The 57140-nt window shown below is 70.2% G+C and carries 49 protein-coding genes, 1 tRNA gene and 2 pseudogenes (2 of these 52 cut by a window edge); 25 read left to right on the forward strand and 27 right to left on the reverse strand.

The annotated features are described in order from the left end of the window. From yidC to MFF56_RS01815, 8 genes are all read right to left on the reverse strand, one after another. Nucleotides 1-1179, reverse strand: partial view of a membrane protein insertase YidC gene (yidC, locus tag MFF56_RS01780; protein ID WP_066919989.1) — the 5' portion only. It extends 669 nt beyond the left edge of the window; the window shows 1179 of its 1848 coding nt (coding positions 1-1179); it begins with the start codon at nucleotides 1177-1179; its stop codon lies off the left edge, out of view. Next, nucleotides 1169-1714: a ribonuclease P protein component gene (gene rnpA / locus MFF56_RS01785; RefSeq protein ID WP_082772924.1), complete on the reverse strand. Its 546-nt coding sequence runs from the start codon at nucleotides 1712-1714 to the stop codon at nucleotides 1169-1171. The genes yidC and rnpA overlap by 11 nt, the downstream gene beginning before the upstream one ends. A 67-nt stretch (nucleotides 1715-1781) precedes the next feature. Beyond that, the gene (gene rpmH, locus MFF56_RS01790) at nucleotides 1782-1916 is read right to left on the reverse strand and encodes a 50S ribosomal protein L34 (RefSeq protein WP_007558110.1); all 135 of its coding nucleotides are present in this window, start codon (nucleotides 1914-1916) and stop codon (nucleotides 1782-1784) included. A gap of 180 nt (nucleotides 1917-2096) precedes the next feature. Continuing rightward, nucleotides 2097-2276, reverse strand: a complete 180-nt coding sequence (locus MFF56_RS01795) for a hypothetical protein (RefSeq protein ID WP_156453562.1) — start codon at nucleotides 2274-2276, stop codon at nucleotides 2097-2099. Nucleotides 2277-2464: 188 nt separating this feature from the next. Continuing rightward, entirely contained in the window at nucleotides 2465-3010 is a 546-nt protein-coding gene (locus tag MFF56_RS01800; RefSeq protein ID WP_066919991.1) for an adenine phosphoribosyltransferase, read from the reverse strand. Nucleotides 3011-3080: 70 nt separating this feature from the next. Further along, complete coding sequence (locus tag MFF56_RS01805) at nucleotides 3081-3875, reverse strand: inositol monophosphatase family protein (protein WP_066919993.1); 795 nt, start codon at nucleotides 3873-3875, stop codon at nucleotides 3081-3083. A gap of 128 nt (nucleotides 3876-4003) precedes the next feature. Further along, nucleotides 4004-5170 carry an AI-2E family transporter gene (locus MFF56_RS01810; protein ID WP_238229361.1) on the reverse strand — a complete coding sequence of 389 codons (1167 nt, stop codon included), beginning with the start codon at nucleotides 5168-5170 and terminating at the stop codon, nucleotides 4004-4006. Between the two features lie 50 nt (nucleotides 5171-5220). Then, entirely contained in the window at nucleotides 5221-5691 is a 471-nt protein-coding gene (locus MFF56_RS01815) for a molybdenum cofactor biosynthesis protein MoaE (protein WP_066919995.1), read from the reverse strand. 135 nt (nucleotides 5692-5826) lie between these two features. Here MFF56_RS01815 and MFF56_RS01820 point away from each other — a divergent pair, with 135 nt between their 5' ends. Together MFF56_RS01820 and MFF56_RS01825 are read left to right on the forward strand one after the other, a co-directional pair. Next, on the forward strand, nucleotides 5827-6846 hold the full coding sequence (locus MFF56_RS01820) for a gamma carbonic anhydrase family protein (RefSeq protein WP_066920000.1): 1020 nt from the start codon (nucleotides 5827-5829) through the stop codon (nucleotides 6844-6846). Between the two features lie 208 nt (nucleotides 6847-7054). Beyond that, nucleotides 7055-8269 (forward strand): NADP-dependent isocitrate dehydrogenase, encoded by a 1215-nt coding sequence (locus tag MFF56_RS01825; RefSeq protein WP_066920002.1) that lies wholly within the window; start codon nucleotides 7055-7057, stop codon nucleotides 8267-8269. Between the two features lie 329 nt (nucleotides 8270-8598). Here the strand turns inward: MFF56_RS01825 and MFF56_RS01830 are convergent, their stop codons facing one another. Further along, nucleotides 8599-8997: a VOC family protein gene (locus tag MFF56_RS01830; RefSeq protein ID WP_066920004.1), complete on the reverse strand. Its 399-nt coding sequence runs from the start codon at nucleotides 8995-8997 to the stop codon at nucleotides 8599-8601. Between the two features lie 35 nt (nucleotides 8998-9032). Beyond that, complete coding sequence (gene ydiJ / locus MFF56_RS01835) at nucleotides 9033-12089, reverse strand: D-2-hydroxyglutarate dehydrogenase YdiJ (protein ID WP_238229344.1); 3057 nt, start codon at nucleotides 12087-12089, stop codon at nucleotides 9033-9035. A 261-nt stretch (nucleotides 12090-12350) separates the two neighbouring features. On the opposite strand from ydiJ, the gene MFF56_RS01840 reads away from it, so the two are divergent. Further along, nucleotides 12351-12998 (forward strand): PepSY domain-containing protein, encoded by a 648-nt coding sequence (locus MFF56_RS01840; RefSeq protein WP_066920007.1) that lies wholly within the window; start codon nucleotides 12351-12353, stop codon nucleotides 12996-12998. 130 nt (nucleotides 12999-13128) lie between these two features. On the opposite strand, the gene MFF56_RS01845 is transcribed toward MFF56_RS01840, so the two are convergent. From MFF56_RS01845 to MFF56_RS01870, 6 genes are all read right to left on the reverse strand, one after another. Further along, complete coding sequence (locus MFF56_RS01845; RefSeq protein ID WP_066920008.1) at nucleotides 13129-13824, reverse strand: GNAT family N-acetyltransferase; 696 nt, start codon at nucleotides 13822-13824, stop codon at nucleotides 13129-13131. 165 nt (nucleotides 13825-13989) lie between these two features. Continuing rightward, entirely contained in the window at nucleotides 13990-15219 is a 1230-nt protein-coding gene (locus tag MFF56_RS01850) for an acyl-CoA dehydrogenase (protein ID WP_066920026.1), read from the reverse strand. A gap of 280 nt (nucleotides 15220-15499) precedes the next feature. Then, a complete protein-coding gene (locus MFF56_RS01855; RefSeq protein ID WP_066920010.1) occupies nucleotides 15500-16654 on the reverse strand; it encodes an acyl-CoA dehydrogenase family protein in 1155 nt (384 codons plus the stop codon). Nucleotides 16655-16724: 70 nt separating this feature from the next. Beyond that, nucleotides 16725-17906 carry an acyl-CoA dehydrogenase family protein gene (locus tag MFF56_RS01860; RefSeq protein ID WP_066920011.1) on the reverse strand — a complete coding sequence of 394 codons (1182 nt, stop codon included), beginning with the start codon at nucleotides 17904-17906 and terminating at the stop codon, nucleotides 16725-16727. Nucleotides 17907-17911: 5 nt separating this feature from the next. Next, entirely contained in the window at nucleotides 17912-19099 is a 1188-nt protein-coding gene (locus MFF56_RS01865) for an acetyl-CoA C-acyltransferase (protein ID WP_066920017.1), read from the reverse strand. 277 nt (nucleotides 19100-19376) lie between these two features. Beyond that, entirely contained in the window at nucleotides 19377-21446 is a 2070-nt protein-coding gene (locus MFF56_RS01870) for a 3-hydroxyacyl-CoA dehydrogenase NAD-binding domain-containing protein (RefSeq protein WP_066920021.1), read from the reverse strand. Between the two features lie 300 nt (nucleotides 21447-21746). Here MFF56_RS01870 and MFF56_RS01875 point away from each other — a divergent pair, with 300 nt between their 5' ends. The 10 genes from MFF56_RS01875 (at nucleotide 21747) to MFF56_RS01920 (ending at nucleotide 30954) form a co-directional block, all read left to right on the forward strand. Continuing rightward, nucleotides 21747-22910 (forward strand): ABC transporter substrate-binding protein, encoded by a 1164-nt coding sequence (locus MFF56_RS01875; protein ID WP_066920022.1) that lies wholly within the window; start codon nucleotides 21747-21749, stop codon nucleotides 22908-22910. A gap of 7 nt (nucleotides 22911-22917) precedes the next feature. After that, the gene (locus tag MFF56_RS01880) at nucleotides 22918-23790 is read left to right on the forward strand and encodes a branched-chain amino acid ABC transporter permease (RefSeq protein WP_238229345.1); all 873 of its coding nucleotides are present in this window, start codon (nucleotides 22918-22920) and stop codon (nucleotides 23788-23790) included. A 10-nt stretch (nucleotides 23791-23800) separates the two neighbouring features. Next, entirely contained in the window at nucleotides 23801-24799 is a 999-nt protein-coding gene (locus MFF56_RS01885) for a branched-chain amino acid ABC transporter permease (protein ID WP_066924586.1), read from the forward strand. Then, complete coding sequence (locus tag MFF56_RS01890; protein ID WP_066924577.1) at nucleotides 24792-25502, forward strand: ABC transporter ATP-binding protein; 711 nt, start codon at nucleotides 24792-24794, stop codon at nucleotides 25500-25502. The genes MFF56_RS01885 and MFF56_RS01890 overlap by 8 nt, the downstream gene beginning before the upstream one ends. Next, nucleotides 25495-26205: an ABC transporter ATP-binding protein gene (locus MFF56_RS01895; RefSeq protein ID WP_066924579.1), complete on the forward strand. Its 711-nt coding sequence runs from the start codon at nucleotides 25495-25497 to the stop codon at nucleotides 26203-26205. Before MFF56_RS01890 ends, MFF56_RS01895 begins: the two co-directional genes overlap by 8 nt. Continuing rightward, a complete protein-coding gene (locus MFF56_RS01900) occupies nucleotides 26202-27158 on the forward strand; it encodes an NAD(P)H-dependent flavin oxidoreductase (protein ID WP_283207395.1) in 957 nt (318 codons plus the stop codon). Before MFF56_RS01895 ends, MFF56_RS01900 begins: the two co-directional genes overlap by 4 nt. A 15-nt stretch (nucleotides 27159-27173) precedes the next feature. Then, entirely contained in the window at nucleotides 27174-27935 is a 762-nt protein-coding gene (locus MFF56_RS01905) for an enoyl-CoA hydratase-related protein (protein ID WP_066924580.1), read from the forward strand. Nucleotides 27936-27943: 8 nt separating this feature from the next. Then, nucleotides 27944-28765 carry an IclR family transcriptional regulator gene (locus MFF56_RS01910; protein ID WP_238229346.1) on the forward strand — a complete coding sequence of 274 codons (822 nt, stop codon included), beginning with the start codon at nucleotides 27944-27946 and terminating at the stop codon, nucleotides 28763-28765. Between the two features lie 127 nt (nucleotides 28766-28892). Further along, nucleotides 28893-30080 carry a CaiB/BaiF CoA transferase family protein gene (locus tag MFF56_RS01915; RefSeq protein WP_066924581.1) on the forward strand — a complete coding sequence of 396 codons (1188 nt, stop codon included), beginning with the start codon at nucleotides 28893-28895 and terminating at the stop codon, nucleotides 30078-30080. 94 nt (nucleotides 30081-30174) lie between these two features. After that, nucleotides 30175-30954, forward strand: a complete 780-nt coding sequence (locus tag MFF56_RS01920; protein WP_066924582.1) for a fumarylacetoacetate hydrolase family protein — start codon at nucleotides 30175-30177, stop codon at nucleotides 30952-30954. On the opposite strand, the gene MFF56_RS01925 is transcribed toward MFF56_RS01920, so the two are convergent. Continuing rightward, entirely contained in the window at nucleotides 30855-31994 is a 1140-nt protein-coding gene (locus tag MFF56_RS01925) for an acyltransferase family protein (protein ID WP_082773185.1), read from the reverse strand. The two genes, MFF56_RS01920 and MFF56_RS01925, sit on opposite strands and share 100 nt — an antisense overlap. 344 nt (nucleotides 31995-32338) lie before the next feature. Here MFF56_RS01925 and MFF56_RS01930 point away from each other — a divergent pair, with 344 nt between their 5' ends. Both MFF56_RS01930 and MFF56_RS01935 read left to right on the forward strand, forming a co-directional pair. Then, the gene (locus tag MFF56_RS01930; RefSeq protein WP_066924583.1) at nucleotides 32339-32758 is read left to right on the forward strand and encodes a hypothetical protein; all 420 of its coding nucleotides are present in this window, start codon (nucleotides 32339-32341) and stop codon (nucleotides 32756-32758) included. Between the two features lie 111 nt (nucleotides 32759-32869). Then, nucleotides 32870-33325: a CBS domain-containing protein gene (locus MFF56_RS01935; RefSeq protein ID WP_197430660.1), complete on the forward strand. Its 456-nt coding sequence runs from the start codon at nucleotides 32870-32872 to the stop codon at nucleotides 33323-33325. Here the strand turns inward: MFF56_RS01935 and MFF56_RS01940 are convergent, their stop codons facing one another. Then, nucleotides 33326-33862: a hypothetical protein gene (locus tag MFF56_RS01940; RefSeq protein ID WP_238229347.1), complete on the reverse strand. Its 537-nt coding sequence runs from the start codon at nucleotides 33860-33862 to the stop codon at nucleotides 33326-33328. It lies immediately after the preceding gene. Nucleotides 33863-33915: 53 nt separating this feature from the next. Between MFF56_RS01940 and MFF56_RS01945 the strand changes: the two genes are divergently transcribed. Further along, nucleotides 33916-35679, forward strand: a complete 1764-nt coding sequence (locus MFF56_RS01945) for an SLC13 family permease (RefSeq protein WP_066925940.1) — start codon at nucleotides 33916-33918, stop codon at nucleotides 35677-35679. A 157-nt stretch (nucleotides 35680-35836) separates the two neighbouring features. Further along, a complete protein-coding gene (locus MFF56_RS01950) occupies nucleotides 35837-36727 on the forward strand; it encodes an alpha/beta hydrolase (protein WP_066925937.1) in 891 nt (296 codons plus the stop codon). A gap of 52 nt (nucleotides 36728-36779) precedes the next feature. Here MFF56_RS01950 and MFF56_RS01955 read toward each other — a convergent pair whose 3' ends face one another. Together MFF56_RS01955 and MFF56_RS01960 are read right to left on the reverse strand one after the other, a co-directional pair. After that, nucleotides 36780-38768 (reverse strand): methyl-accepting chemotaxis protein, encoded by a 1989-nt coding sequence (locus tag MFF56_RS01955; protein ID WP_066925934.1) that lies wholly within the window; start codon nucleotides 38766-38768, stop codon nucleotides 36780-36782. Between the two features lie 118 nt (nucleotides 38769-38886). Next, on the reverse strand, nucleotides 38887-39870 hold the full coding sequence (locus MFF56_RS01960) for a DctP family TRAP transporter solute-binding subunit (RefSeq protein WP_238229348.1): 984 nt from the start codon (nucleotides 39868-39870) through the stop codon (nucleotides 38887-38889). Nucleotides 39871-40348: 478 nt separating this feature from the next. Here MFF56_RS01960 and MFF56_RS01965 point away from each other — a divergent pair. The 4 genes from MFF56_RS01965 (at nucleotide 40349) to MFF56_RS01980 (ending at nucleotide 44325) form a co-directional block, all read left to right on the forward strand. Beyond that, nucleotides 40349-40425 (forward strand) — tRNA-Arg (locus MFF56_RS01965). Nucleotides 40426-41370: 945 nt separating this feature from the next. After that, nucleotides 41371-42477, forward strand: a complete 1107-nt coding sequence (locus MFF56_RS01970; protein WP_238229349.1) for a PGN_0703 family putative restriction endonuclease — start codon at nucleotides 41371-41373, stop codon at nucleotides 42475-42477. Between the two features lie 392 nt (nucleotides 42478-42869). Next, nucleotides 42870-43391, forward strand: coding sequence for a hypothetical protein (locus tag MFF56_RS01975; RefSeq protein WP_066925805.1), 522 nt, complete (start codon nucleotides 42870-42872; stop codon nucleotides 43389-43391). Between the two features lie 406 nt (nucleotides 43392-43797). Then, nucleotides 43798-44325, forward strand: coding sequence for a hypothetical protein (locus MFF56_RS01980; protein WP_082773272.1), 528 nt, complete (start codon nucleotides 43798-43800; stop codon nucleotides 44323-44325). A 305-nt stretch (nucleotides 44326-44630) separates the two neighbouring features. Here MFF56_RS01980 and MFF56_RS01985 read toward each other — a convergent pair whose 3' ends face one another. From MFF56_RS01985 to MFF56_RS01995, 3 genes are all read right to left on the reverse strand, one after another. Continuing rightward, a complete protein-coding gene (locus MFF56_RS01985) occupies nucleotides 44631-46952 on the reverse strand; it encodes a DUF262 domain-containing protein (protein ID WP_066925799.1) in 2322 nt (773 codons plus the stop codon). A gap of 280 nt (nucleotides 46953-47232) precedes the next feature. Then, nucleotides 47233-47691, reverse strand: a complete 459-nt coding sequence (locus tag MFF56_RS01990; protein WP_066925796.1) for a hypothetical protein — start codon at nucleotides 47689-47691, stop codon at nucleotides 47233-47235. Further along, nucleotides 47688-48401, reverse strand: a complete 714-nt coding sequence (locus tag MFF56_RS01995) for a hypothetical protein (protein ID WP_156453929.1) — start codon at nucleotides 48399-48401, stop codon at nucleotides 47688-47690. The genes MFF56_RS01990 and MFF56_RS01995 overlap by 4 nt, the downstream gene beginning before the upstream one ends. A 414-nt stretch (nucleotides 48402-48815) precedes the next feature. On the opposite strand from MFF56_RS01995, the gene MFF56_RS02000 reads away from it, so the two are divergent. From MFF56_RS02000 to MFF56_RS02010, 3 genes and pseudogenes are all read left to right on the forward strand, one after another. Continuing rightward, the gene (locus MFF56_RS02000; protein ID WP_238229350.1) at nucleotides 48816-49091 is read left to right on the forward strand and encodes a hypothetical protein; all 276 of its coding nucleotides are present in this window, start codon (nucleotides 48816-48818) and stop codon (nucleotides 49089-49091) included. 78 nt (nucleotides 49092-49169) lie between these two features. Continuing rightward, nucleotides 49170-49475 (forward strand): annotated as a pseudogene (locus MFF56_RS02005) (transposase); the annotation flags it as partial. Beyond that, a pseudogene (locus MFF56_RS02010) lies at nucleotides 49429-49584 on the forward strand (IS481 family transposase); the annotation flags it as partial. The pseudogenes MFF56_RS02005 and MFF56_RS02010, both read left to right, overlap by 47 nt. Before the next feature lie 215 nt (nucleotides 49585-49799). Here MFF56_RS02010 and MFF56_RS02015 read toward each other — a convergent pair. From MFF56_RS02015 to MFF56_RS02025, 3 genes are all read right to left on the reverse strand, one after another. Then, entirely contained in the window at nucleotides 49800-50894 is a 1095-nt protein-coding gene (locus tag MFF56_RS02015; protein ID WP_082773154.1) for a phospholipase effector Tle1 domain-containing protein, read from the reverse strand. A gap of 359 nt (nucleotides 50895-51253) precedes the next feature. After that, nucleotides 51254-52399: a PDDEXK family nuclease gene (locus tag MFF56_RS02020; RefSeq protein WP_066924287.1), complete on the reverse strand. Its 1146-nt coding sequence runs from the start codon at nucleotides 52397-52399 to the stop codon at nucleotides 51254-51256. A gap of 3 nt (nucleotides 52400-52402) precedes the next feature. Then, a complete protein-coding gene (locus tag MFF56_RS02025; RefSeq protein WP_238229351.1) occupies nucleotides 52403-53074 on the reverse strand; it encodes a recombinase family protein in 672 nt (223 codons plus the stop codon). Nucleotides 53075-53139: 65 nt separating this feature from the next. Here MFF56_RS02025 and MFF56_RS02030 point away from each other — a divergent pair, with 65 nt between their 5' ends. Next, a complete protein-coding gene (locus MFF56_RS02030; RefSeq protein WP_082773155.1) occupies nucleotides 53140-55416 on the forward strand; it encodes an ADP-ribosylglycohydrolase family protein in 2277 nt (758 codons plus the stop codon). A 1236-nt stretch (nucleotides 55417-56652) separates the two neighbouring features. Here MFF56_RS02030 and MFF56_RS02035 read toward each other — a convergent pair. Beyond that, a protein-coding gene (locus MFF56_RS02035; protein ID WP_082773156.1) for a tyrosine-type recombinase/integrase crosses the window boundary here: on the reverse strand, nucleotides 56653-57140 show its 3' portion. 844 nt of this gene lie beyond the right edge of the window; 488 of the gene's 1332 nt are visible here — the last part of the coding sequence; the start codon falls outside the window, past its right edge — the gene reads right to left on this strand; it ends in the stop codon at nucleotides 56653-56655.

Genomic DNA, 57140 nt, shown 5'->3' on the forward strand with positions numbered 1-57140 from the left:
CGAGACGCCGAAATTGCCGAACAGGTGGAAGAAGAAATCCAGCGCCCGGAACATCGGCTTGGTGATGAAGTGGAACCAGCCCCAGTCGATCATCAGATCGAACTGCTTGATGCCGAGATTCTTCTCGTAGGCGTTGATGGTGTTGACCTCCTTGGCGCCCGCGAACAGGCGCTGGGTCGAGGCCAGGGTGGCGCCGGGCTCGACGCTGCGGCCGTCACCGCGCACGCTCGCCTGGTAGACCTGGGTCCGGCCGTCCGCGCGCTCGGTGAAGGCACCCGTATAGGGGGTCTGCTGGTCCGGGATCGCGGCCGCGGCCCAGTACTTGTCGGTGATGCCGACGAAGCCGCCGGTCACGTTCGACCACGCCTTGCCCTTGGTGTTGGCGCCGCCGTAGGCGCCCTCCTTGGCGAGGTGGTCGTAGGTGTATTCCTGCAGGCCGTCGTTGCCGAGGACGCCGATCATGCCCTCGTGCAGGACGTAGTAGCCTTGGGTATGCGGCTTACCCCAGCGCGAGACGAGGCTGTAGGGATAGAGCGTCACCGCGCCCGAGCCCTTGTTCTCGACCTCGTCGCGGACCGTGAACATGAACTTGTCGTCGATCGCCAGGATGCGGCGGAAGACGAGGCCGGCGCCGTTGTCCCAGGTCAGGGTGACCGGCATGCCGGGCGAGAGCGTCTCGCCGCTCGCCGTCCAGAGCGTGTCGTTGGTGGGCAGCGGGCCCGCGTTCTGGCCGACCCAGCCGAACTCGGCGTAGTAGGGCGTCTCGGTGCCGGCGGGCGAGAACAGCACGATCTCCGGGCTCTTGTCGTCCACGGTCTCGTGGTAGCCCTTGAGCTTCACGTCGTCGATGCGGCCGCCCTTGAGCGCGACCGAGCCCGAGAGCGCCGGGGTCTCGATGCGGATGCGCGGCGAGCGGGCGAGCACCGCGTCGCGCGGCTCGGGGGCGGAGGGGTTCGTGCCGGCGACCGGCGCCGCCGGGCCGCCCTCCTTAGGCGCGGGCGAGGGCACGCCGTCCGGGCTGACGCCCGGGGGCTGCGCCTGCGTCTGAGCCTGCTGGTTCTGCAGGGCGGCCTGCCGCTGCTGCTCGACCCGCGGCGCGGCGACGAAGTAGTTCCAGCCGAGGAGCACGACGAGCGACAGGGCGATCGCCACGATCATGTTCGTCTTGTCATTGCCCATCTGGGACACCGCCGCACGCGTTCGAGAGGGATTGCGGGAGAGACGCGGCCGGAGCGGGAGAGCCCGCCGCGCGACCGTGAGGTGTGGGTTGGTCCGGCTTGCCGCCAGAGGTCTTGCCGCCAGAAGTCGGCCCGGGCGCGCCGCGCTGGCCCGAGCGTCGCGGGCGGGGACCGGCGTCGGGGCCGCGTGCCTTGACCACTGCGGTGACCGCGCGGCGCAGATCGTCCTTCAGGGCGTCGAAGGGGGCATCGAGCGCGGGGCGCCGGGCAATCAGCACGATGTCGGCCGGAACGACGGGCAGGTCGGCCGCCACCGCCGCCACGGCCGCGCGCAGACGCCGCCGGATGCGGTTGCGCTCCGTGGCATGGCCGACCCGCTTGGTGATGGTGAAGCCGACACGCAGAGCCTTCGGGTCGTCCGGGGCCGCGCCATCGCGCAGTCGTCCCTGCCCGGTCATGCGCTCGGTGTGAAAGCGGCGCCCGTCGGCCGCCGCTAGGAAGTCGGGCCGCCGCCTGAGCCGCTCGATCGTCGACATCGCCGATCCGACCCCGCTGGCCTCGATGGTCGCGGGCACCCGGGCGGGTGCCGCGAGGGGGTCCGCCTTACGCGGACAGGCGCTTGCGGCCGTGGGCGCGACGGCGCGCGATCACCTTGCGGCCGCCGGCGGTCGCCATGCGGGCGCGGAAGCCGTGACGGCGCTTACGGACGAGCTTGCTCGGCTGGTAGGTTCTCTTCATGGCGATGCCTTCAGGGTCGAGGCGCGTTCGCGGACGGCGGCTGCCGTGTGCCCGACCTTCACGCGTCCTGGAGAGTGTCTGCAAACGCGAAGGGCGCCCGAACGGGGCGCCTCGACGCGACTGGCGGGCTTATGGCGGAAGGGTGCGGCGAAGTCAACGTTTCGTGCAAGGCCTGCGCCCTCAGGCGCGGCGGCACAGGTCGGCCGGGTCCGCGCGGCGATCGAGCACGAGGGCGACGGCGAGGGCGCTCAGGCTGGCGACGAACGGCGCCAGCGCCAGAACTCCGGGACCGAGCGGTCTCCAGCCGAGACCGACGGTGAGGAGGCCACCGGGAAGCGCGGCTGCAACGAGGTGAAACATCGGGCGCATCTCGCGACGCGCGCTCCATGCCCGCATCCGACGGGAAGGCTTAGAAGATCCACCCCGTTTTGGAATACGCCGAACAGGGCAGATCGGCGAAAATCATACCCTTCCCAGGTCTATTTTCATGCGGCCCACCACCGTCGGTGCATGACCTTCGGATCCCGCTACCTACGATCAGGACACCCTCAGTGTCCCTCGAACTCCATCAGGGTCCGGACCGGAACGCCGAGGTCGCGCAGGCGCTGGGCGCCGCCGATCTCCGGCAGGTCGATGACGAAGCAGGCCGCCACGATCTCGGCGCCCATGCCGCGCAGCAGGTTGATCGCGGCGGTGGCGGTGCCGCCGGTCGCGATGAGGTCGTCCACCAGCAGCACCCGGTCGCCGGGCTTCACCGCATCGACGTGGATCTCGATCTCGTCGGTGCCGTATTCCAGCGCGTAGGCCATCGAGACGGTCTTGTGCGGGAGCTTGCCCCGCTTGCGGATCGGCACGAAGCCCGAGGAGAGCTGGTGGGCGACCGCACCGCCCAGGATGAAGCCGCGCGCCTCAATGCCGGCGACCTGATCGATGCGCCCGCCCGCGAAGGGATGGACCAGCGAATCGACGGCCCGGCGGAAGGAGCGCGGGTCGCTGAGCAGCGTGGTGATGTCCCGGAAGACGATGCCGGGCTTCGGGTAGTCCGGAATCGAGCGGATCGAGTCCTTCAGCGCGGCGTGGCGGCGGGCTTCCATGGGCGGGACCATCCTGTTGCGGGAGCGGCCTCGAACCGGGCCGCGCACGGGCTTGCCGGTGTCGGGTGCGTCAGCCCTGCGCCTTGCGCAGGATGGCCAGCAGCTCGCGCTGCAGCGTCTCGTTGCCGGCGCAGACCGAGCGGGAGGCGAGCGGCTCGGCCGCCCCGTCCGCCGCGGTGACGAAGCCGCCGGCCTCGCGCACCAGGATCACGCCAGCGGCGAAATCGTAGGTCTGCAGGTCGCGCTCCCAGTAGGCGTCGAGGCGCCCGCAGGCCACGTAGGCGAGGTCGAGCGCCGCCGAGCCCATGCGCCGCGTGCCGCCCGAGACCGCCATCACGGCCGCGACCTCGCGGAGCAGCCGCGGGTGGTTGCCGCGCCCGAGATAGGGCGTGCCGTAGCCGACGAGGCCGTCGGTCATGTCGGTGCGGCCCGAGACGCGCAGGCGCCGGTTGTTGAGATAGGCGCCCTTGCCGCGCTCGGCCACGAACAGCTCGTCCTTGACCGGATCGTAGATCACGCCGGCCACGATCTGGCCCTCGCGCTCGAGGCCAACCGAGATCGCGAAGTGCGGGATGCCGTGCAGGAAGTTCGAGGTGCCGTCGAGCGGATCGACGTGCCAGGTGTGGCTCTTGTCGGTGCCCTCGATCAGGCCGTTCTCCTCCAGGATCAGGCTGTAGCCGGGGCGCGCCTTCATCAGGGCGTCGCGCAGCACCTCCTCGGCCTTGCGGTCGGCCGCCGAGACGAAGTCGCCGGGGCCCTTGCGCGAGACCTGGAGGTTCTCGACCTCGCCGAAGTCGCGGCGCAGGCCGCGCGAGGCCTTGCGCACGGCATCGACCATCACGGTCATCAGGGGAGACGAGATCATCGCGAAGTCCGGTTGTGCAAAGAGCGTTGGCCGCCCGTTAAACGCTCGCGCGCGCGGAATCGAGCCCCCGGCCCGCATGGGAGCCATCGCGCGGCCGACGCGAGGGGCGGATGTGGGATGTCCCGGCCTCAGCCATCGGCCGGCTCGCCCAGCGTGTCCTCGACGTAGATTTGCTCCAGGAGCACCTTGATCACCGCCATCAGGGGCAGCGCCAGCGCGATGCCCCAGAGCCCGAAGATCACGCCGAGCAGGAGTTGCCCGGCGAAGATCGTGGCGGGCGGGATGTCCAGCGCCCGCTTCTGGATGAAGGGCGTCAGCCCGTAGCTCTCCAGACACTGGACCGCGAGGTAGACGCCGAGCGCGCCCAGCACCCCGTTCAGGCCCGAGCCCAGGCTCGCCAGCAGGATCACCACGCCCGCCACCAGGGGCCCGATCGTCGGCACGAAGGCGAGCAGGCCGGCCTGCAGCCCGAGGATCAGCGCACCGCCGATCCCCAGGAAGGCGAGGCCTGCCCAGGTGCAGAGGAAGATCACCGCCATGGTGAGGAGTTGGCCGAACAGCCAGTGCCGCAGGGTCTCGCCCGCGCCGTCGAGCACGCGCGCCCCCCGCGGGCGCTTGCGCGGGGGCACGAAGCGCAGGAGCCCGTCGCGGTAGCTGCCGGGATCGGCCGCGAAGGCCAGGCCGAGGAAGGCGATCACCGCGACGTTGCCGAGGGCGTTGAACAGGCCGAGCACCACGGTCGCGGCGGGGCCGAGGACGCTCGACGCGTCCGAGATCAGCGAGCCGGAATTCTTCAGGATGCTGCTCGCGAAGCCGCCGAATGCGCCCTTCCCCGCGTCCCTGCCGGGCTCTTTCCGATCCTTGTCGGCTGGATCCTGACCCGGCTCGCCGCCCTCGCCCGGGAACGGCACGTCGATACCCCGCTGCTGCAGCCAGTCCTTCACGGTACCGGCCTGGGCCCCGACCGTCCGGCCGAGGTCGCGCCCCTGCTGCGCGATGGTCGCGCCGCCGAGGCCCGCGAAGCCCGCGACGGACGCGGCCAGCACGAGGCTCGCCAGCGTCAGCCGCAGGCCCCGCGGGATCGGCAGGACGTATCCGAGCCCCCGCGTCAGGCCGTCGAGGAAGACCCCGAGCAGGACGCCCGCGAAGATCAGCAGCAGCGTGTCGGCGGCCATCCAGGCGAGGGCCAGGGCGACGCAGAAGCAGACCACGCCGATCCCGGAGAGCGCCAGCGGGGCCGCCCCCCGCCAGGGCCCGACCGGCCCGCGCAGGGCCTCCGTTCCGTCCCGCGCCATCGCCTGAGCCATCGCTTCCCCCTGCCGCCCGCCCGTGCCCGTGGTCGCGCTCACGCCCAGCGCTCCGCCGCCGCGTCGTCGGCCTCGGTCGCCTCGACCCAGCCGCCGGTCGTGCCGTCGGCGAGGTGCTCGCGCTTCCAGAAGGGGGCGCGGGTCTTCAGGTAATCCATCAGGAAGGTCGCCGCCTCGAAGGCGGCGACCCGGTGGCTCGAGGCGGTGACGACCAGCACGATACCGTCGCCCGGCGCGACGAGCCCGTGCCGGTGGACGACCCGCACCGCCTGAAGCGGCCAGCGCGCGCGGGCCGCCTCGACCACGCGGCCGATCTCGGCCTCGGCCATGCCCGGGTAATGCTCCAGTTCCAGGCCCTTCAGCCGCCCGCCCTCGTCCCGGCACAGCCCCGTGAAGGTGACGACGGCACCGGCCCGGCCGCCATGCTCGGCCTCGACCCGCGCGATCTCGGCCGCGACGTCGAAGGGCTCGGCCTGGATGCTGACGGGATCGGGCGTGGGATCGGGCATACGGAACTCAACGCGCGGCGGGTGCTGTCCCGCCCCGAGCCTGACACTCGGGGCGCGGGCGGCTATATGGCACGGCAGGCGCCCCGGTGCAGGCCCACCGCCCCAACCTCCGCCGAATCCTGTGAGGACGAGCCCGTGAGTCCCGACCTGATCCTGCCCTACGCGGGCGCCCTGCCGGACTTCGCGAGCCGCCCGGTCTGGTGCGGCCGGGGCAGCACCGTGATCGGGGCCGCCACGATCGGTGCCCAGGCCTGGATCGGCGACGACGGGGTGATCCGGGCGGACGGCCAGAGCGTCACGCTGGGCGAGCGCTTCTGGCTCGGGCCGCGCTCGACCGTGCATATCGCGACCTTCACCCACGGCACGGTCTGCGGCGACCGGGTGACGGTGGGGCGCAACAGCGTGGTCCACGCCTGCACGGTGGGCTCCGACGTGGTGGTCGAGGACGACGTGGTGATCCTCGACGGCGCCACGGTCGGTGACGGGGTGGTGATCGAGGCGGGCGCCACCGTGTTCCCGCGCGCCACGCTCGAATCCGGTTTCGTCTACGGTGGCACCCCGGCCAAGCCCCGCAGGCCGATCGACCGGGCGGGGGTGGCCGAGCGGGCCGAGCGCCTGCGCGAGGCGATGGGCGAGAGCCCGGCGAGCCCGGCGCCCGAGCCGCACGAGGCAGACGATACGGTCTTCGTCGCCCGCACGGCGCGCCTGCGCGGACGCGTGGGGCTCGGTGCTGGGGCGAGCGTGCTGTTCTCCTGCGCGCTCGACGCCGAGGTCGGTCCGATCGTGGTCGGCGCCGACACCAACATCCAGGACAACACCCAGATCCGCACGCGCGGCGAGGGCGTGGTGATCGGGCGCGACACCACGATCGGCCACAACGTGCGCGTCAGTGACAGCCGCATCGGCGCCCGCTGCCTCATCGGCATCGGCGCGACGGTCGCGCCCGGCACGGTCATCGCCGACGAGGTGATGCTGGCCGCCGGCGCCACCACCGATCCGGGCCAGTTGCTGGAGGGCGGGCATCTCTGGGGCGGGCGGCCCGCGCGCATTCTCGGGCCGCTTGACGCCGAGAAGCGCGCTATGATGGCCCGCATCGTCGAGGGCTACTGCCGGCACGGGCGGGAGTACCGGGTAGCGCAGATGGAGGCGGAGTAGCCGGTCTCCCGCCATTCACCAGCCCTCTCACGAGCCGTGTCACGAACATTGGGGCGGCTGCCTGACATCCCCCTGAGCCTGTCATCGCGTCCGGCCCCGCACCTTTCCCCTTGTTGCGGCGCACGTTATGCACGGCGCCGTTCGGGGCATCCGGCTTGGCCGGAAGAACCCTGCGGAGAGGCCCAAGGCTCAGGAAGGCGCTCGGATCATGGCGAAGATCAAGGTGGCGAACCCCGTCGTCGAGCTCGACGGCGACGAGATGACCCGGATCATCTGGTCCGAGATCAAGAACAAGCTCATCCACCCCTATCTCGACGTCGATCTCGAGTATTACGACCTGGGCGTCGAGCACCGCGACGCGACCAACGACCAGGTCACGGTCGATGCCGCCAACGCGATCAAGCGCCACGGCGTGGGCGTGAAGTGCGCCACCATCACCCCGGACGAGGCCCGGGTGAAGGAGTTCGGCCTCAAGGAGATGTGGAAGTCGCCCAACGGCACGATCCGCAACATCCTCGGCGGCGTGATCTTCCGCGAGCCGATCATCTGCAAGAACGTGCCCCGCCTCGTCCCCGGCTGGACCCAGCCGATCGTGGTCGGCCGCCACGCCTTCGGCGACCAGTACCGCGCCACCGACTTCAAGGTCCCGGGCAAGGGCCGTCTGTCCATCAAGTTCGAGGGCGACGACGGCACGGTGATCGAGAAGGAGGTGTTCAAGTTCCCGGACGCCGGCGTCGCTCTGTCGATGTACAACCTCGACGAGTCGATCCGCGACTTCGCCCGCGCCTCGCTGAACTACGGCCTCAACCGCAAGTACCCGGTCTACCTGTCTACCAAGAACACCATCCTGAAGGCCTATGACGGGCGCTTCAAGGACCTGTTCGAGGAGGTCTACCAGAACGAGTTCAAGTCGCGCTTCGACGCGCTCGGCATCGTCTACGAGCACCGGCTGATCGACGACATGGTCGCCTCCGCCCTGAAGTGGTCGGGCGGCTACGTCTGGGCCTGCAAGAACTACGACGGCGACGTGCAGTCCGACACCGTGGCGCAGGGCTTCGGCTCGCTCGGCCTGATGACCTCGGTGCTGCTCACCCCGGACGGCCAGACGGTGGAGGCCGAGGCCGCCCACGGCACGGTGACCCGCCACTACCGCGAGCACCAGAAGGGCAAGGAGACCTCGACGAACTCGATCGCCTCGATCTTCGCGTGGTCGCGCGGCCTCGCCCACCGGGCCAAGCTCGACGGCAACGCGGAACTCGCCACCTTCGCGAACACGCTCGAGAAGGTCTGCATCGACACGGTCGAGGCGGGCTCGATGACGAAGGATCTCGCGCTCCTCGTCGGCCCGGACCAGCGGTGGCTCTCCACCACCGGCTTCCTCGACAAGGTCGATCAGAACCTCAAGGCCGCGATGGGCGCCTGAGCCGCAGGCACCGCGCGAACCGAGAAGGGCCGGCGGGAGCGATCCGCCGGCCCTTCTTCTTTCTGGACACTGGTTTCGACCCACTGTTGCCCATGAGACGCTGCCCTTTTCCCGGACGCCTGGAACGCAGTGGAAGGTGATCCGGGATCCAGAGAAAGAAGCGCCGCGCAGCGGCTCGACCTTCATCACCGGCGCAGCATTCGGACGCTTCGCGTCTCCATGTGCTGGGTCCCGGATCACCCTCCGCTGACGCTCCGGGCGTGCAGGCCCGAAGGGCCCGGAAAGGGGCGTGGCGGCAAAGCCGGAGCCGCGGCGTCGGGGGCTTCTCGTCAGGCCTTGCCGCCGCGCTCCAACAGCTCGATGCGCACGCCGTCCGGTCCGTCGAGGAAGGCGGTGCGGAGCACCGGGTTTACCTGCGTGAGCGGGATCGCCAGCGGGACGCCGCGCGCCTCCAGATCCGCGAGCGCCGCGTCGATGTCGGCCACCCGCAGCCCGATATGCTCGATGCCGCGATGCGGCGGCACCGCGGCCGGGGCGATGTCGGCGGGCGCCTGCTCGATGAAGACCCGCAGGCCGCCGAGATCGAGCACCACCCGGCTCACCGGATCGCCGATGCGCTCGGTCTCGCGCGCACCCAGCACCGCAACGTAGAAGCCCGCCGCCGCCACCGGATCGCGGCTGCGCAGGTGGACGTGGTCGATGCTGTAGCTGAGGCCGGTGGCGTCCATGGTGTCCTCGTTCAGGCGGCGCAGCGCGCCGCAGTTCAGGCGGCGAGCTTCTGCGCGGCGACGGGCGCGTGCGCCCGCACATGGGCGAGCAGCGCCTGGACCGGGTGCGGCAGGGCGCGGCCGTCGATGAGCTTGGCTTGACAGCGGCAGGAATAGCCGTCGGCTAGCAGCGTGCCCTCCGGGCTCTCGGCGACGCGGCGCGCCCAGCTCTGGCCGTAGATCACCTCGGAGGTGGCGCGGTTCGCCGCCTCGTGGCCGTAGGTGCCGGCCATGCCGCAGCAGCCCGCCGCCGGGATCTCGAGCGGCAGGCCGAGATGCGCGAAGAGCGTCTGCCAGTCCTTCACGGCGGCCGGCGCGTTGGTGCGCTCGGTGCAGTGGGGCAGGAGCCGCAAGGGGCGGCCCGCCGGGCGCGGCGCGATCGCGTCGAGCCGGGCGGCGAGCCATTCCTGCACGAGCCGGACCTTCGGCGCGGTCTCGGGTCCCAGCGCACCGGCATATTCCGAGCGGTAGGTCAGCGTCATCGAGGGATCGACCCCGACGAGCGGCACGCCGGTCGCCTCGAGCGCGCGCAGCATCCGGGCATTGGCCTCCGCCACCCGGCGAAACCGGGCCAGGAAACCGTGGACGTGGACCGGCTTGCCGTTCGGCCGGAACGGGGCGAGCCAGGGCCGGAAGCCCAGCTCGATCAGCAGCGCGCAGAGGTCGACCACCACCGGCGCCTCGAAATGGCTGGTGAAGGCGTCCTGCACCACCACGACTGCGCGGGCCCGCTCCGCCTCGGACAGGGCGCGGAGCGCCTCCGGCGTGGCGGTCGCGACACCGAGCTTGCCGAGCGCCGGGGCGAGCGGGGCCGAGAACGCCGGGACCGCCACGAGCCCGAGCCGGCCCAGCAGCCTTTGGGACAGCGGGTTGCGGGAGAGCAGGTTGCTGAGACGCGGCGCCCGGCCGGCCAGCGGCAGCAGCGGCTCCAGCGCGGCCACGACATGGTCCTTCAGCGGCCGCGGGTAGCGCTGGTGGTAGAGCGCCAAAAACTTCGCCCGGAAGCTCGGCACGTCGACCTTGATCGGGCAGGCGCCCGTGCAGGACTTGCAGGCGAGGCAGCCGTCCATCGCCTCCTTCACGGCGTGCGAGAAATCCTCTCCCGGCGGCCGGCGCCGCAGGGCGCCCGCCAGGGAGGCCGCGAGCGGCCCGAGCCAGCCGGGCCGCTCGTCGCGCAGCGCCGCAGCCGGGTCGATGCCCGCGGCGGCGGTCCGGCGCAGCCACTCGCGCATCAGCGAGGCGCGGCCCTTCGGCGAGTGGCGCCGCTCGCGGGTCGCCTTCCAGGACGGGCACATCGCCTCGTCGGTGTCATAGCTGAAGCAGGCGCCGTTGCCGTTGCAGTGGAGCGCCTCGTCGAAAGAGGCCCGCACGTCGCGCGGGATGGTGCGGTCGCGCTCGCCCCGCAGCGGCACGGCGTCGATCGCGGTGAGCGCCGCCCCCGTCGCCGAGGCGATCTTGCCGGGGTTGAGCCGGTCGCCCGGGTCGAAGGCGCGCTTGACCGCCTCCAGCGCCGGCACCAGCGGCCCGAACACGCCGGGCACGAACTCGGATCGAAAACCCTTGCCGTGCTCGCCCCAGAGCAGGCCGCCGTAGCGGGCCGTGAGCGCGACCACGCCCTCGGTGACCTCGCGGATCAGCCGCTCCTGGTCAGGGTCCTTCAGGTCGATGGCGGGCCGCACGTGCAGCACGCCCGCATCGACGTGGCCGAACATGCCGTAGCGAAGCCCCTTGCCGTCGAGCAACCCGCGGAAATCCCGGATGTAGTCGGCCAGCTGCTCGGGCGGGACCGCGGTGTCCTCCACGAAGGGGATCGGGCGCGCGTCGCCCTTGACCGCGCCGAGCAGGCCGACGGCCTTCTTGCGCATGGTCCAGAGCCGCTCGATCGCCGCCCCGCGGGCGACCGTGAAGCCGATGCGGGTCGGGCTCGCATCGGCCTCCAGCATGGCGACGAGGCGGCCGAGCGCCGCCTCGACCTCCGCTTCCTCGGCGCCCACGAACTCCACGAGGTTGATGCCGTCGACCCGGCGGCCGGCGGGGTCCTCGGGGAAGAAGGCCTGCACGCCGGCCCAGCCGGGATCGTTGCGGGCAAGCCCCAGCACGGTCGAGTCGATGGTCTCGACGGAGGCCGCGCCGAAGGGCAGCAGCGCGCGGGCGTCGCGCAGAGCCGCGTCGAAATCGACGTAGCTGAGCGCCACGAGCGCCGCGGCCTCCGGGATCGGCAGCACGTCGAGCGTGGCCTCGGCGATCAGCGCCAGGGTTCCCTCCGAGCCGCAGACCAGGCTCTTCAGGTCGAGGCCGCCGGCCGCGCCCCGCGCGTGGGCGAGGTCGTAGCCGGTGAGGCAGCGGTTGAGCTTCGGGAAGCGCTCGGCGATGAGCGCGGCGTTCTGCGCGATGACCGCGTCCACCGCCCGGTGGATGGCGCCGGCCCGGTCCTCGCGGGCGCTCACGGCGGAGAGCGCCTCCGCGTCGAGGTCGCGCGCCTCCAGCACCGTGCCGTCGGCGAGCACGCAGATCAGCGCGCGGACGTGGTCGCGGGTCTTGCCGTAGAGGCAGGAGCCCTGGCCGCAGGCGTCCGTCGAGATCATGCCCCCGATGGTCGCCCGGTTCGAGGTCGAGAGCTCGGGCGCGAAGAACAGGCCGTGCGGTTTCAAGGCGGCGTTGAGCTGGTCCTTCACCACGCCGGGCTCGACGCGCACGGTCCGCCGCTCCGGGTCGATCTCCAGGATGCGGGTCATGTGGCGCGAGCAATCGACCACGAGGCCGGGGCCGAGCGACTGGCCGTTGGTGCCGGTGCCGCCGCCGCGGGGGCGCACCACCACCTCGCGGAAGCGCGGATCGTCGAGCAGCCGCCCGATCCGCACGAGGTCGTCACGGTCACGCGGAAACGCCACCGCGCCGGGCTCGACCTGATAGATCGAGTTGTCCGTGGCGAAGACCGTGCGGTCGGCCTCGCTCAGGCTGAGGTCGCCCGCGAAGCCGCGGGCGGCCAGCTCCGCACAGAAGGCGGTGTAGAGCGGCAGGGCGTCGGCGGGGCGGTTCAGGACCGGGATCATGGTCGGCGGGGCTGGCGAAGCGGATCTGGCGGGCGGCCGGATCCGGCGCCGGACAGGTCCGGGCGCCCGCGCGGCGATTGCCTCCCGCGGCCGACTCTCTCGCGACCCGCAATGCCCGCGGCGGCGGGCCGACGCAACCCTGCACCCGGTCGCACGGATCCACGGGGGCAAAGAGAAATTTCCTGCGATCGTGCGCCGCAACCAAGCGGCCTCCCGGACCGTTCAGGGTCCGCAACACCAACCCGAGAACGGGAGCCCGCCATGAAGACCACCGCGTTCCGCCTCACCGCCGCCGCCGGCCTGCTCGCCCTGTCGGCGGGCCTCGCCGCCGCCCAGACCAACACCACGACGCCGGCCCCCTCCACGACCACGAATCCCGACCTGACCAAGAACCCCGAGAACACCGGCCGCGCCTCCACGGCGACCGAGGCCACCCAGGACAAGAACCTCAAGGAGTGGCAGGTCGCCAAGTCCGCCAAGATCGGCCTCGCCCAGGCGATCGCCACCGCCGAGGCCAAGGCCGAGAACAACGAGAAGGGCAAGGCCATCGACGCCGACTTCGAGAAGGCCGACGGCAAGAACCCGGCGCACTACGCGATCAAGGTGGTGTACCCGAGCGGCAAGCTCGTAGAGCACGGCGTCAACGCCGACACGGGCGAGCTCTACAAGTCGGAGAACCAGCCGATCGAGCGCTACTTCACCCGCCTCAAGGTGAGCGACTTCCAGAACGCCAAGGTCTCGCTCAAGGACGCGATCGCGCTGGCCGAGCAGAAGGCCGCGGGCGGCAAGGCCTACGAGGCCGAGGTCGAGCGCGAGGGCAACGCGGTCGAGTACGAGATCAAGGTGGCGCTCACCGACCGCGAGCAGGAGGTCAAGGTCGGCCCGGACGGCAAGGTGAAGAACGACTGATCGCTCTCGAACGCATCGGGTGATCGGACGGGCGGGCGCTCCCGACAGGGGGCGCCCGCTGCCATTCCGGCGGCGGCTCCGCACGCCCGACGCGGCAGGGAGATCGCGGCAGGATCTCCGCCGTCCCGCCTCACGGATGGGCGTGGCGGGCCGCGTCGTAGGGTTCGAACCGGCGCAGGCGGATCGTATCGAGCAGGGCCCGGCGCTCGACCCGGGCGAGATGGGGCGAGAACCCGGCCTTGGCGCAGCCGCGCAGGGACGGCACGTTGGCGTTCTCCACGAAGGTGATCACACGAGCCGCCCCGATCCCGGCGGCGCGCTCGGCGATGAGCGCCATGGCGCAGGACATGATGCCCTGGCCGCGATAGGCGGCGGGCGTGTAGGCGTTCTCCAAGAGGGCCTCGTCGGGCGCCAGCTCCGGGAACCAGCGCGGCGGAAAGGTCTCCTGGATCAGCCGGTTGTGGCTCGCGCCCATCAGCCACTGCATGTAGCAGGGCGTGCCCGTGCGGCCGTCGAGGGCGACCCAGCAGGTCGGGATGCCGGCGCGCAGGTGGAAGCGGCGGGTGTCGAGCTCCAGGCGCTCCTTCCGGCTCAGCCCGCTTCGGTCTTCGGGGAAGAGATGGGGCAGGTCCGCGTCCCGGAGCGGCCGGACCTCGATCGGGATCTTGGCGGACGGGACCGGACAGGGCACGCCGAGGTCGCGCCGCAGCCCGATCGTCACGCGCGTCGCGTAGAGCAGCCCGGCCCCGCGCCGCGCCATCTCGGCGAAACGTCGCTCGGCCCACAATTCGCGGGCCACGCCCGCGGCGTTCCGGATAGCCAGCACGGCAACCTCCCTGATCCCGCCGGGATGGTGCGGGGAGGGAGCGTGCCGGGGCCGGCGCGCCGGATCAAGCAATCGTGAGCACGACCCGCGGGATCGCTGGAGCTACCTCGCCCGGGGCCGGCGGACGATGGCGCCTCGCGATGCGGGCGCCGTCGGGCGGAGCGATCAGAAGAAGGCCTGGAGCCCCGTCTGGGCGCGCCCGAGGATCAGCGCGTGCACGTCGTGCGTGCCCTCGTAGGTGTTGACCGTCTCGAGGTTCTGGGCGTGGCGCATCACGTGGTACTCGCCCATGATGCCGTTGCCGCCATGCATGTCGCGGGCGACCCGGGCGATGTCGAGCGCCTTGCCGCAATTGTTGCGCTTGATGAGGCTGATCATCTCGGGCGCCATCTTGCCCGCATCCATCAGTCGGCCGACCCGGAGCGAGGCCTGGAGCCCCAGCGCGATCTCGGTCTGCATGTCGGCGAGCTTCTTCTGGACGAGCTGCGTCTGGGCCAGCGGGCGGCCGAACTGCTTGCGCTCCAGCGTGTAGTCGCGCGCCCGGCGCCAGCAATCCTCGGCCGCGCCCATCGCCCCCCAGGAGATGCCGTAGCGCGCCCGGTTGAGGCAGCCGAACGGCCCCTTGAGCCCGGAGACGTTGGGCAGCAGCGCGTCCTCGCCGACCTCGACGCCCTCCATCACGATCTCGCCGGTGAGCGAGGCGCGAAGCGAGAGCTTACCCTTCAGCGCCGGAGCGGAGAGGCCCTTCATGCCCTTCTCCAGCACGAAGCCGCGGATCGCGCCGTCATGCGCGTCGGACTTCGCCCAGACCACGAAGACGTCGGCGAAGGGCGCGTTCGAGATCCACATCTTGGCGCCCGTGATCCGGTAGCCGCCGTCGATCTTCTCGGCCCGCGTCTTCATGCCGGCGGGATCCGAGCCGGCATCCGGCTCGGTCAGGCCGAAGCAGCCGATCCACTCTCCGCTCGCGAGCTTCGGCAGGAACTTCCGGCGCTGCGCCTCGGTGCCGTAGGCGTGGATCGGGTACATGACGAGCGAGGATTGCACGCTCATCATCGAGCGGTAGCCCGAATCGACCGCCTCGACGGCCCGCGCCACGAGCCCGTAGGCGACGTAAGAGGCGCCCGCGCAGCCGTACTCCTCGGGCAGCGTCACGCCCAGCAGCCCGAGTTCGCCCATCTGCCGGAACAGGTCCGGATCGGTCTTCTCCTCGGCGTAGGCCTCGACGATGCCGGGCCTGAGCTTCTCCTCGGCGAAGGCCTGGGCCACGTCGCGGATGGCGCGCTCGTCCTCGGTGAGCTGGTCGTCGAGCAGGAAGGGGTCGTCCCAGACGAAGGACGCCGAGGGCTTGGCCTCGGGGGCGGCGGAGCCGGGCGGACGGGTCGGGGCGTTCATGGGCGTCTCCTCCATTCTCTCTGCGGGATCGCGTCGCATCGATCCCGGATCTCGCAGGCCGCCCGCGGCCGAACGCGGCGCGCTCCCTCTCCCATAGGGAGAGGGTTGGGGTGAGGGGTATGAGGCTTCAGACCTGAGCATACCATCGACGCGCGTTCAGGCCTTTGCCTCCTCCGGCCACGTCATACCCCTCACCCTGTCCCTCTCCCTATGGGAGAGGGGACCCGCGTCATCTCGGAAACCGCATCGCGGCAGCATCCCGGGATGACGGGCGATCTCGTCAAGCGGCGCCGAGCAGGCCGCCCGCGTCGCTGACGCGGCGCAGGTGGTGGGGCGTGTCGCCGAACAGGTACTCGATCGTGGTCAGGCGCCGGAACAGGTGCGCGCCGAGATATTCCAGCGTCATGCCGATGCCGCCGTGGAGCTGCACCGCCTCCTGGCCGACGAAGCGAGCCGCGCGGTTGACCTGCACCTTCGCGGCCGAGACCGCGGGGCCGCGCTCAGCGGCATCCGCGCTGCCGGCCATCATGGTGGCGTAGAGGGCCATGGAGCGAGCCTGCTCCAGCGCCACGAACATGTCGACCGCCCGGTGCTGCAGCGCCTGGAAGCCGCCGATCGCGGTGCCGAACTGCTTGCGGGTCTTGAGGTAGTCGACGGTGAGCGCGTGCAGGGCCTCCATCACCCCGACCGCCTCGGCGCTCAGCGCCGCGATGCCCTCGTCCAGCACCCGCTCGATCACCGGCAGGCCGGCATCGGCCTCGCCCAGCAGCGCGTCCGCGGGGAGCGCGACGCCTTCCAGCACGAGGTCGGCCGCGCGGCCGCCGTCCTGCGTCGGGTAGGGCTTGAGGGTGAGACCCGGCGCGTCGGCGGGCACGAGGAACAGGCTGATCCCGTCCGCGTCGCGCCGCCCGCCGGCCGTGCGGGCGCTGACCACCAGGGTCTGCGCCGCGTCGGCGTTGAGCACCACGCATTTGGCGCCGTCGAGCCGCCAGCCGCCGCCATCGCGGCGGGCGGTGGTGGCCACGTCGAAGCGGTCGTAGCGGGCCTGGCGCTCGCCGTGCGCGAGGGCGAGGCGGTGGCTGCCCTCGGCGATGCCGGGGATCAGGGCCTCCCGCTGCGCCGCGCTGCCGGCGAGCCGCAGGGCACCGCCGCCCAGCACCACGCTCGCCAGATAGGGCTCGGGCGCGAGGTGGCGGCCCAGCGCCTCGACGGCGATCAGGGTCTCGACCGGACCGCCGCCGAAGCCGCCATCCTCCTCCGCGAAGGGTAGCCCCAGCAGGCCGAGTTCTGCGAGCTGCGCCCAGGCCCCCTCGTCGAAGCCGAGCGGCTTGCGGCGTGCGGCCTCCACCTGTTCTAGGCTGCCGTAGCGGGAGGCGGCCCAGCGGGTGACCGAGTCCTTCAGCAGGCTCTGCTCGTCGGTGAGATCGAAATCCATCGCGAAAATTCCTTCAGAGCCCCAGGATCGTCTCAGAGACCCAAGATCGTCTCAGGGACCCAAGATCGCCTCAGAGACCCAAGATCGCCTTGGCGATCACGTTGCGCTGGATCTCGTTCGAGCCGCCGTAGATCGAGACCTTGCGGGTGTTGAGGTAGGTCGGCGCGGCGAACGCCTCCCAGCCGAGGGCGTCGACGTCGTTCGCGACCGGGGCCGGCAGGCTCAGGGGGCCGGCGAGTTCCACCAGCAGCTCGGTGGCCGCCTGCTGCAACTCCGAGCCCTTGATCTTGAGGATCGAGGAGGCCGGGTCAGGCTTCGAGGCGTCGCGCCGGGATTGCGCGGCCACCACCCGCATCTGGGTGATCTCCAACGCCTTCAGCTCGATCTCGATGGTGGCGACGCGCGCGCGGAAATCGGCGTCGTCCCACATCGTGCCGGCGCCCGCCGGGGTCTCCCGCGCGAGCCGCTTGACCCGGGCGACGCGCTCCTTGGTCAGCCCGATTCGGGCGATGCCGGTGCGCTCGTTGGCGAGCAGGAACTTGGCGTAGTCCCAGCCCTTGTTTTCTTCCCCAACGAGGTTCTCAGCAGGCACCCGTACAGAGTCGAAAAAAACCTCGTTGACCTCGTGGCGCCCGTCGATCGTGATGATCGGGCGCACCGAGATGCCGGGGCTCTTCATGTCGATGAGCAGGAACGAGATGCCGGCCTGCTTCTTCGCCGTCGGGTCGGTGCGGACGAGGCAGAAGATCCAGTCGGCGTACTGGCCGAGCGTGGTCCAGGTCTTCTGGCCGTCCACGATGTAGTGGTCGCCGTCGCGCACGGCGCGCGTCTTGAGCGAGGCGAGGTCCGAGCCGGCGCCGGGCTCGGAGAAGCCCTGGCACCACCAGTCGTCGAGATTGGCGATGCGCGGCAGGAAGCGCGCTTTCTGCGCCTCGTTGCCGAAGGCCGCGATCACGGGGCCGACCATGAAGCAGTTGAACTGCAGCGGCAGCGGCACCGCCGCCTGCATCAGCTCCTCCATGAAGATGTAGCGCCGGATCGGGTCCCACTCCTGGCCGCCCCATTCCTTGGGCCAGTGCGGCACCGCCCAGCCCTTGGCGTTCAGGATGCGCTGGGAGGTGACGTAGTCCTCCCGCGCGAGCGAGCGGCCCTCGGAGACCTTGCGGCGGATCTCCTCCGGGATCTCGCTGCGGAAGAAGGCGCGCACCTCCTGGCGGAAGGCCGTTTCCTCGGGCGTGAAGCGCAGGTCCATGGCTCTTACTCCCGCTCGATCTCGAAGAGGCCCGCGCAGCCCTGGCCGCCGGCCACGCACATGGTGACGACGGCGAAGCGTACGCCGCGGCGGCGGCCCTCCAGCAGGGCGTGCCCGACCAGACGGGCGCCCGACATGCCGAACGGGTGTCCGACGCTGATCGCGCCGCCGTTGACGTTGACCTTCTCCGGATCGAGCCCGAGCCGGTCGCGGCAGTAGATCGACTGCGAGGCGAAAGCCTCGTTCAGTTCCCACAGGCCGATATCGTCCACGCTGAGCCCGTTGCGCTCCAAGAGCCGCGGCACCGCGAAGACCGGGCCGATGCCCATCTCCTCCGGCCCGCAGCCGGCTGCCGCGAAGCCGCGTACGATGCCGAGCGGCTTCAGGCCGCGCCGCGCCGCCTCCTCGGCCGACATCAGCACCGAGGCCGAGGCGCCGTCCGAGAGCTGGCTCGCATTGCCGGCGGTGATGAAGGCGCCCTCGCCGCGCACGGGCTTCAGCTTGGCGAGGCCCTCCAGCGTGGTGTCGGGCCGGTTGCCCTCGTCCTTCACGAGCCGGGTCTCGACGTTGCGCGTCTCGCCGGTCGCCTTGTCGGTCACCGCCATGGTCGCGGTGATCGGCACGATCTCGGCGTCGAACAGGCCGGCGGCTTGAGCGGCGGCCGTGCGCTGCTGGCTCAGCAGGGCGAACGCGTCCTGCGCTTCGCGGGAGATGCCATAGCGCTCCGCCACGATGTCGGCGGTCTCGATCATCGGCATGTAGATCTCGGGCAGGTGCTGCTCGAGCCAGGCGTTGCGGGCGAGTTCGCGCCGCACCTGCGGCTGGACGAGGCTGATCGACTCGACGCCGCCCGCGACCGCGACCGGCACGCCGTCGAGGCGGACGCGCTTGGCCGCGTCCGCGATCGCCTGCAGGCCCGAGGCGCAGAAGCGCGAGACCGTGGCGCCGGCCGACTGCACGGGGATGCCGGCCACCAGGCTCGCGTGCCGGGCGACGTTGCCCCCCGTGGCGGCCTCCGGATAGCCGCAGCCCATCACGACCTCCTCGACGGCCTCCGGCTCGACGCCGGCGCGGTCGAGCGCGTGACGGATGGCGTGGGCGGCCAGATCCGCCCCGTTGGTCAGGTTCAGCGCCCCGCGATGCGCCCGGCCGATGGGCGTGCGGGCGGTGGCGACGATCACGGCGTCGGTCATCGGATGAACTTCCGTGCAGTGGACGGTTGGGTGACGGATTGGAGGATGCTCACGCTCCCAGGAGGAACGCGGGGTCCCTCTCCCGTGCGGGAGAGGGACAGAGTGAGGGATCCGGAGCGTGCCGGAGGAAACGCTACGGTTTCGCGGCGACCGCGCGACCCATCCGGGAAGTTCTCATCCCTCACCCCAACCCTCTCCCGCACGGGAGAGGAGGCCTGTCGCGTGTCCTGCGCGCGAACCGGAATGGGTCCGGTCCGCGGCAGCGTCTGCGACGCGCTCACGGGGCGTCCCACGCGGAGAACCCCCTGCCCTGCTCGGCGAGGCGGGCGAGGAGCGGCGCGGGGCGCAGGGTCTCGTCCCCCGCCTCCTCGGCGAAGCGCTCCAGGTCGGCCGCGACCTTGGCCAGCCCGAGCCCGTCCGCCCAGTGCATCGGGCCGCCGCGCCAGGCCGGCCAGTTGTAGCCGTTGAGCCAGATCGTATCGATGTCGCCGGGGCGCGCAGCGATGCCCTCCTCCAGGATGCGGGCGCCCTCGTTGACCATCGGCAGCATCAGCTGGGCGACGATCTCCTCGGGCGTGAAATCCCGCCGCGCGATGCCCCGCCGCTCGGATTCGGCGGCGATCAGGGCCTCGACCTCAGGATCGCGCGAGCCCGTCCGGGCGCCCTCCGGGTAGAGGTAGAAGCCGCGCCCCGTCTTCTGGCCAAGGCGGCCCTGCTCGCAGAGCGCGTCGGCGATCGGGGCCTTGCCGCCGGTGGCCTTGCGGGTGCGCCAGCCGATGTCGAGGCCGGCCAGATCCGCCATCGCGAAGGGCCCCATGCGGAAACCGAAATCGGTGACCGCGGCGTCGATCTCGTGCGGCAGCGCGCCCGCGAGCAGCAGGCGCTCGCCTGCCGCCGAGCGGCGGGCCAGCATGCGGTTGCCGACGAAGCCAAAGCAGACGCCGACCGTCACCGGCAGCTTGGCCAACCGCCGCGTGAGATCGTTGGCGGTGGCGAGCGCGTCGGGCGCCGTGCGCTCCGCCCGCACCACCTCGACGAGGCGCATCACGTTGGCGGGGCTGAAGAAGTGCAGGCCGAGCACGTCGGCGGGCCGGTCGGTGGCCGCGGCGATCCGGTTCACGTCGAGATAGGAGGTGTTGGTGGCGAGGATCGCGCCGGGCTTGGCGATCCGGGAAAGGGCGGAGAAGATCTCCTCCTTGACGCCCATCTCCTCGAAGGCCGCCTCGACCACGATGTCGGCCTGCGCCGCGTTCTCCAGCCCGACCGCGCCGGTGATGCGGGCGAGGCGCTCCGCCATCGCCGCCTCGCTGAGCGAGCCGCGCTTGACGGACGAGGCGTAGGTCGCGCGCATCCGCGCCAGGCCGCGGTCGAGGGCGTCCTGTTCGGTCTCGATCACCGTCACGGGGATGCCCGCGTTGGCGAAGCACAGCGCGATGCCGCCGCCCATTGTGCCGGCGCCGACCACCGCCGCGGAGGCGATGTCCCGGCGTGGCGTGTCCTTGGAGAGCCCCGGCACCCGCGCGGTCTCGCGCTCGGCGAAGAAGGCGTAGCGCAGCGCCTTCGAGCGCGGATCGTCCACCAGGGCGAGGAAGCGGGCGCGCTCGGTCTTCACGGCCTCGTCGAAGGGCTGCGCGAACCCGGCCCGCACGGCATCGACCAGGGCCGCCACGTTCGGCTGGCCCGGCGCCTTCTTCAGCGCCTCCGCCGCGCGCGCCTCGAAGGCCTCGCGCGCCGTCTCGTCCATGCGCTCGGTGCGGTCCCGGGTCCGGGACGGGCGCCCCTCCGCGGCGAGCCGCAGGGCGAGCGCGCAGGCCGCCGCGACGAGATCGCCCGGCTCCAAGGCTTCGGCGAGGCCCGCGGCCACGGCCCGCTCGGCGCCGACCGGCTCGCCTGAGAGCATCATCGCGAAGGCGGCCTCCGGACCGATCAGGCGCGGCAGGCGCTGGGTGCCGCCCGCGCCCGGGATCAGGCCGAGCTTCACCTCCGGCAGGCCGAGCTTGGCCGCCGGACCGACCACCCGGGCGTGGCAGGCCATCGCGAGCTCGAGCCCGCCGCCGAGCGCCGCCCCGTGGATCGCCGCAACCACCGGCTTCTCCGCCCCGTCGAGGCGCTCGATCAGGTCCGGCAGCAGTGGCGCGCGCGGGGGCTTGCCGAATTCCGAGATGTCCGCACCGCCGACGAAGACCTTGCCGTCGGCCGCGAGCACGACGGCCCGCACGGCGTCGTCGGCGAGCGCCCGCGCCAGCGCCGCGTCGAGGGCGGCGCGCAGGTCGTATCCCAGCGCGTTCACCGGCGGGTTCGACAGCGTGAGCACGGCGACGGCGTCGCGAAGTTCCTGGCGGACCACGCTCGCTTCCTCCTGTTGTTCTGCAGTGCAGAATACCAGTCTGCAAATTCACGTGGATGTCGCGCTTTGGACGGATGCATGTCAAGGCAGGATCGTGCAACCCGGCATCAAAATGACAGATCTGATCCGTCATGCAGACGATCGATCTGCAAAAAATTGACAGGTCCGGAATCGGTATGCCATCCAGGCGCCGCCTCGGACCGCATTGCGGATCACCGGGCCACGCGGAGCGGCAGACTCCGCGCATGGGACGAAACACGAGCGCGCAGCCCTCCGGCCCGCGCCCAAGGAGGAACCCGCATGCTTCGCAGAGCCGTCGCGGCCGCGTCGATCGCCCTCGCCACCCTTGCCGGAGGGCCCGCCCGCGCCGACGAGATCCTGGTGGGCGCCCACATGCCCCTCACCGGCTCGCTCGCGCGCTCCGGTCAGGCCTTCGACGAGGGCATGCGGGTGGCGATCCAGATGTTCAACGCCCGCTCCGAGAAGCACAAGATCCGCCTCCAGGTGATCGACGACGAGAGCACGCCCGCCAAGGCGGTGTCGGCGGTCGAGAAGCTCGTCTCGGACGGCGCGGTCGCGGTGATCGGCGGCTACGGCTCGAACATCATCGGCCCGGCCTCCGACGCCTCGAACCGGCTGAAGACCACCTACATCACGGCCGGCGCGGTGAGCGACGAGTTGACGGCGCGGGGACTGAAGACCTTCTTCCGGATCAACAACAACGCCGGCTACCAGCGCGGCATGGGCGCCCTGCTGGAGAGCCTGAAGCCGACCTCCGTCTCGATCCTGGCCTCGACCAAGGAGGCGCCGGCGCTGCTGGCCAAGGGCCTGCAGAAGGACCTCGCCGCCAAGGGCGTGAAGGTCACGGTGCACGAGTTCGACCCGGCGATCACCGACTTCAAGCCGGTCATCAACAAGGTGAAGCTGCAGGATAAGTCGGACATCCTGGTGATGTCGGCCTACGAGAACGACTACGTGGGCATCATCCGGGCCGCCAAGGTGCTGAAGCCCCCGGTGAAGCTCATCGTCGGCGCGTGGTCGCTGGCCACGCCGAAGATGTACAGCGAGTTCCCCGACCTGATGAACAACGTCGTGGGCACCTCCTTCCTGCCCTTCCCGGTCGAGATGAAGGACGAGGAGGGCAAGCGCTTCGCCGAAACCTACAAGAAGACCTACAACAAGGAGGTCGAGTACCTCTCCACCCTGAGCTTCGTCGAGACGACGATCCTGGCCGAGGCGATCGCCCGCGCGGCGGATGCCGGCACGCTCAAGAGCGGCGGCCTGCCCGACGCGATGCGCCAGACCGAGCGCGAAACCCTGCTTGGGCCCGTCCAGTTCGACGCCACCGGCGACAACCCGCGCTTCTCCGTGGCGATGGGCCAGCACCGCGCGGGCAAGATCGTTCTGGTCTCGCCGGCCGCGGCCGCGACCGGCGAGATCGTCTTCCCCGGCCTGCCCTGGTGAGGCCGGCGTGACCGATCTGATCCTCCAGGCCCTGTTCTCCGGGCTCCTCGTCGGCAGCGTCTACGCCCTCGTGGCGCTCGGCCTCGCCCTCTCCTTCGGGGCGATGCGGATCATCAACCTCGCGCACGGCGAGCTGGTGCTGCTCGCCGCCTACTGCGCCTACGTGGTCGAGGCCCGTGCCGGCCTCGACCCGTACCTCGCGATCCCCCTGGCGCTCGTCGTGGTGTCGGTGGTCTGCGCCGCGCTCTTCCTGATGATCGACCGCATCCGCGAGCACCGGGAGCTGAACTCGCTGATCCTCACCTTCGGGATCGGCATCGTCCTGACGAACGCGATCCTGCTGGTCTTCGCCAGCGACGTGCGCACCACCGCCTCGCCGCAGCTTCAGGATGCGACGTCGATCGGCCCCGTCTACGCCATGAACGGCGAGATCGTCGCCTTCGGGGTCAGCCTCGCGCTGATGGTCGCCCTGTGGTGGTGGCTGAAGAAGAGCTGGTACGGGCGGGCGGTGCGCGCCGTCTCGTCGAACCGGGCGGCCGCGACGCTCATGGGCATCAGCCCGGTGCGGACGGAACTCGTCTCCTTCCTGGTCGCGGGGGCGCTCGCGAGCTTCGCGGGGGTGGCGCTCTACACGATGAGCGTGGTGCAGCCGGCGCTCGGCCACGCGCTCACCGTGAAGGCCTTCATCGTCACGGTGCTGGCGGGCGTCGGCTCGATCCCCGGGGTGTTCCTGGCGGCGATCCTGCTCGGCGTCACCGAGGCGCTCACTGTCACGCTCGCCAGTTCCGCCCTGCAGGAACTCGCCGGGATGGTGCTGTTCCTTCTCGTCCTGTTCCTGCTGCCGAACGGCCTGTTCGGCGCGCGCGCCCGCCGCGGCTGAGGTGACCCGCATGGCTTCCCTCGAGTCCGCCCCCGCCGTCGCGCTCAAGGCCGCCCCTGCCCGCTCGCGGGTGCCGGGCGGCGCCGCCCTCGGCCTCGGCCTCCTCGTGCTGGCGCTGCTGCCGGTGCTCATGGGCGCCAGCAACTACATGCTGGGCCTGCTGATCTCGGCGCTCATCCTCTCGGGCGTCGCGCTCGCCTGGGCGCTGCTCGGCAACCTCGGCGGCATGGTCTCGTTCGGCCACGCCGCCTTCTTCGGGGTCGGGGCCTACGCCTCGGCGCTGCTCTCGGCCAAGCTCGGCCTGCCGGTGCTGCTCACCGTGCCGCTCGGCGGCCTCGTCGCCGTGGTGGCCTCGCTCGCGATGCTGCCCGCGCTCCGGCTGTCGGGCCCCTACTTCGCGCTCGCCATCCTCGCCTACGCGCAGATCTTCCGCATCCTGGCGACCGAAGCCTCCTGGCTTACCGGCGGCGGCGCGGGCTTCCAGCGCTACCCGGGCCTGCCGAACGTGTTCGGGCTTGACCTCGCGAGCCGCACCGGCAGCTACCTGCTGCTCGTCGCGGTGGTCACCCTCTGCGCGCTGGCCTACCTCGCGGTGCGGCGCAGCCATGTCGGCCTGGCGCTCCGCGCCATCGCCGAGAGCGAGGACGCGACCCGGGTGGTCGGCGTCAACAGCACGGTCCTGAAGTCCCTGATGCTGCTGCTCTCGGCCTTCATCACCGGCGTGTTCGGCGCGCTCAACGCCCACATCATCGGCTTTCTGGAGCCGGACTACGCCTTCTCGGGCGTCTGGAGCCTGATGCCGATCATCGCGGCGATCTTCGGCGGCTACCGCACGATCGTCGGCCCGATCGGCGGCGCGGTGATCATCTACCTGTTCGACCAGGTGGTGGCCAAGAGCCTGATCGCGGTCGGCCACCAGATCATCCTGGGCTTCGTCCTCGTCGTGATGGTGCTGGCCGCGCCGAACGGGCTGCTGGGCCTCGTCAGGAAGGGGGACCGCCATGCTTGAACTCGACGCCGTCACGGTCCGCTTCGGCGGCCTCGTCGCGCTGCGCGACGTCACCTTCACGGTGCAGCCGGGCGAGATCCTGGGCCTCGTCGGCCCGAACGGGGCCGGCAAGACCACGCTCTTCAACGGCATCTCGGGGCTGACCCGGGTGCGCGGGAAGATCCTGTTCGGGGGCCGCGACGTCACGCGCCTGCCCCTACACCGCCGCGCCCGCCTCGGGATCGGCCGCACCTTCCAGATCCCGCAGCCGATGAAGCACCTGACCGTGCGCGAGAACCTCGCGGTCGCGCAGGTCTTCGGCGCCGGGCGCCACGACCCCGCGCGGATCGAGGAGATCCTCGCCGTCATGGAGCTTCAGCAACAGGGCGACCGCCCGGCCGAGAGCGCGCTGGCGCTGCAGGAGCTGAAGCGGCTGGAGATCGCCAAGGCGCTCGCCACCGAGCCGAAGCTCCTCCTCCTCGACGAGGTGCTGGCGGGGTTGGAGAGCCAGGCCAAGCGCCAGTTCGCGGCCAAGCTCAAGGAACTGCACCGCCGCTTCGGCCTGACCATCGTCATCGTCGAGCACGACATCGAGACGATCTCGGGCCTCTGCTCGCGCGCCGTGGTGCTGAACTTCGGCGAGATCATCGCCGACGGCACCCCGGCCCAGGTCTTCCGCGATCCCCGCGTCGTCGAGAGCTATACCGGGACGGCCCATGCTTGAGACCCAGAACCTCCGGGCCGGCTACGGCCACATCACGGTGCTGTGGGACCTCTCGCTCACCTTCCGCGAGGGCGCGCTGACGGCCATCGTCGGCCCGAACGGGGCCGGCAAGACGACGCTGCTGCGCGCGCTGACCGGGCTGATCCCGCACAAGGGCGAGATCCGGCTCGGGGGCGAGCGTCTGGCGGGCAAGACCTGGGATCTCGCGGGCCAGGGCATCGTCATGGTGCCGGAGGGCCGCCTCGTCTTCCGCGACATGAGCGTGGAGGAGAACCTCTGCCTCGGCGCCTACCCGAAGCGCTGCCGCGGCGACCTCTCCCCCGGCCTCGACCGGGTCTACGGCCTGTTCCCGCGCCTGCGCGAGCGGCGCGGGCAGATGGCCGGCTCGCTCTCCGGCGGCGAGGCGCAGATGCTCGCCATGGGACGGGGGCTGATGTCGCAGCCGAAGATCCTGCTGATCGACGAGCCGTCGCTCGGCCTCGCGCCGGTGATCGTCTCGGAGGTCTTCGACATCATCGCGCGCCTGAAGGAGGCCGGGACCACGATCCTGCTGGTCGAGCAGAACACCCGCGTCGCGCTCTCGGTCGCCGACGACGTGCACCTGCTGCGCGGCGGGCAGGTGCGGCTCAGCGCGCCGGCGGCGCAGGTCGACCTCGACCACCTGCACGACCTCTACTTCGCGCGGGAGGCGCAGAGCGCGTGAACCGTCTGCCCCCGATCCTGCGCGACAACCTCGCCCTGCCGGTCATCGCCTCGCCGATGTTCATCGTCTCGGGGCCGGACCTCGTGATCGCCCAGTGCCGCGCCGGCATCGTCGGGTCCTTCCCGGCGCTGAACGCGCGGCCCGCCGCGATGCTCGACACTTGGCTCACCCGCATCACGGAGGAGCTCGCTGCCGCGCGCGCGGCCGACCCCGCGGCCCGGATCGCGCCCTTCGCGGTCAACCAGATCGTCCACGCCTCGAACGACCGGCTGGCGGAGGATGTCGAGACCTGCGCGCGCCACCGCGTGCCGATCGTCATCACCAGCCTGCGCGCGCCCGACGCCGTGGTGCGGCCGGTCCACGGCTACGGCGGCCTCGTCTTCCACGACGTCACCACGGTCCGCCACGCCGAGAAGGCGCTGGAGGCGGGCGTCGACGGGCTGATCCTGGCCTGCGCCGGGGCCGGCGGGCACGCGGGCACGCTCTCGCCCTTCGCGCTGGTGGGCGAGGTGCGCCGCTTCTACGACGGGCCGCTGATCCTCTCGGGGGCGATCACCACTGGATCCGCGATCCTGGCGGCGCAGGCGATGGGTGCCGACCTCGCCTACATGGGTACCCGCTTCATCGCCTCCGCGGAGGCGAACGCGGCGCCCGCCTACAAGGACATGATCGCGGGCGCGAGCGCGGCGGACATCCTCTACACGCCCTTCTTCACCGGCGTGCCCGGCAACTACCTGGCGCCCAGCATCCGCGCCGCAGGCCTGGATCCGGACACCCTGCCGACCGCCGACAAGACCGCGATGAGCTTCGCCAGCGACCGGGCGAAGCCCTGGCGCGACGTCTGGGGCGCGGGCCAGGGGGTCGGCACGATCCCCGACGTGCGGCCGGTCGCCGAGATCGTGGCGGGGCTGGCGCGGGAGTACCGCGCGGCCCGCGCCGGCCTCGCGGCCTGAGGAGGATTCCGAGCCATGACAGAGTCCCCCGCGACCGAGACCCTGCGGATCACCGAGCCGGCGGACGGCGTGCGCCTCCTCACCATCGACCGGACTGCGCGCCGCAACGCCCTCGACCGGGCGACCTACGGGGCCATCCGGGAGGCGATCGCGCGGGCCGGCACGGACGAGGCCGTGCGCGCCATTGTGCTCACGGGCGCGGGCGGCTGCTTCACCGCCGGCAACGACCTCGCGGATTTTCGCGATACCGCCGAGACTGTCGCGGACAGCCCCGGCCTCGCCCTGCTGAAGGTGCTCGCCGCCTGCCCAAAGCCCGTCCTGGCGGCGGTTGAGGGCCACGCGGTCGGCATCGGCACGACGCTGCTCCTGCACTGTGACCTCGCCTATGCGGGGGCGGGCGCGCGCTTCCGCCTGCCCTTCACCAGCCTCGGCCTCAGCCCCGAGGGCGCGTCGAGCTACCTGCTGCCCCTCGTCGCCGGCACGAAGCGCGCCGCCGAGTTGCTGATGCTGGGCGAGCCCTTCGGGCCCGAGACGGCCGAGGCGGCCGGCCTCGTCAACGCCGTGGTGCCGGCGGGCCAAGCCCTCGACGCGGCGCTGGAGCGGGCCCGGGCGCTGGCCGCCCTCCCGCCGGTCTCGGTCGCCGCCACCAAGCGGGCGCTGCGGGCGGGCCACGCCGAGATCGTGGCGCGCACGCTGGCCAGCGAGGCCGAGACCTTCCACGCGCTCCGCCGCGGCCCCGCCGCCCAGGCCGCCTTCGCGGCCTTCTTCGCACGATGAGCGCGATCATGAGTGAGACCGCCCTCGATCCCCTCGCCGACCCCGAGGCCGAGGAGGGGGCCGGCCCGAAGGAGGACCGGCACTTCGTCACGGCGCTGGCCCGCGGCCTCGCGGTGCTCGCCTGCTTCGGGCGCGACCGGCGGATGCTCGCCAACCACGACATCGCCGAGGCCTGCGGCCTGCCGCGCTCCACCGTGTCGCGGCTGACCTACACGCTGACCAAGCTCGGCTACCTGCACCTCGTCGAGGAATCCGGGAAATACCGCCTCGGCACCCAGACGATCGCGCTGGGCTCGATGGCGCTGGGCGGCCTCGACGTGCGCCAGATCGCCCGTCCCGCCTTGCGCGCCGTGGCGCAGGCGGCCAACGCCTCCGTGGGTCTCGGCGTGCGCGACCGGCTGAGCATGCGCTACATCGATTGCCAGCGCGGGCCGGCCGCGATCTCGCTCAACCTCGACACGGGCTCGCGCATCTCGCTGGCCCGCTCGGCCATGGGCCGGGCCTACATCGCGGTCTGCTCCGACCGCGAGCGCGCCGCGCTCTACGAGGAGTTGCAGGCCTACGACCCGCTGGCCTGGCCGGCTTTGCGGGCCGGCCTCGACCGGGCGGTGCAGGAGCACCGCGAGATCGGCTGCTGCACCTCCTTCGGCGAGTGGCAGGACACGGTCTCGGCCATCGCGGTGGGCTTCCGCCCCGGCGGCGGCCTGCCGCCGATGTCGGTCAATTGCGGCGCCCCCACCATCATCACCGACGGCCGCTTCCTGATGGACGTCGCCCGCCCGAAGCTGATCGAGGCCGTGCGCGGCCTCGAAGGTGTCATGGGCGCTTGATTGCTGGTCTCATCGATCCCGGCCTATGGCCGGCATCGATGAGGTCCGGCGGACGACCGCCGCCGCGCCGTCGCGCGGGCAGATCTCGCCGCGAGGACGCGGCGAGATCTGATTGAGGAGTGACCCGATGCTGTTCGATCCCGACGACCTGCCGCTCGCCGGCATCCGCGTGCTGGATCTCTCCCGCGTGCTCGCGGGACCCTGGTGCGCGCAGGTGCTGGGCGATCTCGGCGCCGACGTGATCAAGGTCGAGCACCCCGAGCGCGGCGACGACACCCGCGACTGGGGCCTGCGGACCGGCCCGAGCAACACCTCTTATTTCGACAGCGTGAACCGCAATAAGCGCTCGATCGGCGTCGACCTCGCCGACCCGGAGGGGCTGGCGCTGGTGCGCGATATCGCCCGGCAGAGCGACGTCGTGGTGCAGAACTTCAAGACCGGCGGCGCCGACCGGCTCGGCCTCGGCTACGCGGCGCTCTCCGCCGAGAACCCGCGGCTGATCTACTGCTCGGTCTCGGGGTACAGTTCGGACGGCGCGGAGGCGACGCGGCCGGGCTACGACCTCGTGATCCAGGGCGAGGCCGGGCTGATGGCGCTGAACGGCGAGGCGGAGCGGCCGCCCCTCAAGTTCGGCCTCGCGGCGGTCGACCTGTTCACCGGCCAGTTCGCCGCGCAAGCGGTCCTCGCCGCCCTCTACCAGCGCGAGCGCACCGGTCGCGGGCGCCTCGTGGAACTCGCCCTGTTCGATTGCGGCGTGGCGCTGACCTCCTATTACGGCCTGGAGGCCATGGTGCAGGGCCGCGACCCGGCCCGCTACGGCAACGCGCACCCCTCCATCGTGCCCTACGGCGTGTTCGAGGCCGGCGACGGGCCGATCGTGCTGACGGTCGGCAACAACGCGCAGTACCGGCGCTTCTGCGAGCAGGTGCTGGAGCGGCCCGACCTCTGCGCCGACCCGCGCTTCGCCAGCAACCTCGACCGCTCGCGAAACCGCGCCGTCTTCGTGCCGGTGCTCGAGGCGGAACTCGCCAAGTGGAAGCGGGCCGACCTCCTGGCCCGGCTCCAGGCCGCCGGCATCCCCTGCGGCGAGGTGCTGGGCCTGCACGAGGCCCTGACCTCGGAGCGCGCCCGCTCCGCCGGCCTCGTCATCCCGCAGGGCGCGGGCGCGGAGGCGGCGGCCCACGTGCTGGCCCCGCCCTACCGGCTCGACGGCGCGCGCCTCCCCGTGCGGCGGATGCCGCCCGTGCTCGGCGCTTCGGGCGCCGAGATCCGGGCCGCGCTGTCGGGGCCTGCGGAGGCGACGGGGGAACGCTGACGAGGGCCGCGCCAACGCTCGCCTCGCGTGGTACCTGTCACCGGCACGTCATCGACCGTCGCGGGGCGACGGTCCGTCGAGAAGGGAGGAGACGATGCGGGCATCCCGCCGGGATCTGATCGCGCTCGCGGCCGTCGCCACGGCGGTCGGCACGCGCCGGGCGGAGGCGCAGGCCGCGCCCGAACCGCTCTTCGCCGTGCCGGCCACGACCGTCCCCATCCTGGGCGAGAGCCGCGTCTTCCCGGTGCGCCGCATCTACTGCATCGGCCGCAACTACGCGGCCCACGCCATCGAGCGCGGATCCGATCCGAGCCGGGAGCCGCCGTTCTTCTTCCAGAAGCCGACGGACGCGATCCAGACCGTCGCGGTCGGCGCGGTCGCGGAGCATCCCTATCCATCCCTGACGAAGAACTACCATCACGAGATCGAGCTCGTCGCCGCCCTGCACGTGGGCGGCGTCAACATTCCGGCCGAGCGGGCCCTCGACCACGTCTACGGCTACGCGCTCGGCCTCGACATGACCCGCCGCGACCTCCAGAACGGGATGGCGGCCGAGAAGAAGCCCTGGGAGATCGGCAAGAGCTTCGACCATGCCGCCATCATCGGGCCGATCCGGCCGGTGGCGCAGGTCGGGCACCTGCGCAAGGGTGCGATCGCCCTGTCGGTCAACGGGACGGTCCGGCAGAACTCCGATCTCGACAAGATGATCTGGAGCGTCGCCGAGCAGATCGCGAAGCTCTCCGAGGCCTTCGCGCTCGCGCCGGGTGACCTGATCTATTCCGGCACGCCCGAGAATGTCGGCCCGGTGGTCAGGGGCGACGTGCTCCTCGGCACGCTCGACGGCCTGCCCGACCTGTCGGTCCGCATCGTCTGATCCCGCCGCGCGGCCGGACGAAGGCGCAGGGCCGGTCCCTCGACGAGGAACCAGCTCAGGAGCCCCAGCGGGAGCGCGGCGGCGAGCGCGAGCGCCGCTACCGCCCAGGGCGAGATGCCCGGGACGTGGGCGACCAGAAGGTTCTGCACCGGCCACGCGTAGAGGTAGAGGCCGTAGGAGGGGTCGGCCCGATCGACCGCGCGGCTCAGGGCCAGGGGACGCACCGCGAAGGCGAACCAGAAGATGAGGTAGCCGCCGAGCACCGCTAAGGCGGGCTCGGCCAGCGGCCGGACGAACATCAGGGGCAGCAGCAGCAGCGCGGCCCGGCAGGCGCCGCGCCGCGTGTAGGCGATCCGGTCGCCGAAGAGCTGGTAGGCGCCCCCGCAGCAGAACACGAAGACGAAGCGGATCATCTCCGAGAGCGTGCCGGCCACGTCGCCCGGGAGCCCGACCGGCAGGAAGAGCCAGCGCAGGGCGAGGAGCGCCCCAAGCCCGGCCAGCAGCGCGAGGTAGCGCGCCCGGATGCGCAGGACGCGCGCGCGGCCGGCCAGCCCGAGGAGCAGGTAGCAGCCGAACTCGCAGGGGATCGTCCACATCGAGCCGTTGAGGTGCGGGTAGGGCAGGCCCTCGAACGCGCCCGGGACGACGGGCATCAGCAGCAGGGCGAGGCGGAGCAGCGTCTCGGCGCTCGACAGGGCCACCATGTCGCCCCCGGCGAAGGGCGCCACAACCAGGATGCAGACGAGGGAGGCGACGACGAAGCCCGGGTAGATCCGCAGGGCCCGGCGCCGCACGTAGCCGGAGAACGAGGTCCGCGCGCGGTAGCTCGCGGTGATCAGGTAGCCGCTGACGAGGAAGAAGCCGTCGACGGCCAGTTCGCCGAAGGACAGCGTGCCGAAGACCCGGGTCAGGATCTCGCGCGAGCGGTCGCCGTCGATGAGTTCCGGCGCGTGGGCGAGGATCACGAGCGCGGCGAAGAGGAGCCGCAACGTGCCGAAATTGTTCGCGCACCGCTCTCGGTCGCCCGCTCCCTGCGCCACCCCGTGCTCTCCGTCCGGACGTCAGGCCCTTACGGGCCGGGAAACGCGGCGCGGCGGCAAGAGCACCGGCGCAACACCGGCGGCCCGCCCGCGGTGAACGGCCCTCGGGCGCCCACCGTTCAAGTCAGCGCCCAGATCAGCATACGATTTACGTATACGGAGCGGAATGATATAGGCCAACACCAAACTTCTCTCGGCCGAACCTGCAAAAGGGGGACATTGCACGAGGGAATGCCATGCGAAATCATGTCTTTTTCTGGGCAATCGCAGCGTGTCTCGCCCTGACCGGGACCGTGGAGGCGCGATCCCGTCACCGCGGCGCCGGCCATTGCGCGATCGGGCAGATGTATCGCCCCTCGCTCGGCACCTGCCAGTCCCGGGCACTCTTCCGCAGATCCATGCGCAAGGTCGCGACCGACGCCCGCGGAGCCCGCGAGACCCTGCGGCATGCGGCGCGCCGGGACCGGCGCCAGAGACTTCGTGAGGCCCGCGCGGCGGCGGAGCGGCCGGAGGCCCGACCGAACCGCCTGCTTCCGACGCGGCCCGTCCCGCGCGCGGACCACGCCCTCGACGAGGCCGCGGTGCGGGCGGCGGAGGCCGCGACGATGCCGGACGCGCCCGCGACGGGGCCCGCATCCCCGCCCGCGCGCAACGGTCCGGCACCGGTCGAGTTCGCGGCCATTCCCTGGACCGCCAGCGGACCCTTCTCCCTCGATCCGCGGCCGCGCTACGCCGCGCGCTCCGATCTCGACTGGCGGCGCTGAGCGCGGCGCCGAGCGGGCAACGGCCGTCGGCGCGCGGTGCGCGCAGCGCATCCGGGCCCTAGATGGGGCGCACGCGCATGGCTCGACCAGCGCGATCCGCAAGAGCGCCCGATGCCGAACCTGTCCGCCGAGAATCTCCGCGTCGCCGACGTGATGGCCCGCGACGTCGAGTTCATCGAGCCGCACGCGAGCGCGCAGGCCGCGGCCGTCCTCATGGGCGAGATCGAGGTCGGCGCGCTTCCCGTCGGCTCGGCGGACCGGATCGTCGGCATCGTCACGGACCGCGACCTGCTCTACCGGGTCGTGGCCCGCGGGCGCGATCCGGCGGCCGTCTCGGTGCAGGAGGTCGCCTCGCGGCCCGTCCTCGCCTGCAGCCCCGGCGACACGCTCCGCGCGGCCATGGACGTGATGGTGGCGAACTACGTGCGGCGGCTGCCGGTGCTGGACGGGAGCCGCCGGGTGGTCGGCTGGCTGACCCTGGCCGACATCGCCCGCCACCTCCTCGTCAACGACGACGCCCTGCAGGTCTCGCTCCTGACGCTCACCGAGGGCGCGGGGGCGGGCTGATCAGGCCCGGTACCGGCGCTCCGCCGCGCGCACCGCAGCGTTCGGCAGGGCGCGGTGCAGGGCGACGTAGTCGGCGAACGCCCATCCGGCCGGGCCGGCCTCGCGCGCGGCGACGAGGCACAGGATGAAGGCGATCAGGGCGGTCTCGGGCTCGACGAGCGCCGCGAGCGCCGCGTCGAGCGGCGGCGGCGATCGCAGCGCCGCCTCGAACGCCGCGAGCAGGCCGGCATCCGCGCCCGAACCGCGGAGCCAGGCCCGCACCGGATCGAGGGCGGCCTCCGCGCCGCCCGCCCGGGCGGCCACCGCGGCGAAGCGGGCGAGCGCCGCGCACTCCCCCTCGGCGAGGCGCGTCAGGTTGACGCTCAGCGGCATCAGGGTCTGGTGGCGGTTCTGCAGGAAACCGTGGAGCACCTTCTGGCCGACCGCCTCGGCGAGCTGGCGGCGGCCCGGCTCGACGGCGCGGTGGCGGCGGTCGATCGTCGCCCGCTCGCCCTCGGACGGCTGGTGATCCGGTCCCGTCTCGACTAGCTGCAACACCTGCCCTCCATGCCCGCGCCGCCGTTGTCGGCGCACCGATCAGGTGTTCCCGGATGACCGTCGATCAAGTGCTCGCCTTCGGCCTGATCGGCGTGACCGTCGCGGCCTTCGTCTGGGACCGGCTGCCCTACGACGTCGTGGCGCTCACGGCGCTCGCGGTCGGCATCGCGATCGGCCTCGTGCCCGCCGACAAGGCCTTCTCGGGCTTCTCCGACGACATCGTGGTCATCGTGGGTGCGGCGCTCGTGCTCTCGGCGGCCATCGCCCGCTCGGGCGCGGTCGAGACCCTGATGCGCCCGCTCATGCCCTACCTGACGAGCGCGGGACGGCAGGTGCCGATCCTGGTTGCCGGGGTGCTGCTGCTGTCGATGGTGACGAAGAACGTGGGCGCGCTGGCGATCTTCATGCCGATCGCCCTGCAGCTCGCCCGCCGCAGCGGCACGCCGGCCTCCGCGATGCTGATGCCGATGGCCTTCGCCTCGCTGATCGGCGGCATCGTCACCCTGGTCGGCACCTCGCCGAACGTGATCGTCTCGAAGGTCCGCGCCGACCTGACCGGCCAACCCTTCGGCATGTTCGACTACACCCCCGTGGGGCTCTGCGTGGCGGCCTCAGGCTTCGTCTTCCTGTGCCTGGGCTGGCGGCTGCTGCCGCGGCGCGACGGCGGCACGCGCTCGATGGAGGCGGCCTTCACCCTGGAGCGCTACACCACGGAGGCGCGCCTGCCCGCGCGCCACCCGGCGGCCGGCGGCACGGTGGCCGCGCTGGAGGCGCAGGGCGACGGCGAGGTCCGCGTCGCGACCGTCCTGCGCGAGCGCTTCCGGCGCTATCCGGCGAGCCCCGACTTCCCCCTGAAGGACGAGGACGTGCTGCTCCTCGACGGCGAGCCCGACGCGCTGGAGCGCTTCGTGGCCCGCACCGGGCTCGCCCTCGCGGGCGCCGCGCCCGCGGCCGAGGCGGTGGTGATGGAGGGCGTGGTGACCGCCGAATCCGACCTCGTCGGACGCACCGCTGCCCAGCTCGACCTGGAGCGCGCCACCGGCCTCGGCATCCTCGCGGTCAGCCGGCGCGGCCGGCGCATCGAGCAGCGGCTCTCCTCCGTCCGCTTCCGGGCCGGCGACGTGGTGGTGGTGCGCGGCCGCGCCGCCGCGCTCGCGCCCGCCCTCGGGACCCTGAAGGTGCTGCCGCTGGCCGCCCGCGAGATCGCGCTCGGCCGCAACGACCGGAGCTGGCTGCCGGCCGCGATCCTGCTCGCCGCGATGGGCCTCGTCGCGCTCCACGTCGTCCCGGTGGCGGTGGCCTTCTTCGGCGCGGTCGTGGCCGTGCTGCTCCTGCGCAGCATGACCCCGCACGAGGCCTACCAGGCCGTGGAATGGCCGGTGCTGGTGCTGCTCGGCGCCCTCATCCCGATCTCCGAGACGGTCAGCAGCACCGGCGGCGCGGACCTCGTCGCCGCCCACCTGACGGCCCTGGTGCAGGACCTCTCGCCCGTGGCGGCACTCGGCGCGATCCTGGTTCTGGCCATGGCGGTGACGCCGTTCCTCAACAACGCCGCGACCGTGCTGATCATGGGGCCGATCGCCGCCAAGCTCGCGACCAAGCTCGGGCTCAATCCCGACCCGTTCCTGATGGCGGTCGCGCTCGGCGCGGCCTGCGACTTCCTCACGCCGATCGGCCACCAGTGCAACACCCTGGTGATGGGACCCGGCGGCTACCGCTTCGGCGACTACGCCCGGCTCGGGCTGCCGCTCTCCCTCATCGTGATCGTGGTGGGCGTGCCGCTCATCGCCCTCGTGTGGCCCCTCCATCGGACCTGACGGGGGCGTCTTTCGGGTTAGGCCGCAAGAGCCCCGGCTCCGACCTCCGGGGCGATGCGCCGCGCGCGGGCACCGGTCTATGAGCGTGGCGATGCGAGGGTCGTCGTCGCGCGTCCGGCGCCGAGGCGACGACCTGCCGGCCGGTCGGGAGCGACGCGTGGCGCCAGACGACATCGACGTGATCCGAGCCCGGCTCGCGGCGCATCCGAGACCCGCCGACCTCGCCGAGCGGCGCGCCCGCATCGACGGCCTCGGGGCCGGCTACGCCCTGCCTCCGGATGTCGTGGTCGAGCCGGCGGATGCCGACGGCGTGACAGCGGAATGGACGCGCACCCCGGCGGCCGAGGGAGACGCCGTCATCCTGTTCCTGCACGGGGGCGGCTACGTCTCCGGCTCGCTGACGAGCCATCGCCACATGGTGGCGCAGGCCGGGCGCGCGGCGCGGGCACGGACCTTCGCGCTCGATTATCGGCTGGCGCCGGAGCACCCGTTCCCGGCCGCGCTCGAGGACGCGCTCGCCGGCTACCGCTTTCTCCTCGCTTCGGGCATCGCGCCGGCGCGGATCGCCCTCGCGGGCGAGAGCGCGGGCGGCGGCCTCGCGCTCGCCACGGCCCTGTCCTTGCGCGCGGCGGGCGTTCCGCTGCCGGGCTGCCTCTGGCTGAGTTCGCCCTGGGTCGACCTCGCGCTCATGGGGGCGAGCATGGACGCCAAGGCGGCCGTCGATCCCCTGCTGAGCCGCGCCTACCTGTCCGAACTCGCCGGCCTCTACCTGAACGGAGCCGACGCGCGGGGGCCTCTCGTCTCACCGCTCGGAGCCGACCTCGCGGGCCTGCCGCCGATGCTGATCCAGGTCGGCTCCGCCGAGACGCTCCTCGACGATTCCGTGCGGCTCGCGGCGGTCGCAGGTGCCGCCGACGTCGCCGTGCAGCTCGAGATCTGGCCGCACATGATCCATGCCTGGCATCTCTTCTACCCGGAGGTGGCCGACGGGCGGCACTCCCTCGCGAGCGCGGGGGCCTTCGTCGCGCGCCGTCTCGGCGCCCGCTGACGCGACGGGGCGCGGGGACGGCCGAAGCCCTCCCCGTCGTGGCGGCACCGATTCAAGCCGCCTTCACGCCCGCCAGGAACAGACCCACCTCCCGGTGGAGGCTCTCGGAATGGTGCGAAAGTTCCCGCGCGGCACCGAGCACCTGCCCGGCGGCGCTGCCGGTCGAGCCGGCACCCTGGCGCACGTCGGCGATGCTCCCGGCGACCCGGCCGGTGCTGCTCGCGGCCTGCTGGACGTTCCGGGCGATCTCCTGCGTGGCAGCCCCCTGCTGCTCCATGGCGGCGGCGATCGCGTTCGAGGCCGCCGCCATCTGGCCGATCGTGGCCCCGATGGCGCGGATCGCCGCGACCGATTCCTGGCTCACGCTCTGGATCGCGGCGATCTGGCCGGCAATCTCCTCGGTCGCGCGGGTGGTCTGGCCCGCGAGGTCCTTCACCTCGCCCGCGACGACCGCGAAGCCCCGGCCCGCCTCGCCGGCCCGCGCCGCCTCGATGGTCGCGTTGAGCGCCAGCAGGTTCGTGTGCCCGGCGATCTTGTTGATCATCGCCACGACCGTGTCGATCCGCTCGGCCGCGCCCGCGAGTTGCCGGACGAGCCCGTCGGTCCGGTGCGCCTCGTCGGCGGCCTTCTGGGCGATGCGGGCCGACTGACCGGCCTGCTGCGTGATGTGCTGGATCGAGGCCGACATCTCCTCGCTCGCGGCGGCCACGGTCTGCACGTTGGCCGCCGTGGTCTCGGCCGCCCGCATGGCGGTCGCGGATTGCAGCGCGGTCTGCTCGGCCGTGCTCGCCATGGTCTGGGCGGTGGCCTCCATCTCGGTCGCGGCCCCGGCCAGCCCCTGCGCCAGCACCGAGACGTTCGCCTCGAAGGTCTTCGTCAGCCCGTCGAGATGATCGGCCCGGCGCATCTTGGCGTCGGCCTCCTCGGCCGCCGCGGCGTCGGCGCGCGCCTTGGCGATCAGCGCGTCCTTGAAGACCTGGACGGCGCGGGCCATCGCGCCCAGCTCGTCCCGGCGCGCGGCGCCCGGCACCGCGACGGCGTGGTCGCCGGCAGCAAGGCGCTGCATCGCCGCGGTCATCGCGGTCACCGGCTGCGCGACGCCCCGGCCGACGCGCCATGCGAGGAGCACGCCGATCACGAGGGCGGTCGCGCCGATGCCGATCACGAGCCCGCGCAGGTGGTTCGCGTCCGCGGCCATCAGGGCCATGATCTGCTGCTGGTCGCGTACCGCCCGCTCGCGCGTCTCGGCACCCAGGGCGACGAGGTGGTCACCCGTCTGCTTCAGGGTCTGGTAGGCGGCCTCGACCGTGCCCGCACCGGTGAGCACGCCGTCGAGCGCCGCCTTGAACGGGGCGACCCTGCCGGCGACCGCCTTCAGCGGGGGTTGGAGCAGGCCGGCGCCGTCGATCCGCGCGAGCGCCGCGATCTCCCGCGTGTAGCGACCGAACTCCACCGTGGCAGTGCTGGCATCCGCCGGGTTGTTGCTCGAGCGGAACAGGTAGGCGGCGGCGAGGGTGGCCTGGAGGGCGCGGTCGGCCCGGAAGGCGGCGGCGGCGAGGGCCGGATCCTGCGCGGCCCGGTCGGCCATCGCGTAGCCGGCATTCGAGAGCGCGACGCCGAGCTTGCCGAGGTCGCCGAGCGCGGCCTTGCGCGCCTGCATCACGCCGATCAGGGCGTTCGCGCCGGCCACGTAGTCCCGCGACGGCCCGAGCATCGCATCCTCCGCCTCTCCGGACCGGGGAGCGGCCTCGCTCTCGGCCGCGAGTTTGGCGAGCCCCGCCTTGAGCTCGCCCAGCATCTCGCCCTGCTCGGTGCGCATGTAGTTGAGCACGAGGCGCCGGGCGCCGTTGACGAGCAGTTCGGAGGCGCTGGCCCGCTCGGCGGCCCGCACGCGGGCGTCCGCGCCCTCCACCTCGGCGTTGAGCACGCTGACGCTGCGGAAGGTGGCGAGCGCGGACAGCAGGAGAAGCACCAGCACCACGCCGAAGCCGGCGGCGATGCGCTGGGCGACCGAGAGACGGTCCGGACGGAGAGTGAGCATCGGCGGCAGTCCTGGAACCTCGGTGCATCCTCGCCGGCCTGTAGACGCGGGCCGGTGCGGGACGGTCGGGCAGCGGAGAGGAAGGGTCGTTCGTGATCCGGCGCGCCCGGATCGGGCCTCAGCGGACCGCCCGGATCTGCCGGAGCGTCTCGGCCCCGAAGCGGGCGCTGAACCCGGACGTCGTCGCCTGCAGGCTCTGCTCGAAGGCCGCGCGATCGACGCCCGCGACCACGCTCATCCCGGACCTGCGCAGCGCGTCGACGCCCTCGGTCTCGGCCCGCCCGGCCACCTCGCGGGAGACCTGCCCGGCGGCGCGAGCGGCCTCGGTGAAGGCCTTCTGGTCCGCGGCGCTCAGGGCTTCCCAGGCGGCGCGCGACATCGCGACCACGGCCCACGAATAGACGTGCCCGCTCAGGGTCAGGTGCTTCTGGACCTTCTCGAAGCGGGACGCGGCGATCACCGAGATCGGGTTCTCCTGGCCGTCGAACTGTCCCGATTGCAGCGCGCCGTAGAGGGCCGGGAAGGCCAGCGGCTCCGCCTTCACGCCGAGGCTCCGGAAGCCCGCCAGCATGATGTCCGATTGCGGCACCCGCATCGAGAGCCCCTTGAGGTCCTCCGGGCCCGTGATCGGCCGCTTCGAATTCGTGATGTGCCGCATGCCGTTCTCGCCCCAGGCGAGTGCGACGAGGCCCTTCTGCTGGAACTTCCTGAGATAGTCCTGCCCGATCGCGCCGTCGAAGACGGCTTGTGCGTGGCGCGCGTCGCGGAACAGGAACGGGATATCGAACACCCCGAACTCGGGGATGATGCTGGAGAAGGGCGCGCTCGTGATGAAGGCGAGATCGAGGTGCCCGAGGCGCAGATCCTCCGCCATCTCCACCTCGCCGCCGACGGAGCCGTTCGGATAGAGTTCCACCCGGTAGGCGCCGCCGGTGCGCTTGGCGACCTCGGCGGCGAAGCGATCGGCCCCCGCCCCGAGCTGGGACGTCTGCGCGAACAGGTAGCCGAATCTCAGGACCCGCTCGTGTGCCCCGGCCTGGGCGACGGTCCAGACCGAGCAGAACCCGACGACGGCAGCGACAACTCTGAGACGTGAAAGCACCGGTCGATCCTATGCGAGGGCCGTCCGATGCATAACCCCAGTTGCTTAAAAGACGATTGACGTAAAATCTGAAGCAAGACCCGCCTCCTGAGCGCATCTTACTTGGAGACCAACCCATCTGGACCCACGCAGACCCCACCCATAGCCACGCCGCACGTCGCCCTACCTTCGGCTGGATGGCGCCTGCTGGACAACGCTTCGCGCAGAACCGAACGACCGCTGGACGATTCCCCGCCTCGCGCGTTCCGGCCGACGCGCCGCCACGGCCCAGTTCCGCGGCCCCGGCCCGCCGACCTGCCGCAGCGCGGCGACCGCCTCCCTCGGATTGCCCTCTGCCGATCCACATCCCGGGCCCCATGCCTCGGGGCGGCCCCCGTCACCCGGGGGCCGATCAGGCCGGGCCGGAACACGCTCGAGCCCAAACTCCTTCCGTCCCCCGTTGCGCGGCGCGAACGGTTCGGCTAATCAGACCGGAGCAGCACCCGTAGCTCAGCTGGATAGAGCGTTGCCCTCCGAAGGCAAAGGTCACACGTTCGAATCGTGTCGGGTGCGCCAATCTTTTCAATGACTTAGCACGTATCGGGTTGTCCCGGTATCGCTCGGGGCTACTGTGGGGCTACAGGCTGCCTGCGAACGCAGGTGTGCTACTGGCGGCTCGCGACGGCCGCCCATGTCCGCTCAACGGCGAACACTCCCTCCCGCCCTTCCGGTAATGTTCCCACGCATCGAGCCATCGGCATGTCGCCGTCCCCGGCAGTGTGCAGTTCGGCACCTTGCGGTCCGCACCGTGACCAACCAAGCTCGGCTGTTAACAGATGGCCAGCCCGTTGGGCGCAGACTTTGTGGGAGATTTAATGGACGGCCAAAGCCATCTACCGAATCAGCCCGTATCGATTCCGCCGGGCTATGAACTCGCCCAGGATGCCTTGATTCGCTTCCACGCGGAACGCATCAAGGCCGTCGAGAGCGAGGACCGGGTTGTCCAGCAGGCTCAGGTGACCATGCTCGTCACTGAGGCCCTGTCCTCAGGCAGTCTCATGATCTTTGTCCGCACGCTGGAGGGGGGCGTGGAACCTATTCCGACCGGCGTGTGGCGCCCGCACCCGACCGACCCGGGCCGACAGCACTCAAATATTGCCAAGCTTCACCAGACCGGACGCTGCCTAACCGATCCCTTGGTCCTGATCCACGAGACCTTCACGGCAAGTGGAATTGCGCTGGTCGACCGGAACAACTGGGTCGGCTTTTCGAATTATGCCGGCAAATGGCCACCCTACGACATCCCGGTGTCCGTCAGGCTGCTCCTGCGCTTCTGCGAGCACAAGCGTGCGTTCAGCGAAGGCCTTCGAATACAGAAGTGCGACGCCATAGATTGGTTCCGGTACAACTGGCCGCCAGAAATGGAGCATCGATGGCCTGCACCTGATCGGTTCCATAAGATATATAATAACAAGGACAATTGCCCGACATTCGTCTCCGAATTCGCGCAAGTTGTGCTCGATGAAAGCGAGCGTATGCGTCTTCGTCCCCGCCGACCACCGCTTCAAGGCCGCCGCCCGCTTCCTCCAGGCGCTCTGGCGCGAGGACCGCGGCCTCGCGATCGGCACCCACATCGACCGCCGCAACCCACACCGTCCCCGCCGGCTCGGCTCACGTATCTCGACCGCGGCCGGCGCGCTCGGCAGCAACTTCCTTCATCCGGACATCATCCCGGTGGTCACCCGTGCCCTGACCTACCGCGAGCCGGGCGCGGCCTACGACGTCGACCGCCTCAAGACCAACCTGCTCTCCTCGCAGCCGCTCGTCTTCAACCTGTTCGGACTGCTCGCCCGCGACCTGACCCTGGCCACCCGCTTCGTCGCGGAGCTGCTGCCCGGGACGCTGACTTCGGCCACCGACATCCTGTTCGAGCACAGCCCCGGCCGCGGCGATCCCCGCTTCACCGCCGACCGCACCGCCTTCGACATCGTCCTGCGCGGCCGCGACACGACCGGCGCCCGCGGGCTCCTCTGCATCGAGGTCAAGTACAGTGAGGCCGGCCACGAGCCCGCACCGCCGCCCCACCCACGGCACACGGAGATCGCCCGCGCCACCTCCGGCCTGTTCGTGGCCCCGGACGACCCGACACTGACCGGGCCCGCCTGCCAGCAGCTCTACCGGCAGCACTGCCTCGCGAGCGCCATGCTCACCGCCGGGCTCGCCGACACGGCGACGCTGGCCTTCATCGCCCCCACGCACAACCAACTCGCACACGCGGCGGCCGCAACCTACACGCGCCAGCTCACCGACCCACGGGCTGGCCCGATCCCGTTCGTGCCGACGACGCTGGAGCACGCCTTCGCGGCGCTGGCCGCCGCCGGCCTGCCCGACCACGCCCGCGCCCTCCATCGGCGTTACACCGACTGGTGGCTCGTCGACGGCGAACTCGACCTGGCGGCGACGGTCGCAGCACCGTGGGACTTCACACCGCGGCCCCCTTCAGGATCGACCGACGCCTCGCGACCGGCGGCCAAAGCCTCACGCTCCGACGGTGGCACCTTGGTCAGCAACCCTCGACGCTCACATCGTGCTCGCACCACCAAGAGAGCGACGCGCACTGCCGCCTAACACCCCGTCGTTGCAGCACACGGACAGCCAAACTGCCTGTTCGTGACCACAACAATCCCGGCGCGGTTGCCCCCGCGCCGGGCTTCGCCACGCCTCGATGCTCACCATGAGCAACCGGCGGCACCAGCGCGGAGCCGAGCCGAGCCCTGTCTGTGCCACAACTGGCGGCACGCAATCTGCCCCTCGTCGCATCCGTCATCCGACGCGCTCGCCCAGACAGGCGCCTCCGCTCCTTCCGCGGCCCTGCCGCGCCGCGCAGGCGCAGCCCACCGGTACGAACGCAACTGTATTCACCTGAGTGCACGACTGAGCTGTGCCTGAATATATCCCATTCGTCGACCTGCGGAACCAAACGCAGTCCGGCACAATCTCTACCAACAAGGAAAGCTGCCATGAGCAAATCTCCCGAGATCGTCCTCGGCAAGATCGCGAAGAAGATCGAAGTTCGTGACCACTACCTCAGCCGACGTCTGGAAGCTTCGACGGGCCACGCCTATCTCACATGGCGCGACCCAGAATCCTTCCTGCACTGGTTCGTGCCGCCGCAGCTGACAGTCATCTCGTATGAGCACGACGCGAAACAGAACAGACTCGTCCTTCGCGATCACCTCGGCAACACGTCTGAATACCGCCTACGCTACGAGCGGGATGAGCTCAACGCCGTCATCCAGCTGTGCGGCGGTGAGTGCTTCGGGGACCAGCGTGGCGGCGAGGTCCAGTCGATCTTCACTGTCATGTTCGACGAGCTTTCCGCGCCGTGCGAGGAGTTAAGTGAGGACGCGAAGGTCACGTTCGTCCAACTCCTCATCCGCCACCCGACGGTCGCTGCGTGGTACAGTGCTGACGGCTGTGGTCTGCACGAACTCTGGACGGCAGCCTTCGAGCGCTACGTCCAGCGCGTCGAAGCGCGATAGTCGTAGTTGGGGTCAGGCCAATTACAGCTGACCCCCTTCGGGCTAAACTGGCGCGCACGATCAATTCGCTAAAGCAGTAGCGGCAATTCACGACTACCCTATTGCCGCTTCACTGCGAGACTCGGATGAGGATTCAAAGTCGCATGTGCCAACCCGATGCCAGACAAGATGCGGCCAGAACCCTTGGTGGCTTGAGGCCAACTCTACGAGGGCCGGCCATATCCAAAACAGGATCTATAGATTAGAATCCCTTCGTCGATCGACGGCGCCGCGCCGGATCCTGCCGCACACACCACTTACCTCGTTCGCACTTCCGCGCCTGCCATGTGCAGGCGCCTGCTTCTCTGCGCCCCACCCTGACCGTTGCCGCAGTCCCTGGCGCGGCGTCCCTTCAACGGGCGCCACGATGTTCATCAACCACAAAGCTTCCCACCAGCTCGCGGACACGTTCACAACAGGCTGCCTCCTGGACGCCTCCCCCCACCACCTCGGAGGCATCCTCAAGAACCCGGATCTTTTCAGGCCGCCACTGGTGGAACGGCTGCCGCACTGCCCCATCGCGATCCACCTCGATCCCGGCTCCAGAGGCTGCAGCGCGCTGACACTCCACTGCCCGACGGCCGGCATCAGCGAACGTCAACCCCTTCAGATCAAGCAGCTTTCGCCCTGGACCATGCTGGCCGAGACGACCGACCCCAACGACCACGGCGCGAGCCAGGTGCCCACCTTCGCACTCTGGTTCGGCCTGATACCGCTCGTCCAGCCGGGCGGAATTATAACGACCCGCGTCAGCCTTACCTTCCACTTCGTGCGCGAGGCCTGGTGGCCAACCGACATAGCGACCGCCCTGGCGGACATCGCCGATCTCTGGCTCCGACGCCTAACAAACCAGACCCCGCCAGCAGCTTCACACCGACGAAGTCCCACGCACTGACGGGACCACCCGGAAGGGCACATCGCCCTTCCGGCGCCGTTTTGCGGCCCGCCAAGTGTTTGAAACTTGGCACGTTTGCCCACGGGTGTTCTGCCAACATGCGGCCTCGGGCGCCCCCAGCGAGCTCCAGCTCGCCCCCGCTCCGACAGCGCCTCTTGCCATGGAGTGCCATACCAAACGGGTGGCGACCCTGCGGGCAAGGCGTGCCGGGAGGATGGCCAGTGCAGCTCCGGTGAGGTGGCGTGTGACCTCAAGCGCTGGCGGAGGGCCGCGCCTGGATTACGCCGATAGCTGATGCCCGTGTATCAGGCTTCGTGTTCGCGAGAGGCGTTTTGCCCTACCCCGTCCGCTTGCAACCAACTGGCGAACTCGAGATCCTCGAAATACCGGCGATACAGCTCAGCGGACCGCCGTTCGACGGCGTTCTGGAACGCGGCGAGACGCGCTTCGTCCCATCGGCCATCAGGCGTCGACGCGGCAAGCCACATCGCGCGCCCCGCCGGATCCAGCGCCATCGCCGCCATGGCCGCCGCGGCCTCCTGCGTGAGTTGGGTGTCCGCGAGGCCCGGCACCTTGGCGGGCAGTGGGATGTCGCCATCGCCCCGGTTCACCGAGGCATCAACGATCCTCAGGTTGCCGATCCCGTTGCCGAGGAGGCTGCGCCATCCCCGCATCGCACTCGCGATGCCGGCTGGGGCGTCGATCCGGCCGCTCAGCCCAGCCCAGTGCGCGCCCCAATCGGCATGGGGGCACAGGTGGTCGAGATCGTAAGGTAGATCGTCGTCCCGGTCCGAGAGCGGATCGTAGTGCGGGAACGCGGACGCCACGTAGTCGCGTTGCAGCCACGGCAGCAGCCTTCGTGCGGACCACCACCAGGCTGATGCCAGCGCCTCGTAGCCGACAGGGGCCTCATCGCATGCGAAGCGCTCCTTTGCCGAGCGCCAGGCCGGTGCCGGCGGGTCCGCGACGAGGAAGCGTGTCATCACGTCGGCGGGGAGCAGACGGTTCGCGCAGCGCTCCCCGTCGGCGTCGCCGACGCACAGCCTGTAGAGGTTCCGGCCGGGAAACGTGCAGGTCTGCTGGTGCTCCTGCAGCACCTTGAGCGACCAGGCGGCCGCCCGCCCGTCGTTGTAGACGCACAGGCGCCAGAACAGCGCGAAGCGGAGCAACTCCCCGCGCGCCGCGCAGAGGTCCGCGACGGTCAGCCCGGCGCGCAGCCCGCACACCACCCAGAACAGGACGACCTGCCACAGCTCCGTCGGCAAATCGACGAGGGCGGTCCGCGGCAGGCCGTTCGGATTCGATCCGGCGGCCGCGTCGGAAGCGGGTGCGTATTCGAGCAGCGTGCACGCCGCGCGGAACGCCTGGGTCAGGAGCGCCGAGTCGGCCGCCTCGCCGTCCGTCGGGATCAGCTGCGACAGCGCGTCCCGAAACGACGCCGTCTGCGGGACCCGCTCGCTCATCATGCGTGCGAACCCGGCGACGTCCGGGAGGCCGGTCCCGCCGGCGGAACTCAGCGCGTTCGCGATGCGCAGGGCCGTGACGACGATCTTCGTCGGGGCCATGACCCGTCCGACCGCCGTGTGAATCCCCAGCACCGCGTTGTGGACGCGCGGGTCGTGGTGCTTGAGGATGGAGAACAGCCGCTCGTCGTTCGACAACGGCGTCCCGCCGGCACCGATCCGGTCGAAGAGCATCAGCAGGCTCTCGTGGGCGGTCTCCCCGCCGCCGGCGAAGCGGCGCGGATCGATGTGCATCAGCGCGACTTCGCCGTCCGCGACGCGCGCGAACGCGGTGGCGAGCTCGGCCAGCGCCGGTCGGGTGTCCTCGCCCGGCGCCCGTGCCGCGATGAGCCGCGCAAGCCCGTCGGCGCCTGCGCCGGTCGAGACGTGGGCCGCGCGCCAGGCGGCGAGCAACTCATCGAGGCGATAGGTGCAGCCGGATGCCTTGTAGGGCCGGGGGAGATCCCGCTGGCCGTCCGGTTCGGCGAGGATGAGATCGAGGATCTCGTGATCGTAGGCGGCGCGGGTCTCGCCGGCCCCGCCGCACGCGACCGTGAGCGTGACCTCACCATCGAACGCGGCTCTCGCCTTCGCCCGGTCCGAACGCGAGAGCTTCTGCCCGGTTGACGGATCATAGCCGAACGGCTGGCTCGCCGAAGTCAGATGAAGCCTGAGCTTGGCCCCCATCGCCAGGTCAACCCAGAGGCAGCGGCGGTCGAGGTCGGGGCCGCAGACGCCGAGCAGCATGGCACGCGTCCGTTGCTGTCCGTCAAACAGGTCGAAGCCCGCCCGCGCAATCGACGCAATCCGGCCGTTGCTGCCGAAGTCCCGGCCTTGCGCGACGTCGTCCGCGCCGCGGGCCATCAGGAAGAAGCTGCCGATCGGCAGGCCGCGCAACAGCGAGTCCCAGAGGTCGACCACCTGCCTGGGTCGCCAGACCGCGCTGCGCTGGACCGGCGGCAGGGCGAGGAGGCCGAAGCGTTGGAGGGATTCGTGCCGGCCTTCATCCGCCGCACCGCCCCCGGTGCCAGCGCGCAGGACGGCGTTTGAGCTGCGCGCCCAGTCGAGAAATGCGAGGAGGTTCAGGCCTTGTACGGAGGTCCCGTCGAACAGGCGATCAGTCATGACATCCTTGCTGGTCCAAGCGGGCTGACATCGCAACCCGGTCGCCCCGGGCGGCGCACATGATCGACCCACCGCATGACAGAACCGGACGTAGCTCAAGGAGGAGGCCGCCCCCGCGCACCATGAGGGTTGAGAGGAACCGACGCATCGGACACCTGGGTCGGTCCGTAGCGCCCGATGATCGGGACAGCTGATATCGGCTGCATGGCGGGGTCGATGTCAGGCATGCGCCGTGATCCGGGTGAGCCCAGTGCAGCGGGCAACTCCGCCCCCAAGACGCCTACGGTTCGGCGCGGTCGGCCTCCGGTCGATCCGTTGCATCCCGTCCGTGTCGACCCTCGGCGATGGCTACGACAAAATCGGGCCTGGGCCTGAGACGGACTGAGGCGGGGCGCCGCCACAGCCACCGTCCCAGGGCTGTGCCGAGCCGCCGGCAGAACAGAGCCAGCCCGAACGCCCAGGCGAGCGCGAAGAGAACCGTCCGCGCGAGCGCCGCCAGTTCGCGGCCCAGGACGAGGGCGGAGCGGTCGAGAAGCTTGAGCGTCGCGCGCGTCCGTGTGCCGAACCGCAGCGCCAAGCGCTCCGCCTGTGCGATCTCCCCGGGGGTGCGGGCAACCCCGAGAACCTGCAGCACGCCCCGGGGGCCCGCCGCGGCGTAGAGGCCGTGGACGTTGCCGCCGAGGGCGCGCAGGTCCCGCAGTGCGTCGGGCCGGACCGCTGACCGGGCCGCCGCGGTCAAGCCCGCTGCATCGAGGCGCCCCCCGCCCGGACCAAGACACGCACCGCCTCGGGGTCGACGGAAGCACGTACCATGCGCGTCAGCGCGGCTACGAGCGGCGCAGGGAGGCGCCCAAGCTTGCGTGCGGTCTTCAGGATGGTCACACCGGCGCGCAGCGGGGTGGCGGCACCCGCGCTTGCGATTGTCGCCGCGTTCGTCGCCAGCCCCACCGTGGCGAGCCCCAGAACCAGGGTGTCGCACGCCTCGCCCCGCGCGCAGATCGGTCCCTCGCGGGCGATGTCCCGGATGTCGCCGAGCCCTGAGAGGTCGGCCGCGAGCACGCCCGCGAGCCCGGCGGCGGTCTCGGCCTCGCCGGTGGCCGCTCCCGCGGCGAAGGCCCGGGCCGCGCGATAGCTCGCCCCGTTCTGCATCGCGGCGACTCGCGCGCGGCGGTCTGGGGCGACCATGACTCCGTGCGCGTCGGCAAGATCGAGGAAGCTCCGAGCGAGGTCGTCGTCCTCGGCGACGATCGCCGCATCGATTTCGGCCTCCACCCGTTCGGGGGTGAGCACTCGTGGCAGCCGGATGGCGGCGATCGCCGGGGAATTCTGGGCCAGGGCGAGCAGCCGCGCGGCCGTCCCTGCGCGCGGCAGGAGGGGCAGGCCGCTCCCGACGAGAGCGAGTAGCACGGTCAGGAGGAGGATCCACTCGCCGAAGGGCCTCACCCGCATCTCGGCTGCTCCCATGCCCCCGTGGGGAGCCGTACCATCCTGCTCGAAGGCACGCGCCGTCGCCAGCCCGCGACCGGCTTGACCGCCAGCTCAACGCGCTCGCGCTCGAAGGGCACGCGCGGGACCGCCGGCCGCCGGCGAACCTGTTATCCTTCGATACGTGCCGTCGGACCGGCGCGGGAAGGGGACGAGATGAGCAGGCGGTACGCCCCAGCCGAACGGTTCCTGACACTCGGCCTGGCGCTGGCCGATGCGTGAGTCGGCTTGACGCTCGACGAGATGGCCACGCTGCTCGGCGTCGGGCGGCGCACAGCCGAGCGCCTGCGTGACGCCCTGCACCGCCTCATGCCGCACGCGGTGTAAGAGGAGGTTCTTGGGGACGGCACCAAGCCCTGGCGCGTGCCCGCGGGGCGGTTGGCGACGCTGCTGCCACCAAATCGCGACGAACTCTTGGAACTCCGCCCGGCAGCGGAGCGCGCCCGGCAGCAGAGTCTGCGCCTCGAGGCCGAGCGACTGACGAGCCTCACGCTGAAACTTGAGGCGGCGCAGACGCGCGCAGCGTGGCGTCCGGTTGCGTTCGCACCGATCACAGACTGCCGGAAGGAACCAGCCATGCCCCCCTCCCTCAAGATCGCCGTCGGCAGCCTCGCCGTTAGCGTGGTCGTGCTCGGCGTGAAGTACGTCTCCTAGCTACTCACCGGCAGCGTCGCCCTGTACTCGGACGCCCTGGAGAGCATCATCAACGTCGCGACCGCGGCGGCGTCCGTAATCGCCAACCGCCTCGTCCCGGTGCTGCGGCCTGGAGACACCGTGATCTTCGACAACCTACAAGCCCACAAGGTCAGCGGCATCCGCGAGCGGGTCGAGGCGGCCGGCGCGCGGCTGCTCTACCTTCCGCCCTACGGCCTCGCCTTCAACCCGATCGAGTAAATCTTCGCCACGCTGAAAGCGCTATTGCGGACCACCGCCGCCCGCACAGTGTCGGACCGCTGGGACACCATCCGACACGCCTTCACCCGCTTCACTGCACCTGCAGCTGCTCGTGGACGCCTACAACTACGGACGCCGGCTTAAGACCCTGCGCGGCCTCACGCCCTACGAGTTCATCTGCCAGACCTAGACGAAAGAGCCAGAACGCTTCAGGCTCGATCCGTCACACCACATGCCGGGACCGGACATCTAGCTCCCGGCCGTACGGCAAATCGCCCTTCAGCGGGCCCTCAGGTAATCACTGTTTGGATCGAGGTAGCCGGGTCCGCGTACGCTTCGCCTGTCGCCGAAGCGAGTGAGTACGCAGCCGATCAAGATCGGCTTTTGAACTTGCCCGCACCTGAATCATGACCCCGGAGCGGCCGCGTTGGCAGCGGCATTCATCTGCAACTAGATTGTCATATTTGGTCATACATAGATAATTTTTCCTTTCAAATCTCTAGAAATAAAATATTGCGATCTAGGGATATCTTCGTTGCGCAAACTCGAGTATCTAGTTCTTGTCTTTGACTTTTTCTGTTGAATTGCAGTTCGTGATAAATCATCCGCAAAAGGGTGAACATACTGTGAAAATCCGCCGAACTTTCTTTTGCGAGATAATGGAGAAAATAGCTGCCACAATGCCTCGTTATACTCGTCATTCACAACTATAGGGGTATTGCTGTTGGACAACAGGTAATTCAGATCGCCAACCTCAATCCTAAGCGGCGTTCGAGCTAAAATTCTATCGATCATAACAAGTAGAGCAGCATCACCAAGATATTTGCTTGGATATGCACCTCCGATATCGCTATGTACGCCAGGCATCCACAACTGCTCTACAACGGTATTTGGGTCAAAGCTACCCTTCCAAGCAAGAGGCTCAAAGAAGTCTCGAGTTTCGTCAATTGCCAGTAATTGCACAGCGTTTTTGACACAGGGCGCTACCTCCATACCGTGCAAGTTCAGCTTCTGCACTCGCTTTAGCCTACCCATACCGCCAATGACCGTGTCAAAAATGCCGAGGAAATCTACTACTGCCTTCTCGCTCCTGCTATGATTTCTCACCAGATCTAAACTGTTCCGCACGCCTTGGTCTAGCGTTGAGTCATCTTTGCCAAATGTTTTCTGCTTGTAGACTTTCCAAAGATCTGGCATATAATGAATGCGATCGGGCTGCAGAATCCCGTATGACAGCAAACCAGTTACGGCGCGCGCCACAGCCGCTCCGCGGGAAAAACCAAACAAATATATCTTGTCTCCAGGCGCATAGTTGGAGCAAATATTCAAATATATATCTTCGATACTCTCGTCTATTCCGTAAGAAAAACCTCCTGATGTATATCTTCGAATACCATTTACCCCGCCCAACCCCCGCACATAGTGTACAATTTGTGGGTTATAGGGCCCCTCCTGCAGCTCCAGATGCATGTTTAATTTGTATATGTTGGATATTTGCCCAACTGCAAGCGCTGATCCAGCGAAAATCCAAGTTCCGTCTATCAAATAAATCAAGTGCTTCATGCTGACGGTACCTATTCCAATTAGTTTTACGAAGAATGCTTCTGATTCTTCCGTTCCGTTTCCAAGGGTCAAATTGAACTGAGGCGCCGCTTATGCAACCAAGGCTGCCGGACATAATAGCCATTGAAGCTGCCATGGCCAGCTTGCAGCCTCAAAGCGCGTGTCGGTGCATGATGGTTGCGCACATAAAATAATACACCCCGAGCATCACTCGCAATTCAACACCTGTTGGTCGATGCCATGCTGAACCAGCATTACCGTCTATGAATCCTAAATATTGAGATATCTCATTGATCTTGCGCCCGTACTGTTCGGCAAAAGCTATGTAGGCTTCCGCACGATTAATTTGCTACATTTGATCAATTTTGAGCGCGCGCTCGTCGCAAGAACTCTGACCAAATAGCGAGCACTGCATCTAGCGTCTCCGGGTCACGCAGGCGCGCAAGCGGTACACTCGGCTCGCCATCAAAAGCGCGGTCCGAGAACTCAAGACCTGTAGCCTGTGCCATGGTAGCAACCAGCTGCCGGCGCGCATCTTCCTCGTCGTAGGGCGGCAGGGTCTTGACGGCGTAGAGACCTGTCGTTACGCGGCCGCCAGCCTTGATGAACGCCGGATAGCCTGTGCGTCCTCCAAGCGTAAGCTTGACGAAGAGCGAAGGCCGCTGTGACCGCGTCGTTCCGACTTCGGCCCCCTGCGCCTGCCACCAATCGCGAATAACCACAGCGAGCGCCAGTTCCTCGGGCCCGCGCTCCGCCTCGAATTGGGAAAACCAGTCCGCGACGCTGGGAGGAGGACCGCTTAACACGGAACCGCTGACACCGCCCTTGCGCCGCTCGGCCTCAGCGGTGAGCCCGATGACCCGGGGCACCAGGGTGCGTAGCCCTGGTCCGGAATAGTGGCGAAGCTCTAGCGCAATAACCTCGGCCGGGTTCATCTGTGCATTCAGGAACTCGACGATGCGCTTCAGCTCCGGGTGAATCACGTCTGCCACGAACACCATACGGATGCGCCCAGCCCGCAGGTTCATGTCGACCCGTGACCAGAAGGCGCCGGCGTCTGCCTCCGGGCTTGCGAGCAGGGTCCGCACGGCATCATCCGGCTCGCGACCATCAGCCGCGCAGGCGCGTTCGAATTGCGTGCGCAGCATCTCAGCGGGCCAGTAGATGACACCGTTGGCGGCGTAGTCCAGCATCTGCGCTACCACCTCCCGGCGCCCGCGCGTGTCGCTAGCCCTTTTCACCTCGACCAGCGTCGGGACACCGTCCTGATCGACAAAAAGGTGGTCGAGCGACCAGCGCCCAGCACCGCCCTCCTCACCCGGCACCGCCTGCTCGCGCGCAATTAAGAGCCACCGACGCGGGCTGTTGGGATTGACGGCCTCACCTGCGAGCAGGCTCGGGTGCGAGGCCAGCAGCGTCTGGAACAGGCTCTCACTCTCGAAGGGGCTTGCGCGCATCGCCACTAGTGTACCGTCGTCGCGCACGATGAACATGCCGTCGCTCACGTCTCAACTCCCCTGCGGTAGGCGTCCGGCGAGCTTGCGCACATTCTCCGGCGTCCAGCGACCACCGCGCACCGTTGTGATGCCGTCCGCGTTCAGGCGCTCGGCAATCACCCGCCAGCGGCCCGCGCCTTCGGGAACGTCTGCCAGGACGGCCCGCAGGCCGGCGTAGGCGTCGAGGCGCAGCGCGGCCATGGCCTCGGTTTCGCGTTCGCGCCAGTCCGTGAAGTGCTGGACGGGATCAAGGCGCTGGTTGTCGAGGACGATCGGCTCCGGTGAGAGCGGGATGCGCTCGATGTCCAGCGTCCGCAGGTGATCGACGAGATAGCGGTTGTCGCGCCAGGACCGCTCGTCGAAGGCGACATGGATCAACGCGGCGCGCCGCCCGCCCGTCAACTCGCTGACACGGTCCAGCGCCTCGTGCACGGCCGCAGTCGCCCGGTCGGGCCGAGTGTCCATGAAGGCGATCTCGCCGAGCAGCCGCCCTTCCAGACGGCCTTCCAGGGCAAGGACGTAGCGGTGTGTCAGGGCCCGCTGGTAGCGGATCGTGGTGCTCACCGCGGCCGCGGCAGCCGCATCCCTGGGCAGGTGACGAAAGCCGATCCGGTTGACAGGCAGCGTCCAGTAGAAGCCGACATACGCCCCGCTCATGCCCTCTCCCGCGCGCAGCCCGGACAATTCCGACGGACGGCCCGGGCAATGCTAGGACGACATAGAACTGTCCCGCAACCAAGGAGGACAGGATGACCAAGACCCCGGATACCCCGCTCCGGATCGCCGAGATCGCCGTCGGCCGGGCGGGGGGACGCATCGGCGTCACGTTCGCTCCGGGCAAGCGTCAGCCGTTCGGGCTGACGGGCCCCCATCGTCGCGACCTCGGCGCCGACCTCGACGTCATCGCCGCCTGGAATGCCGCCGCGGTGGTGACGCTGATGGAGGCGCACGAACTCACGCGCGTCCGGATCGCCTCGATCGGCGATGAGGTCCGGCGGCGGCATATGGAGTGGCATCACGCGCCGATCGTTGACGTATCGGTGCCGGATGCCGCCTTCGAGGCAGGCTGGCCCACGCTCTCGGCCCGATTGCGGGGGCTGCTGGCTCGCGGCGCGCACGTTCTGGTGCACTGCCGTGGCGGCCTCGGCCGGGCCGGCATGGTCGCCGCACGTCTCCTCGTCGAGACCGGGCTGGACGCCGAGGCGGCAATGGCCGCGGTGCGCGCGGTGCGCCCGGGGGCGATCGAGACGCCGGCGCAGGCGCGTTGGGTGGCTGCCGGACGAGGTCGTCCGCTGCCGCCACCATCGACCGGGATTGCCGCGATGCGCGACCGTGCGGTGGGGGCGCTCGTCGGTCTGGCAATCGGCGACGCGCTGGGGACCACGATCGAGTTCTCGCCCAAGCCCCGCCGCGCGGTCCTGACGACGATCACCGGCGGTAGCCCGTTCCGGTTGGCGCCGGGTCAGTGGACCGACGACACGGCCCTGGCGCTGGCCCTCGCCGACAGCCTCGTCCACGATCCGGGCCTCGACGCCCGCGACCTGATGAACCGCTTCACCGCCTGGTACCGGCGCGGGGAGTATTCCTGCACGGGAGCCTGTTTCGACATCGGCAACGCCACCCGGGCCGCGCTTGCCCGTTATGAGCAGACGGGCGATCCGGTCGCCGGTTCGACGAGCGAGGCGGCTTCGGGCAATGGCGCCCTGATGCGGCTTGCCCCGGCCGCCATTCGCCACTGGCGCGAGGCGGAGACCCTGCGTGCGGTTGCGGACCGTCAGACCCGCACCACGCACGGCTCGCCCTCGGCACTGCGCTGCTCGCGCCAGCTCGCCGATCTGCTGGCACGGGCGATCGGCGGCGTGCCATTGCACGCGGTGCTGGGGAGCGAGACCGGTGAGGCGATCGAGGGCGGCTGGCGCGGGGTGCCCCGTGCGGCGATCGAGGGCTCGGGCTACGTCGTGCGTGCACTGCAGGCCGCGGTGTGGGCGGTGGCCCGTACCACCGACTTCCGCTCCGCGGTGCTGCTGGCAGCCAATCTCGGGGACGATGCCGACTCCACGGCAGCGATCGCCGGACAGCTCGCCGGTGCGGTCTACGGTCTCGCGGGCATTCCGGGGGAATGGCTGGCGGTGCTGGCGTGGCGCGAGCGGATCGAGAGCGTGGCCGCACAGCTGTTCGAGGCCGGTTGTCCCCGGGAGCAGGCACCCGGGCCCTCGTCCGAGCGCCTCTGCGAGACCGGTGAAGGTGCCAGGATCCTCCGGACAGGCATCGGCGAAATGGTGTTTCGCGATGGGCGCCTTGTTCCGAAGCACACGCTCGACCGGAGCGCGGAACCCGCCGCCACCGACGCCGCCCATCCCGGGGCCGCCGCAGGGTGGCCGCGGGCGGTCGACGAGTTCGTCGCGTTCTGGTCGCGCCTGGAGGGTGCCGGCGTTCACTCGGACGACCGCGGCCAGATCCCAGGGAACGACTTCGCCCTTGGTCTGCACCCCGTTCCGTGGGCCGGGCCCCTGCGCAGCGCCAGGGCGTACATCCTCGTACTCAACCCGGGTTTGAGCGAGGACGACGCCACGCAGGAGGCCCGCCCGGCCTTCGCGGCGGCGCTGCGGGCCAACCTCGCCGGGGATCAGCCGTATCTCTACCTTCTGGATGAGCACGCGACCCATCCGGGCCATCGCTGGGCGCGCCGGACCTTCGGACCCGACATCACGCAGGCTGATGCCGCCGACATCTGCATGCTCCCGCTCGTACCCTACCACTCGCGCGAGGGCGCCGTGGCACGTCGCGTGGCGCCGGCACTGGCCTCCTCCCGGGCGGTTCGCCGCTTCGTGCGGGACGGGTTGCTGCCGCATGTCCGGGCCGGACACGCCGTGCTGATCGTCGCCCGCTCAGCGCGGCTGTGGGACATCACGGACGAGGAGCCCGGTGTCGTGATCTATACCAGCAGTGAGCCCCGCCGCGCCTTTCAAACGCGACAAACCCGCGGCGGCGTGCTGCTGCGGCGGGTGCTGGGGCGCTCCGGGTAACATCAGAAGCGGCCAGGCCTCGAGGGGTGGACCCCGCCGACGTGATCACGCTCGCTGAACGCGGTTGCAGGTGCGTCGGTCCATCCCGGCTCGCGAACACGCTCTCTAGGAAACCTAACGAACGAGCGGACATCCGTGGGCCTGCCGCGCCGCGCCGTCCCCTCCCACTGCCTGTGCTGATCCTTCCTCCAATCGACGCGGAGCACCGATGCGTGATGAGTTCATCCCGACGCTGACTCACGCCACCGAGTGGGACAGCGCTCTCCTTCCGGTCGAGGAACTCCATGCCTCGCATGCCTTTACCGTCTCAATGGCCGCGGGACTGAGCTTGAGAGCGGGCGAGGGATTGCTCGACGTCGTGATCCTTCTCAGGGCGACGACCGACCCGTGGCGAAACGCGGTCTCTCGATGTCGCGCGCCGATACACGACCCGGCGCTCGATCGAATCGGCTGGCGCTTGGCTGCGGGCGTGGACGCCGACGGGGAACCGTCCGCGCGGGACGGCCCCGCACGAGGATCGCATTCTAGAGTCCCTCGGCCTCGGCGCGGAAGGCGCCACTCTCCGTATCGAGGTGGGTGAGACGCATGGACATCTTGCTTGGGAAGCATTCTTGGATCGAGCGGGGCTCCGCGTTCCGGTCTCGCGCGATGGCAACAATGATCCTGAGAAGGCCCCCACAGTGATCACGTGCCCACGCCATGTTGTCCATGAGCTCCCTGAAACCTGGCCGCCTATCGGGATGCCGCGGGTCGTGCCCAGGCCGTTCGTATATCAGTTTTCCTTCGCGGCGGACGAGCTGATCCTGCCAGAACGTCACGACAACGGTCTTGCTCTCTTCGTTCCGCGCCGACCAGCTCCACTGCACATTACGGGGTTTCGTCCCGAAATGCGCGAAGGCGCTGGTATGCGTCCACCTCCTCGACATGCGCTCCCCCTGCTCTGGACAACCACGGCTCGGCCATCGTTTAAGCCGGAGGAAGGGAGGGAACGATGGCCGAAAACGCAACCCCACACTGATGCAACTAGCGCCAGCTCTCGCGACCGGCTTGGCGGTTTTGGTCGCACTCTTATTTGCGGTCCTCGGCCCGACAGAGCAGCGAAGCTAGATCTTACTTGCTGCCTGCTCCAGGCCAGGAGCGACGTCACTCGGGCGATGCTGATCGTAAGTGGAGGTACGGGAAGTTCGCAGCTGATCCTGCAGCCCTCCTTAAAACATCTCTCTGACATCAGATTTTTCAGGAAGTTCGTCGTGCTGATCCAAGCGAGGCTGATATCAGGTCTGACACTTGGTCAGCAGCGGCGCGAGCTGGATCGCGTGCGATGTGGGCGTAGCGCTGCGTTGTCTTCGGGTCCCGGTGGCCCAGAATGGCGCCGAGCAGAGGCAGGCTGCTTCCGGAGGATGCGCCCACACTGGCGAAGGAGTGGCGCAGGTCGTGGAGGCGCACGTCCGGTAGCCCCGCCCTCGCCCGGATACGCTCCCAGGCTTTGGCGAGGCCCACGAATGGACGCCCCGGCACGCTACCGGTGAATACGAAAGGGTTGCATGCCAATCTGGGCTGCGCCTCGATCAGGAGGAGCGCCGCGGTGCCGATCGGAATGGCCTTCGCGCCGGTTTTGCTCGTGGGCAGGCGGAGATAGCCGTGCTCGCGATCGACATGCGACCACTGCAGGTGCAGCACCTCGGATTTGCGAGCGCCCGTCAGCAGAAGAAGGCGGATCGCCC

The organism is Methylobacterium hispanicum (assembly GCF_022179285.1).
In the GTDB taxonomy this organism is placed as follows: domain Bacteria; phylum Pseudomonadota; class Alphaproteobacteria; order Rhizobiales; family Beijerinckiaceae; genus Methylobacterium; species Methylobacterium hispanicum.

What these genes read in the sequence shown, in the direction of transcription:
- MFF56_RS01810 (WP_238229361.1), bottom strand. Translation starts at nt 5,170, where the DNA reads ATGGCGCGGGACGGAACGGAGGCCCTGCGCGGGCCGGTCGGGCCCTGG.
- MFF56_RS01875 (WP_066920022.1), top strand. Translation starts at nt 21,747, where the DNA reads ATGCTTCGCAGAGCCGTCGCGGCCGCGTCGATCGCCCTCGCCACCCTT.
- MFF56_RS01985 (WP_066925799.1), bottom strand. Translation starts at nt 46,952, where the DNA reads ATGACTGATCGCCTGTTCGACGGGACCTCCGTACAAGGCCTGAACCTC.
- MFF56_RS01895 (WP_066924579.1), top strand. Translation starts at nt 25,495, where the DNA reads ATGCTTGAGACCCAGAACCTCCGGGCCGGCTACGGCCACATCACGGTG.
- MFF56_RS01860 (WP_066920011.1), bottom strand. Translation starts at nt 17,906, where the DNA reads ATGGACCTGCGCTTCACGCCCGAGGAAACGGCCTTCCGCCAGGAGGTG.
- MFF56_RS01800 (WP_066919991.1), bottom strand. Translation starts at nt 3,010, where the DNA reads ATGGAAGCCCGCCGCCACGCCGCGCTGAAGGACTCGATCCGCTCGATT.
- MFF56_RS01885 (WP_066924586.1), top strand. Translation starts at nt 23,801, where the DNA reads ATGGCTTCCCTCGAGTCCGCCCCCGCCGTCGCGCTCAAGGCCGCCCCT.
- MFF56_RS01910 (WP_238229346.1), top strand. Translation starts at nt 27,944, where the DNA reads ATGAGTGAGACCGCCCTCGATCCCCTCGCCGACCCCGAGGCCGAGGAG.
- MFF56_RS01865 (WP_066920017.1), bottom strand. Translation starts at nt 19,099, where the DNA reads ATGACCGACGCCGTGATCGTCGCCACCGCCCGCACGCCCATCGGCCGG.
- MFF56_RS01995 (WP_156453929.1), bottom strand. Translation starts at nt 48,401, where the DNA reads ATGCGGGTGAGGCCCTTCGGCGAGTGGATCCTCCTCCTGACCGTGCTA.
- MFF56_RS01980 (WP_082773272.1), top strand. Translation starts at nt 43,798, where the DNA reads ATGTTCATCAACCACAAAGCTTCCCACCAGCTCGCGGACACGTTCACA.
- MFF56_RS01935 (WP_197430660.1), top strand. Translation starts at nt 32,870, where the DNA reads ATGCCGAACCTGTCCGCCGAGAATCTCCGCGTCGCCGACGTGATGGCC.
- MFF56_RS01915 (WP_066924581.1), top strand. Translation starts at nt 28,893, where the DNA reads ATGCTGTTCGATCCCGACGACCTGCCGCTCGCCGGCATCCGCGTGCTG.
- MFF56_RS01795 (WP_156453562.1), bottom strand. Translation starts at nt 2,276, where the DNA reads ATGTTTCACCTCGTTGCAGCCGCGCTTCCCGGTGGCCTCCTCACCGTC.
- MFF56_RS01815 (WP_066919995.1), bottom strand. Translation starts at nt 5,691, where the DNA reads ATGCCCGATCCCACGCCCGATCCCGTCAGCATCCAGGCCGAGCCCTTC.
- MFF56_RS01830 (WP_066920004.1), bottom strand. Translation starts at nt 8,997, where the DNA reads ATGGACGCCACCGGCCTCAGCTACAGCATCGACCACGTCCACCTGCGC.
- MFF56_RS01850 (WP_066920026.1), bottom strand. Translation starts at nt 15,219, where the DNA reads ATGAACGCCCCGACCCGTCCGCCCGGCTCCGCCGCCCCCGAGGCCAAG.
- MFF56_RS02030 (WP_082773155.1), top strand. Translation starts at nt 53,140, where the DNA reads ATGACCAAGACCCCGGATACCCCGCTCCGGATCGCCGAGATCGCCGTC.
- MFF56_RS01840 (WP_066920007.1), top strand. Translation starts at nt 12,351, where the DNA reads ATGAAGACCACCGCGTTCCGCCTCACCGCCGCCGCCGGCCTGCTCGCC.
- rpmH (WP_007558110.1), bottom strand. Translation starts at nt 1,916, where the DNA reads ATGAAGAGAACCTACCAGCCGAGCAAGCTCGTCCGTAAGCGCCGTCAC.
- MFF56_RS01975 (WP_066925805.1), top strand. Translation starts at nt 42,870, where the DNA reads ATGAGCAAATCTCCCGAGATCGTCCTCGGCAAGATCGCGAAGAAGATC.
- MFF56_RS01855 (WP_066920010.1), bottom strand. Translation starts at nt 16,654, where the DNA reads ATGGATTTCGATCTCACCGACGAGCAGAGCCTGCTGAAGGACTCGGTC.
- MFF56_RS02015 (WP_082773154.1), bottom strand. Translation starts at nt 50,894, where the DNA reads ATGAAGCACTTGATTTATTTGATAGACGGAACTTGGATTTTCGCTGGA.
- MFF56_RS01945 (WP_066925940.1), top strand. Translation starts at nt 33,916, where the DNA reads ATGACCGTCGATCAAGTGCTCGCCTTCGGCCTGATCGGCGTGACCGTC.
- MFF56_RS01805 (WP_066919993.1), bottom strand. Translation starts at nt 3,875, where the DNA reads ATGATCTCGTCTCCCCTGATGACCGTGATGGTCGATGCCGTGCGCAAG.
- MFF56_RS01970 (WP_238229349.1), top strand. Translation starts at nt 41,371, where the DNA reads ATGAAAGCGAGCGTATGCGTCTTCGTCCCCGCCGACCACCGCTTCAAG.
- MFF56_RS01930 (WP_066924583.1), top strand. Translation starts at nt 32,339, where the DNA reads ATGTATCGCCCCTCGCTCGGCACCTGCCAGTCCCGGGCACTCTTCCGC.
- rnpA (WP_082772924.1), bottom strand. Translation starts at nt 1,714, where the DNA reads ATGTCGACGATCGAGCGGCTCAGGCGGCGGCCCGACTTCCTAGCGGCG.
- MFF56_RS01905 (WP_066924580.1), top strand. Translation starts at nt 27,174, where the DNA reads ATGACAGAGTCCCCCGCGACCGAGACCCTGCGGATCACCGAGCCGGCG.
- MFF56_RS01890 (WP_066924577.1), top strand. Translation starts at nt 24,792, where the DNA reads ATGCTTGAACTCGACGCCGTCACGGTCCGCTTCGGCGGCCTCGTCGCG.
- MFF56_RS01920 (WP_066924582.1), top strand. Translation starts at nt 30,175, where the DNA reads ATGCGGGCATCCCGCCGGGATCTGATCGCGCTCGCGGCCGTCGCCACG.
- MFF56_RS01825 (WP_066920002.1), top strand. Translation starts at nt 7,055, where the DNA reads ATGGCGAAGATCAAGGTGGCGAACCCCGTCGTCGAGCTCGACGGCGAC.
- MFF56_RS01955 (WP_066925934.1), bottom strand. Translation starts at nt 38,768, where the DNA reads ATGCTCACTCTCCGTCCGGACCGTCTCTCGGTCGCCCAGCGCATCGCC.
- ydiJ (WP_238229344.1), bottom strand. Translation starts at nt 12,089, where the DNA reads ATGATCCCGGTCCTGAACCGCCCCGCCGACGCCCTGCCGCTCTACACC.